72 protein-coding genes, 4 tRNA genes, 1 other RNA gene and 1 pseudogene (2 of these 78 cut by a window edge) are annotated in these 57671 nt (G+C 29.4%); 12 read left to right on the top strand and 66 right to left on the bottom strand.

Going from position 1 to position 57671, the window contains the following annotated elements; genetic code table 11:
- The 3 genes in view from U881_RS0105080 to der are tightly spaced (at most 5 nt apart) and all read right to left on the bottom strand, a layout consistent with a single transcriptional unit that may run on beyond the window.
- Positions 1 to 635: the 5' portion of an HAD family hydrolase gene (locus U881_RS0105080; protein WP_024653522.1), read on the bottom strand. The gene continues 52 nt to the left of window position 1, outside the view; the window shows 635 of its 687 coding nt (coding positions 1-635); its start codon is at positions 633 to 635; its stop codon lies beyond the left edge, outside the window.
- Positions 636 to 640: 5 nt separating this feature from the next.
- Complete coding sequence (locus tag U881_RS0105085) at positions 641 to 1894, bottom strand: hypothetical protein (RefSeq protein ID WP_024653523.1); 1254 nt, start codon at positions 1892 to 1894, stop codon at positions 641 to 643.
- Complete coding sequence (der, locus tag U881_RS0105090; protein WP_051374048.1) at positions 1891 to 3192, bottom strand: ribosome biogenesis GTPase Der; 1302 nt, start codon at positions 3190 to 3192, stop codon at positions 1891 to 1893. Before der ends, U881_RS0105085 begins: the two co-directional genes overlap by 4 nt.
- 101 nt (positions 3193 to 3293) lie before the next feature.
- On the opposite strand from der, the gene U881_RS0105095 reads away from it, so the two are divergent.
- On the top strand, positions 3294 to 4052 hold the full coding sequence (locus tag U881_RS0105095) for a GerMN domain-containing protein (protein ID WP_024653525.1): 759 nt from the start codon (positions 3294 to 3296) through the stop codon (positions 4050 to 4052).
- Here U881_RS0105095 and U881_RS0105100 read toward each other — a convergent pair.
- From U881_RS0105100 to tuf, 31 genes and pseudogenes are all read right to left on the bottom strand, one after another.
- Positions 4042 to 4839 (bottom strand): TlyA family RNA methyltransferase, encoded by a 798-nt coding sequence (locus U881_RS0105100; protein WP_024653526.1) that lies wholly within the window; start codon positions 4837 to 4839, stop codon positions 4042 to 4044. The two genes, U881_RS0105095 and U881_RS0105100, sit on opposite strands and share 11 nt — an antisense overlap.
- On the bottom strand, positions 4820 to 5611 hold the full coding sequence (locus U881_RS0105105) for a TIGR00282 family metallophosphoesterase (RefSeq protein WP_024653527.1): 792 nt from the start codon (positions 5609 to 5611) through the stop codon (positions 4820 to 4822). Before U881_RS0105105 ends, U881_RS0105100 begins: the two co-directional genes overlap by 20 nt.
- On the bottom strand, positions 5601 to 7142 hold the full coding sequence (gene rny, locus U881_RS0105110) for a ribonuclease Y (RefSeq protein ID WP_024653528.1): 1542 nt from the start codon (positions 7140 to 7142) through the stop codon (positions 5601 to 5603). Before rny ends, U881_RS0105105 begins: the two co-directional genes overlap by 11 nt.
- A gap of 76 nt (positions 7143 to 7218) precedes the next feature.
- Positions 7219 to 7590, bottom strand: coding sequence for a 50S ribosomal protein L17 (gene rplQ, locus U881_RS0105115; RefSeq protein WP_024653529.1), 372 nt, complete (start codon positions 7588 to 7590; stop codon positions 7219 to 7221).
- Positions 7591 to 7608: 18 nt separating this feature from the next.
- Positions 7609 to 8640 carry a DNA-directed RNA polymerase subunit alpha gene (locus U881_RS0105120; protein WP_024653530.1) on the bottom strand — a complete coding sequence of 344 codons (1032 nt, stop codon included), beginning with the start codon at positions 8638 to 8640 and terminating at the stop codon, positions 7609 to 7611.
- A gap of 15 nt (positions 8641 to 8655) precedes the next feature.
- Positions 8656 to 9045 carry a 30S ribosomal protein S11 gene (gene rpsK / locus U881_RS0105125; protein WP_024653531.1) on the bottom strand — a complete coding sequence of 130 codons (390 nt, stop codon included), beginning with the start codon at positions 9043 to 9045 and terminating at the stop codon, positions 8656 to 8658.
- Positions 9046 to 9075: 30 nt separating this feature from the next.
- Entirely contained in the window at positions 9076 to 9453 is a 378-nt protein-coding gene (gene rpsM / locus U881_RS0105130) for a 30S ribosomal protein S13 (protein ID WP_024653532.1), read from the bottom strand.
- Between the two features lie 9 nt (positions 9454 to 9462).
- Positions 9463 to 9576, bottom strand: a complete 114-nt coding sequence (rpmJ, locus tag U881_RS0105135; protein ID WP_002557090.1) for a 50S ribosomal protein L36 — start codon at positions 9574 to 9576, stop codon at positions 9463 to 9465.
- Between the two features lie 9 nt (positions 9577 to 9585).
- Positions 9586 to 10890: a preprotein translocase subunit SecY gene (gene secY / locus U881_RS0105140; protein WP_024653533.1), complete on the bottom strand. Its 1305-nt coding sequence runs from the start codon at positions 10888 to 10890 to the stop codon at positions 9586 to 9588.
- Between the two features lie 12 nt (positions 10891 to 10902).
- The gene (rplO, locus tag U881_RS0105145) at positions 10903 to 11340 is read right to left on the bottom strand and encodes a 50S ribosomal protein L15 (RefSeq protein WP_024653534.1); all 438 of its coding nucleotides are present in this window, start codon (positions 11338 to 11340) and stop codon (positions 10903 to 10905) included.
- Positions 11333 to 11644: a 50S ribosomal protein L30 gene (gene rpmD, locus U881_RS0105150; protein ID WP_024653535.1), complete on the bottom strand. Its 312-nt coding sequence runs from the start codon at positions 11642 to 11644 to the stop codon at positions 11333 to 11335. Before rpmD ends, rplO begins: the two co-directional genes overlap by 8 nt.
- Before the next feature lie 3 nt (positions 11645 to 11647).
- Positions 11648 to 12142: a 30S ribosomal protein S5 gene (gene rpsE, locus U881_RS0105155; protein ID WP_152520681.1), complete on the bottom strand. Its 495-nt coding sequence runs from the start codon at positions 12140 to 12142 to the stop codon at positions 11648 to 11650.
- A gap of 11 nt (positions 12143 to 12153) precedes the next feature.
- Positions 12154 to 12513, bottom strand: a complete 360-nt coding sequence (gene rplR, locus U881_RS0105160) for a 50S ribosomal protein L18 (RefSeq protein ID WP_024653537.1) — start codon at positions 12511 to 12513, stop codon at positions 12154 to 12156.
- 17 nt (positions 12514 to 12530) lie between these two features.
- On the bottom strand, positions 12531 to 13073 hold the full coding sequence (gene rplF / locus U881_RS0105165; RefSeq protein WP_024653538.1) for a 50S ribosomal protein L6: 543 nt from the start codon (positions 13071 to 13073) through the stop codon (positions 12531 to 12533).
- Positions 13074 to 13093: 20 nt separating this feature from the next.
- Positions 13094 to 13492: a 30S ribosomal protein S8 gene (rpsH, locus tag U881_RS0105170; protein ID WP_024653539.1), complete on the bottom strand. Its 399-nt coding sequence runs from the start codon at positions 13490 to 13492 to the stop codon at positions 13094 to 13096.
- Positions 13493 to 13501: 9 nt separating this feature from the next.
- The gene (locus U881_RS0105175) at positions 13502 to 13687 is read right to left on the bottom strand and encodes a type Z 30S ribosomal protein S14 (protein WP_024653540.1); all 186 of its coding nucleotides are present in this window, start codon (positions 13685 to 13687) and stop codon (positions 13502 to 13504) included.
- Between the two features lie 14 nt (positions 13688 to 13701).
- Entirely contained in the window at positions 13702 to 14250 is a 549-nt protein-coding gene (gene rplE / locus U881_RS0105180; protein ID WP_024653541.1) for a 50S ribosomal protein L5, read from the bottom strand.
- Between the two features lie 3 nt (positions 14251 to 14253).
- Positions 14254 to 14559: a 50S ribosomal protein L24 gene (rplX, locus tag U881_RS0105185; protein ID WP_024653542.1), complete on the bottom strand. Its 306-nt coding sequence runs from the start codon at positions 14557 to 14559 to the stop codon at positions 14254 to 14256.
- A gap of 10 nt (positions 14560 to 14569) precedes the next feature.
- Positions 14570 to 14938 carry a 50S ribosomal protein L14 gene (rplN, locus tag U881_RS0105190; protein WP_024653543.1) on the bottom strand — a complete coding sequence of 123 codons (369 nt, stop codon included), beginning with the start codon at positions 14936 to 14938 and terminating at the stop codon, positions 14570 to 14572.
- A gap of 38 nt (positions 14939 to 14976) precedes the next feature.
- The gene (rpsQ, locus tag U881_RS0105195; RefSeq protein ID WP_024653544.1) at positions 14977 to 15231 is read right to left on the bottom strand and encodes a 30S ribosomal protein S17; all 255 of its coding nucleotides are present in this window, start codon (positions 15229 to 15231) and stop codon (positions 14977 to 14979) included.
- 5 nt (positions 15232 to 15236) lie between these two features.
- Positions 15237 to 15437, bottom strand: a complete 201-nt coding sequence (gene rpmC, locus U881_RS0105200) for a 50S ribosomal protein L29 (RefSeq protein ID WP_024653545.1) — start codon at positions 15435 to 15437, stop codon at positions 15237 to 15239.
- 3 nt (positions 15438 to 15440) lie between these two features.
- Positions 15441 to 15857 (bottom strand): 50S ribosomal protein L16, encoded by a 417-nt coding sequence (gene rplP, locus U881_RS0105205; RefSeq protein WP_024653546.1) that lies wholly within the window; start codon positions 15855 to 15857, stop codon positions 15441 to 15443.
- Positions 15851 to 16704, bottom strand: a pseudogene (gene rpsC / locus U881_RS0105210) (30S ribosomal protein S3). The gene rplP and the pseudogene rpsC overlap by 7 nt, the downstream one beginning before the upstream one ends.
- Before the next feature lie 3 nt (positions 16705 to 16707).
- Positions 16708 to 17070, bottom strand: coding sequence for a 50S ribosomal protein L22 (gene rplV, locus U881_RS0105215; RefSeq protein WP_024653548.1), 363 nt, complete (start codon positions 17068 to 17070; stop codon positions 16708 to 16710).
- A 6-nt stretch (positions 17071 to 17076) separates the two neighbouring features.
- A complete protein-coding gene (gene rpsS, locus U881_RS0105220; RefSeq protein WP_024653549.1) occupies positions 17077 to 17358 on the bottom strand; it encodes a 30S ribosomal protein S19 in 282 nt (93 codons plus the stop codon).
- A 9-nt stretch (positions 17359 to 17367) separates the two neighbouring features.
- On the bottom strand, positions 17368 to 18201 hold the full coding sequence (gene rplB / locus U881_RS0105225; protein WP_024653550.1) for a 50S ribosomal protein L2: 834 nt from the start codon (positions 18199 to 18201) through the stop codon (positions 17368 to 17370).
- 18 nt (positions 18202 to 18219) lie between these two features.
- A complete protein-coding gene (gene rplW / locus U881_RS0105230) occupies positions 18220 to 18516 on the bottom strand; it encodes a 50S ribosomal protein L23 (RefSeq protein WP_024653551.1) in 297 nt (98 codons plus the stop codon).
- A gap of 20 nt (positions 18517 to 18536) precedes the next feature.
- Positions 18537 to 19166, bottom strand: coding sequence for a 50S ribosomal protein L4 (gene rplD / locus U881_RS0105235; protein ID WP_024653552.1), 630 nt, complete (start codon positions 19164 to 19166; stop codon positions 18537 to 18539).
- A 1-nt stretch (position 19167) separates the two neighbouring features.
- The gene (gene rplC / locus U881_RS0105240) at positions 19168 to 19797 is read right to left on the bottom strand and encodes a 50S ribosomal protein L3 (protein ID WP_024653553.1); all 630 of its coding nucleotides are present in this window, start codon (positions 19795 to 19797) and stop codon (positions 19168 to 19170) included.
- A 34-nt stretch (positions 19798 to 19831) separates the two neighbouring features.
- On the bottom strand, positions 19832 to 20143 hold the full coding sequence (gene rpsJ, locus U881_RS0105245) for a 30S ribosomal protein S10 (RefSeq protein WP_024653554.1): 312 nt from the start codon (positions 20141 to 20143) through the stop codon (positions 19832 to 19834).
- 46 nt (positions 20144 to 20189) lie between these two features.
- Positions 20190 to 21374 (bottom strand): elongation factor Tu, encoded by a 1185-nt coding sequence (gene tuf, locus U881_RS0105250; protein ID WP_024653555.1) that lies wholly within the window; start codon positions 21372 to 21374, stop codon positions 20190 to 20192.
- A 307-nt stretch (positions 21375 to 21681) separates the two neighbouring features.
- On the opposite strand from tuf, the gene U881_RS0105255 reads away from it, so the two are divergent.
- Positions 21682 to 22071, top strand: a complete 390-nt coding sequence (locus tag U881_RS0105255; protein WP_024653556.1) for a hypothetical protein — start codon at positions 21682 to 21684, stop codon at positions 22069 to 22071.
- A gap of 98 nt (positions 22072 to 22169) precedes the next feature.
- Here the strand turns inward: U881_RS0105255 and U881_RS0105260 are convergent, their stop codons facing one another.
- The 17 genes from U881_RS0105260 to U881_RS0105340 form a co-directional block, all read right to left on the bottom strand.
- Positions 22170 to 23516, bottom strand: a complete 1347-nt coding sequence (locus U881_RS0105260; protein ID WP_024653557.1) for an MATE family efflux transporter — start codon at positions 23514 to 23516, stop codon at positions 22170 to 22172.
- Between the two features lie 316 nt (positions 23517 to 23832).
- Complete coding sequence (murA, locus tag U881_RS0105265) at positions 23833 to 25113, bottom strand: UDP-N-acetylglucosamine 1-carboxyvinyltransferase (RefSeq protein ID WP_024653558.1); 1281 nt, start codon at positions 25111 to 25113, stop codon at positions 23833 to 23835.
- Positions 25114 to 25166: 53 nt separating this feature from the next.
- The gene (locus U881_RS0105270; protein ID WP_024653559.1) at positions 25167 to 25985 is read right to left on the bottom strand and encodes a YmdB family metallophosphoesterase; all 819 of its coding nucleotides are present in this window, start codon (positions 25983 to 25985) and stop codon (positions 25167 to 25169) included.
- 236 nt (positions 25986 to 26221) lie between these two features.
- Positions 26222 to 26734 carry a signal peptidase II gene (lspA, locus tag U881_RS0105280; RefSeq protein WP_024653560.1) on the bottom strand — a complete coding sequence of 171 codons (513 nt, stop codon included), beginning with the start codon at positions 26732 to 26734 and terminating at the stop codon, positions 26222 to 26224.
- 9 nt (positions 26735 to 26743) lie between these two features.
- Positions 26744 to 27490 carry a Nif3-like dinuclear metal center hexameric protein gene (locus U881_RS0105285; RefSeq protein WP_024653561.1) on the bottom strand — a complete coding sequence of 249 codons (747 nt, stop codon included), beginning with the start codon at positions 27488 to 27490 and terminating at the stop codon, positions 26744 to 26746.
- Between the two features lies 1 nt (position 27491).
- Positions 27492 to 28181: a peptidoglycan editing factor PgeF gene (gene pgeF / locus U881_RS0105290; RefSeq protein WP_024653562.1), complete on the bottom strand. Its 690-nt coding sequence runs from the start codon at positions 28179 to 28181 to the stop codon at positions 27492 to 27494.
- Positions 28178 to 28969, bottom strand: a complete 792-nt coding sequence (gene lptB / locus U881_RS0105295; RefSeq protein WP_024653563.1) for an LPS export ABC transporter ATP-binding protein — start codon at positions 28967 to 28969, stop codon at positions 28178 to 28180. The genes pgeF and lptB overlap by 4 nt, the downstream gene beginning before the upstream one ends.
- Positions 28932 to 29576, bottom strand: a complete 645-nt coding sequence (locus tag U881_RS0105300; RefSeq protein WP_235048139.1) for an LptA/OstA family protein — start codon at positions 29574 to 29576, stop codon at positions 28932 to 28934. The genes lptB and U881_RS0105300 overlap by 38 nt, the downstream gene beginning before the upstream one ends.
- A gap of 65 nt (positions 29577 to 29641) precedes the next feature.
- Entirely contained in the window at positions 29642 to 30178 is a 537-nt protein-coding gene (locus tag U881_RS0105305) for a hypothetical protein (protein ID WP_024653565.1), read from the bottom strand.
- A 227-nt stretch (positions 30179 to 30405) separates the two neighbouring features.
- Entirely contained in the window at positions 30406 to 31224 is an 819-nt protein-coding gene (locus U881_RS0105310; RefSeq protein WP_024653566.1) for a DNA adenine methylase, read from the bottom strand.
- 9 nt (positions 31225 to 31233) lie between these two features.
- Entirely contained in the window at positions 31234 to 31743 is a 510-nt protein-coding gene (locus U881_RS0105315; RefSeq protein ID WP_024653567.1) for a nucleoside-diphosphate kinase, read from the bottom strand.
- 295 nt (positions 31744 to 32038) lie between these two features.
- Positions 32039 to 32623 carry a recombination mediator RecR gene (recR, locus tag U881_RS0105320; protein WP_024653568.1) on the bottom strand — a complete coding sequence of 195 codons (585 nt, stop codon included), beginning with the start codon at positions 32621 to 32623 and terminating at the stop codon, positions 32039 to 32041.
- Between the two features lie 3 nt (positions 32624 to 32626).
- Positions 32627 to 32917, bottom strand: a complete 291-nt coding sequence (locus U881_RS0105325) for a YbaB/EbfC family nucleoid-associated protein (RefSeq protein ID WP_024653569.1) — start codon at positions 32915 to 32917, stop codon at positions 32627 to 32629.
- Positions 32918 to 32920: 3 nt separating this feature from the next.
- Positions 32921 to 34567, bottom strand: coding sequence for a DNA polymerase III subunit gamma/tau (gene dnaX / locus U881_RS0105330; RefSeq protein WP_024653570.1), 1647 nt, complete (start codon positions 34565 to 34567; stop codon positions 32921 to 32923).
- Between the two features lie 157 nt (positions 34568 to 34724).
- Positions 34725 to 34823, bottom strand: an RNA gene (gene ffs / locus U881_RS11910) — signal recognition particle sRNA small type.
- A gap of 2 nt (positions 34824 to 34825) precedes the next feature.
- Positions 34826 to 34912, bottom strand: a tRNA-Ser gene (locus U881_RS0105335).
- Positions 34913 to 34926: 14 nt separating this feature from the next.
- Positions 34927 to 35000, bottom strand: a tRNA-Arg gene (locus U881_RS0105340).
- A gap of 127 nt (positions 35001 to 35127) precedes the next feature.
- Here U881_RS0105340 and U881_RS0105345 point away from each other — a divergent pair.
- Complete coding sequence (locus U881_RS0105345) at positions 35128 to 35859, top strand: RsiV family protein (RefSeq protein ID WP_024653571.1); 732 nt, start codon at positions 35128 to 35130, stop codon at positions 35857 to 35859.
- Positions 35860 to 35872: 13 nt separating this feature from the next.
- Here U881_RS0105345 and U881_RS0105350 read toward each other — a convergent pair.
- From U881_RS0105350 to U881_RS0105365, 4 genes are all read right to left on the bottom strand, one after another.
- A tRNA-Ser gene (locus U881_RS0105350) sits at positions 35873 to 35958 on the bottom strand.
- A 64-nt stretch (positions 35959 to 36022) separates the two neighbouring features.
- Positions 36023 to 36112: transfer RNA gene (locus U881_RS0105355), tRNA-Ser, on the bottom strand.
- 67 nt (positions 36113 to 36179) lie between these two features.
- Positions 36180 to 37487 carry a tetratricopeptide repeat protein gene (locus tag U881_RS0105360; protein ID WP_024653572.1) on the bottom strand — a complete coding sequence of 436 codons (1308 nt, stop codon included), beginning with the start codon at positions 37485 to 37487 and terminating at the stop codon, positions 36180 to 36182.
- Positions 37480 to 38997 carry a fibronectin type III domain-containing protein gene (locus U881_RS0105365; RefSeq protein ID WP_024653573.1) on the bottom strand — a complete coding sequence of 506 codons (1518 nt, stop codon included), beginning with the start codon at positions 38995 to 38997 and terminating at the stop codon, positions 37480 to 37482. Before U881_RS0105365 ends, U881_RS0105360 begins: the two co-directional genes overlap by 8 nt.
- Positions 38998 to 39104: 107 nt before the next feature.
- On the opposite strand from U881_RS0105365, the gene uvrC reads away from it, so the two are divergent.
- The gene (gene uvrC, locus U881_RS10815) at positions 39105 to 40898 is read left to right on the top strand and encodes an excinuclease ABC subunit UvrC (protein ID WP_038363684.1); all 1794 of its coding nucleotides are present in this window, start codon (positions 39105 to 39107) and stop codon (positions 40896 to 40898) included.
- An 18-nt stretch (positions 40899 to 40916) separates the two neighbouring features.
- On the opposite strand, the gene holA is transcribed toward uvrC, so the two are convergent.
- Complete coding sequence (holA, locus tag U881_RS0105375) at positions 40917 to 41900, bottom strand: DNA polymerase III subunit delta (protein WP_024653574.1); 984 nt, start codon at positions 41898 to 41900, stop codon at positions 40917 to 40919.
- Positions 41901 to 41967: 67 nt separating this feature from the next.
- On the opposite strand from holA, the gene U881_RS0105380 reads away from it, so the two are divergent.
- Entirely contained in the window at positions 41968 to 43128 is a 1161-nt protein-coding gene (locus U881_RS0105380) for a glycosyltransferase (RefSeq protein WP_024653575.1), read from the top strand.
- Here U881_RS0105380 and U881_RS0105385 read toward each other — a convergent pair.
- Positions 43125 to 43991, bottom strand: coding sequence for a mechanosensitive ion channel family protein (locus U881_RS0105385; protein ID WP_024653576.1), 867 nt, complete (start codon positions 43989 to 43991; stop codon positions 43125 to 43127). The genes U881_RS0105380 and U881_RS0105385 overlap by 4 nt on opposite strands.
- 168 nt (positions 43992 to 44159) lie before the next feature.
- Here U881_RS0105385 and U881_RS0105390 point away from each other — a divergent pair, with 168 nt between their 5' ends.
- Genes U881_RS0105390 through aspS form a run of 7 tightly spaced genes read left to right on the top strand, consistent with a single transcriptional unit; the run spans position 44160 to position 50977 of the window.
- Positions 44160 to 44735 carry a chromate transporter gene (locus tag U881_RS0105390; RefSeq protein WP_024653577.1) on the top strand — a complete coding sequence of 192 codons (576 nt, stop codon included), beginning with the start codon at positions 44160 to 44162 and terminating at the stop codon, positions 44733 to 44735.
- A 2-nt stretch (positions 44736 to 44737) separates the two neighbouring features.
- Positions 44738 to 45271, top strand: a complete 534-nt coding sequence (locus U881_RS0105395) for a chromate transporter (protein ID WP_024653578.1) — start codon at positions 44738 to 44740, stop codon at positions 45269 to 45271.
- A 2-nt stretch (positions 45272 to 45273) separates the two neighbouring features.
- A complete protein-coding gene (gene rpoN, locus U881_RS0105400; protein WP_024653579.1) occupies positions 45274 to 46530 on the top strand; it encodes an RNA polymerase factor sigma-54 in 1257 nt (418 codons plus the stop codon).
- A complete protein-coding gene (locus U881_RS0105405) occupies positions 46520 to 46819 on the top strand; it encodes an HPF/RaiA family ribosome-associated protein (RefSeq protein ID WP_024653580.1) in 300 nt (99 codons plus the stop codon). Before rpoN ends, U881_RS0105405 begins: the two co-directional genes overlap by 11 nt.
- Before the next feature lie 6 nt (positions 46820 to 46825).
- Complete coding sequence (locus U881_RS0105410; RefSeq protein ID WP_024653581.1) at positions 46826 to 47098, top strand: HPr family phosphocarrier protein; 273 nt, start codon at positions 46826 to 46828, stop codon at positions 47096 to 47098.
- A gap of 3 nt (positions 47099 to 47101) precedes the next feature.
- Positions 47102 to 49222 (top strand): cation:proton antiporter domain-containing protein, encoded by a 2121-nt coding sequence (locus U881_RS0105415; RefSeq protein WP_024653582.1) that lies wholly within the window; start codon positions 47102 to 47104, stop codon positions 49220 to 49222.
- A 3-nt stretch (positions 49223 to 49225) separates the two neighbouring features.
- The gene (gene aspS / locus U881_RS0105420; RefSeq protein ID WP_024653583.1) at positions 49226 to 50977 is read left to right on the top strand and encodes an aspartate--tRNA ligase; all 1752 of its coding nucleotides are present in this window, start codon (positions 49226 to 49228) and stop codon (positions 50975 to 50977) included.
- A 64-nt stretch (positions 50978 to 51041) separates the two neighbouring features.
- On the opposite strand, the gene U881_RS0105425 is transcribed toward aspS, so the two are convergent.
- The 9 genes from U881_RS0105425 to recF form a co-directional block, all read right to left on the bottom strand.
- A complete protein-coding gene (locus tag U881_RS0105425; protein WP_024653584.1) occupies positions 51042 to 51452 on the bottom strand; it encodes an Hsp20/alpha crystallin family protein in 411 nt (136 codons plus the stop codon).
- Between the two features lie 268 nt (positions 51453 to 51720).
- Complete coding sequence (gene fbaA / locus U881_RS0105430; protein WP_024653585.1) at positions 51721 to 52800, bottom strand: class II fructose-bisphosphate aldolase; 1080 nt, start codon at positions 52798 to 52800, stop codon at positions 51721 to 51723.
- A 137-nt stretch (positions 52801 to 52937) separates the two neighbouring features.
- On the bottom strand, positions 52938 to 53996 hold the full coding sequence (locus U881_RS0105435) for a GDP-mannose 4,6-dehydratase (protein WP_024653586.1): 1059 nt from the start codon (positions 53994 to 53996) through the stop codon (positions 52938 to 52940).
- Positions 53997 to 54043: 47 nt separating this feature from the next.
- Positions 54044 to 54766, bottom strand: coding sequence for an RNA-binding cell elongation regulator Jag/EloR (jag, locus tag U881_RS0105440; protein WP_024653587.1), 723 nt, complete (start codon positions 54764 to 54766; stop codon positions 54044 to 54046).
- The gene (gene yidC / locus U881_RS0105445; protein ID WP_024653588.1) at positions 54763 to 56400 is read right to left on the bottom strand and encodes a membrane protein insertase YidC; all 1638 of its coding nucleotides are present in this window, start codon (positions 56398 to 56400) and stop codon (positions 54763 to 54765) included. Before yidC ends, jag begins: the two co-directional genes overlap by 4 nt.
- A complete protein-coding gene (rnpA, locus tag U881_RS0105450; RefSeq protein WP_024653589.1) occupies positions 56397 to 56741 on the bottom strand; it encodes a ribonuclease P protein component in 345 nt (114 codons plus the stop codon). Before rnpA ends, yidC begins: the two co-directional genes overlap by 4 nt.
- Positions 56722 to 56877, bottom strand: a complete 156-nt coding sequence (gene rpmH, locus U881_RS0105455) for a 50S ribosomal protein L34 (RefSeq protein WP_024653590.1) — start codon at positions 56875 to 56877, stop codon at positions 56722 to 56724. The genes rnpA and rpmH overlap by 20 nt, the downstream gene beginning before the upstream one ends.
- Before the next feature lie 90 nt (positions 56878 to 56967).
- Complete coding sequence (locus tag U881_RS0105460; RefSeq protein ID WP_024653591.1) at positions 56968 to 57267, bottom strand: DciA family protein; 300 nt, start codon at positions 57265 to 57267, stop codon at positions 56968 to 56970.
- A protein-coding gene (gene recF, locus U881_RS0105465) for a DNA replication/repair protein RecF (protein ID WP_024653592.1) crosses the window boundary here: on the bottom strand, positions 57248 to 57671 show its final stretch. Its footprint extends 647 nt past the window's final position; the window shows 424 of its 1071 coding nt (coding positions 648-1071); its start codon lies off the right edge, out of view — the gene reads right to left on this strand; its stop codon occupies positions 57248 to 57250. The genes U881_RS0105460 and recF overlap by 20 nt, the downstream gene beginning before the upstream one ends.

Below are 57671 nucleotides of genomic sequence, written 5' to 3' on the forward strand. Positions count from 1 at the left end.
AAATCACACTTCATATATTTAAGCAATTTTTTCTTAGAAAGATAAGCTGTTCTTATACACAAGCTACTAGCACCTAAAATATCATATTCATAAGAATTTCCAACATATAAGACGTGATTACTATCTACACCCAATTCATCCAAAATTCTTAAAAAAGCTATTTTATTGGGTTTCAAATAACCAGTATCTTCTGATGAATATAAAATATCCCAAAAACTATCATCAATACCAAGTAAATTACTTACTCGAGTAGCAATTGGAAAATCTGACATTACTCCCAATTTTATTCCATTAGATTTAAGAGAATAAATCAAATCATGAACACCAGAATATGGTTTAATATTTCTAAACTTATTACTAAAAGAGTCACCATAATATATTTTCTTTAATAAAAATTCACATCTATTCTTATCAAAACCCAAATAACTAGCAAGCATATTAACTTGCATGGATACCAATTCATCTCTATTTGAAGGAAGGCTTTTTTCTCTCTGTAAAACTCTTACTTCTTTCCTTACCTTTTTAAAAGCCAAAAAAAACCTAATATTCTTCAAAAATTCAGGGAACATGATCAAATTCATACTACTCTCAGGATAAAGCGTCCCATCAAGATCAAATACTACAGCTTTTATCATAATATCTAATTCTTTATCCTTCTTGGTATTGAAACTACAGATATATTCTTTGGAACTTTAACTTTAACTAAATGAATATACGAATTTGGATATCTATTTAGCAATGACTTAATCGAAGTTTCATCATTAATTTCCATTACAGATACTCTAAAAATCGAATTTTTATCAATAAATGGAAACAAAACAACAATATGTTTATGAAAAATTTTTCCTGGAAATCCATCAATCGTTGTATTAATAGAGCCCAAATACATATAACCAGGCTCTTTTAAAGACAAATAGTACAAAATAAATTCTAAATTATCAATTTCATATCCACGATTTTCAATATACTTTAAAAAAGCAATATTATTTACGTCCAACTCATTAATCTTAGACAAATCCAAAGCAGCATCAATATTTTGAAGCTTATATGCAATATTACGACTCCAATCGAGTCCAAAAAAAGGATCTTGTTTAAATTCATGGTATTTAGTAAAGCTGTCACCTCTAACTCCAATATGCCTGATTTTAAGATCTTTTATTTTTAAAAGTTTTCCCGTTTTTGCCTTATAAATCGAATCTGCTACCCATTTACCAAACCCAGAACAATTAAATCCTATAGGCTCTCTTTGTGGTTCTCCTGTCCTAATATATACCATCTCACCAAGCGCATTCATCGCACCATCATGTACTTCAAACATCAAAGGAAAAACTTTAAAAAATGATTTAAGACTATCGACCATATTGGAAACATTATCATAAACCTCAAGATATTTAGGATTAAAGAGTTCAAAATCAATGAAATTATCAATATATTTGACCACTTCTAAAAAAGAACCAGTAGCAATATCATTCATTTTAAAAGGCAATTTAATATCTTTATGAATCAAAGTATTAATTAAATAAAAATCAGCACTAGAATACACATCTCCTGCTTTTATTCTAATAAAAGTATCTGCTCTATTGAGGAAAAATATTTTTACTTGTTCAATACCATATTTCCCAACCTTAATTACATAAGAACCTGGAAAAATATAAGATACATCATTTTTTCGATTAAAAAAAGAATAGTAAACATAATCTCCAACTATTGAATTTGACACTTCAACATAATAATCACCCGAAATATAATATCTTTGAGGTTTTATATTAACAGCATTATTACTTGAATTAAAATATTTTGAATAATTTGATCTAACACTAAAATCATAGAAAAAATTTTCAAATGCAAAAAGACTCAGATTATTAATTATTAAAAATAAAAATATATATTTCACTTCAACTCTCGTATTCTTTCCCTAAGTTCTATTAAAATTGGAACATTATAATAACCAATTTTACGAATATTATTTACTAAATAATTATAATAAGAATTTGGAAAATTGGTTATTTTATTAGCAAATAAAATAAATTTAATAGGATTAACACCAATCTGAGTTATGTATTTAACTTTATGTGAAACATTCAAATGATAATCCTTAATCCACAAATTTAACATTTTATTCAAATCAGCAGTATTTGTTTTAAGATCAAGTTGTGCTTTTAATTTAATTGTCTCTTTAAAAAGATTATCCAATCCCATTTTATTATGTACAGATATTCTTAATACAGGAGAGAAACTTAAAATTGGAAAAAAAAACTTAACACGATCTTTTAAAGCCTCAAAATAACCGCTTTTTGATTTTACAAGATCCCATTTGGTAAATACAATAATAATTCCCTTACCTCGTTTAGCTGCATAATGAGCAATCTTTTTATCTTGAGATGTTAAATCTTCCTTAACATCAATTAACAAGAAAACAACATCTACCATATCAATTACTCTTAAAGCCCTACTTACAGAATAATGTTCAACAATCTCATTTACTCTTGCACGTCTTCTTATTCCAGCCGTATCAATAAGTTCAAATGTTTGAGAATTTCTTTTAAACTTTGCTCTAATAAAATCTCTTGTAGTACCAGCCATCGAAGATACAATAGAAACTTCATCTCCTGCTAAAAAATTAACAAGTGTAGACTTGCCCGAATTTGGCTTACCTATAATACCAATCTTAACATCAATATGCTCATCATCTGTCAATTTACCCACTGAATCTTTCAAAAAAATTCTTAAATCATTAATTCCCCTTCCATGAGTCGCACTAACTAAAAAATTTTTTTGAAAACCCAATTTTTGAAATTCATAAGCCAAAACTTCCTTATGATTACTATCTATTTTATTTAATACTAAAACCACTTTATTACTATATTTTCTCAATACATCAATCAGTTCATAATCTTCTAGCAATATTTCATTTACATCTAAAACAAGCAAAATCAAATCTATACTATCAAGCAAGTTGATAACCTTATTAACCACAACCTGACTAAATTCATCCTTTAAAATAGTAAATCCACCAGCATCAATTAAATAAAACTTATAAGAATTTACTTTGCAGACTTCTCTTACCAAATCTCTAGTAACTCCATAAACTTCACTCGTAATACTTCTATTTGAACTTAACAGTTTATTAAACAAAGTAGACTTCCCAACATTCGGTCTGCCAACAATAAGCACACTTTTATAATCTTGAATTTTAGCATCAATCAAAGTTAATCTACCTCTTTCTTTACGCAGACATTTCTATTATAATATCAAATATTATAGTTTTATGCCAATTACAAACGGATATTCAATTGATAAGGAAAAAAAAGAACAGCAGACGCAAGACAATTAACTTCAACCAAATAGATATATTTTTAATATCATTTGCCATATTTCTGACAGTCATATGTTTATTGCTCATAATAAAAAGCTCACTAATTAATAATATATTTAATGAACAAATTGACAACAATAACGATTTTGAATTTATAAAATCAACACCCAAGAAAATAGAAGCAAAACTAAACAATACAAAAAATGAAACTATAAAAATGGTCAATGATGACAAATTTTTAATAAAACCACCCGAAATAAAAAAAATCACAGAAGAACTTCAACATCAAGAACACAAAAATTTACAAAACAAAAAAAAAGTTAAACTGTATTTTATTAAAATCACTCCTGAGGGACATTTTTTAAAACAAAGTGTTAAGAGAAATATATATTACAATAAAAATATTCTTAAGAAAACATTACAAGCACTAATTAATGGACCAAATGAATATGAACTTAAAAATAATTTTTTAAGCCTAATTCCTATCAATACTCAAATATTAAATTTAAGTATAAATGAAGGTATTGCTCATATCAATTTATCTAAGGAATTTTATGAAAATAGCTTTGGAATAGAAGGGACAATTAATCAAGTAAAACAAATCATTTCAACATGTCTTGAAATTAAAGGTATTAAAGGAATAACTTTAAAAATTGAAAACAATCCAATAATACTTGAAGATCTAAATTTAAACTTTTCAGGAATACTAGACAACACAAAGCTTGCTAAATATTAAAATCAATATCATCAAGAAATGCAAGTGATTTTACGAGATCTGCCCTACTATCTCTAGAAACCAAAAACATAAATTCTTGATTTCCTTTCCGACCTTTGGTTGTAAGTTTTAATATACCCTTAATCTGTAGATTATTATCATAAAACTTTTCAATAACCTTATTTAATATTTCATTCAAATATTTACTCTCAACTACACCATCAAAATCTTTGATATTTAAATCTAAAAACTTAAGCTCAAATTGAGGTTTAACAAGAGCAATAATCAATTTATCAGAAAGCTTATCAATCAAATCTGCACATATACCAATTACAGATCTAAAAGACACATCAATAACAGCCAAATTGGGTTGTATGTCGAATTGCTTAACATCAAAAATATTAGTTTTTTCAAAAACTCTAACTCTTGGATCAATTCTTAATTTATAAGAAAGTTGATTAAGTCCAACATCAACTGCATAAACTAATTTTGCACCTTGTTGCAAAAGACAATCCGTAAATCCACCTGTTGAAGCACCAACATCAACACAAATTTTATCTTTAACTATAATTTTAAATGCCCCAAGAGACTCAAACAGTTTATGTCCTCCTCTTGAGACAAACTGTTCAGATTTACTCTCAATCAAATCTATTTTACTATTTTTTAATATTACAACTTTAGGATTTTTTTCTTTGTGAGAATTAACATATACTCTACCTGTTAAAATTAAAATTCTCAATTCATCTCTTGTTAAATGCAAATAATTCTTGCAAAGAACATTTAATAAACTATTTTTGTATCCTCTCAATTTTTAAAGCACGTCCTGTATTTAACTGAGAAGTAATAATAACTCCCTGTATAATCACATCCTCTTCAACAGTCTCTGTCCTTAAAGACATATACTCAAGTAATCCCTTAAGAGAAATTTCAGGATTAAACCCTATTACAGAATTTAAACTACCAGTCATACCAAGATCACTAATATAAGCAGTACCCTTACTTAAGATTCTCTCATCGTGAGTCATTATATGTGTATGAGTTCCCACAACTCCAGTTACCAATCCATTTACAAAATATCCAAAACTTTCTTTCTCATAATTACTCTCAGCATGAAAATCAACAAAAATAGTTTTAACTTTATTCTTAATCAGATTTATAACTTTTTTCACATTTTCAAAAGGATTCTTAACAATAAAAGTCATGCCTAAAAATCCCTGAATATTGATAACAGCAACTTTTTCACCCTTGACATTCAAAATACAATATCCATGTCCTTCAAGCAAATCTGAAAAATTATTTGGCCTTAATATATATTCCTGCTTATTTAAATATTCTCTTATACTATAATCAGCATAAATGTGATTACCCGTAGTAATCACATTCACACCTGTTCTAAATAAATTTTCAGCTATCTCTGGAGTAATTCCAAACCCACCCGAAGAATTCTCTCCATTAACAATTGTCAAATCTATATTATATTTATCCTTAAGACCCTTAAGATTAAAGAAAACCTTTTTCAGTCCTCCACTACCTACAATATCTCCAAGTATTAAAGTTCTAATAACACCACTATCTTGCATATTCAATAACCCGAGTCTCACGAATAATAGTAACTTTTATCTTACCAGGATATCGCATCTCAGCTTCTATCTTCTTTGCAATATCTCTTGCAAGCATAGTAGCCTTCTCATCATTGACCAATAAATTGTCAACAATGATTCTAACTTCACGACCCGCCTGAATTGCATAACACTTTTGAACACCTGAAAATCCGTATGCAATCTCTTCAAGTCTCTTAAGTCTAGTTATATAATTATTTAAACTCTCACGCCTTGCTCCAGGACGAGATGCAGAAATAGCATCAGCTATTTGAAGAACTATGGCCTCAAAGCTTTCAGGCTTTATCTCATTGTGATGCGAAGCAATAGCATTAACAACAATATCACTCTCTCCACAACTTTGAGCAAGTTCAGCACCTGTAATAGCATGTCCCTCACTATTCTCAGAAATACTTTCCATTCCTTTACCAATATCGTGTAAAAGACATGCTCTCTTGACAACAACAGGATCTAATTTCATCTCTTTAGCTAAAATTTCTCCAATGATTGCTGTTTCTTTTGAATGACTTAAAACATTTTGACCATAACTGCTTCTAAAATAAAGTCTTCCAAGACCTCTAATAAGTCTCTTATCAAACCCATGTATATTTAAATCAAATACTGCCTTTTCACCTTCCTCAAGAATGATATTGTTAATCTCATTAGTAACACTATGAACAATCTCCTCAATTCTTGCAGGATGAATTCTCCCATCTGAAACAAGCCTTTCAAGAGTCCTTTTTGCTATCTCTTTTCTTACTGGATCAAAACAAGATATCACAACAGCCTCAGGAGTATCATCAATAATAATATCCGCACCTATTAATGTTTCAAGAACCCTAATATTACGTCCTTCTTTCCCAATAATTCTACCTTTCATCTCATCATTAGGAAGTTCAACAGAAGTTACCGTAAATTCAGAACTCACCTCTGTAACTATGCGTTGCATAGTAGAAACCAATATATCTTTAGCAACCTTATCTGCTAAAAGCTGAGCCTCTTGTTCAGACTTATTAATAATAATTTGAGCATCTCTTTTAGATTCATTTTCAACTCTTTCAATTACAATCTTTCTTGCTTCCTCTTTTGTAAGACCAGCAATACTTTCTGTTTTCTTAACAAGAGATAATTCCTTCTCACGTATTATTTTTTCTTTTTGCTCAAATTCCTTAAGTTTAAAATCAATTCTACTCTGCTGTTTATCAAGGGCCGCTATTCTTTTATCTAGAGTTTCTTCTCTTTGTAATAACCTTCTCTCTAAATTAAAGACTTCATTTTTTCTATCTCTTATCTCCCTATCTTGCTGGTTTTTATCTTTAAGCATTTGAGCTTTTGCATTTGAAATAACTCGCTTTCTTTCATTTTCTATTTCTAAGACTGCCTCTTCTTGTACCTTCTTTAGTTTTTTATCTAAATTTAATAAAGAAAATCTACCTAAAATGACTCTTATTATAAAACCTAATATAATACCTAGGACACCAGCAAGAATAGAAGAAAAAGTAATATATGACATACAATTACCCCCACTATTCCACCAAACCAATTAAGCATAAACCCTTTAAAAGGACTAACTTAATATGTAAAGAATATTACTTTTCTTCTAAGGTTTTATCAACTAGTTCAAGAATTGCCATCTCAGCCGCATCTCCATACCTTTGTCCTAGCTTAATAACCCTAGTATAACCACCCTTTCTTTCTTTAAAGATAGGGGAAATTTTAGTAAATAATTTATTAAGAATATATTTATCATGTATAAATTTTGATATCTCTCTTCTATTATGCACGCTATCAACTTTAGCTCTTGTAATTAACTTCTCAGCAAATCTTCTAACCTCACTTAATTTTGCCTTAGTAGAAGTTATTTTTTCATGCCTAAAGAGAGAAATCACCATATTTTTTAAAAGTGCTTTTCTATGACTTGATTTTCTATCTAACCTATTAAATCCTACCTTGGTCTTCATATAAAAATGGTCTCCCTTCTAATGAGATATTTTATCGTTTTTACTTAATACTTTAAGAGCTTCTGTCTTAGACATTCCCAAAAATAAGCCATAAGCATTAAGCTTTTCAACAATTTCTTCTAAACTCTTTTTTCCAAAATTTCTTGCTTTTGAAAGTTCCACAGCACTCTTACTAATAAGCTCTCCCAAAGTCTTAACATTTTCCTTAGTTAAACAATTAAGAGATCTAACAGACAAATTCAATTTCTCAACACTCATACCAAGTATATCAGAATCTCTAAATTCAGAATACTCAACAGAATGAACAACTTTATCTTCAAAATTAACCAATGGAAGTAAAAACTCTCTTACTACAGAAGCTGCCTTTTTGATTGCATCCTTAGCACTAATTACACCCGTTGTCCAAATCTCCATAACAAGTTTATCATAATCAGATCTCTGTCCAACTCTAGTATCTTCAACAGAATATGTTACTTTTTCTATTGGAGAGAATATAGAGTCAAGAGCAATAGTATTGACCTCTTCTAAGTATTTTGCATTTTGTTCAGAAGAAACGTATCCTCTTCCATAATCGATTTGAAATTCAAAATCCAAATTTGCATCACTTGAAAGTGTAGCAATAACCAAATCTTTATTAAAAACTGCAACACCTTCTCTCTCAAGATAAGCTGCTTTTAAAACATTAGTATCTTTTCCATTAACAGAAAAACTTATTGTTGTACTAGTAACTCCCTCATCCAATTTTAAATTAATATTTTTAATATTAGCAATTACCTCAAGAGTATCTTCTATAATTCCAGGTATTAAATCAAATTCGCTTGAAACAATCTTTAAAGATCCACCTTGATTAGATTGAATTCTCATAGCAGAAATAGCATATCCTTCAATAGAAGATAACAAAACACGTCTTAAAGCATTTCCAATAGTAACACCAAAACCCTTTTCAAAAGGATATATTATAAATTTTCCATAAGAGCCATTATCTTCTCCCCTTACAAACTCAATCCTATCAGGTATAGTAAAATCTTTTAAAAGCTTTCCTAAAGACATTAATAGCTCCTCTAACTAAACTCGTCTAGTTTTTTTGGGTCTACACCCATTATGTGGTATTGGAGTAACATCTGAGATTGACTTAACAATGATACCTGACGATCCAACAGCTCGTATGGCAGATTCTCTACCAATTCCTGGACCTTTAACAAAAACATTAACATAATTAATACCAAAATCTTTAACTTTAACTAAAGCTGCCTCTGCGGTCATTTGAGCAGCATAAGGAGTTGATTTCTTGGCACCCTTAAAGCCCATTCCACCTGCACTTGCCCAAGCTAAAGTATTTCCCCTGATGTCTGACACAGTCACAATTGTATTATTAAAAGTGGCCTGTATATAAACATTACCCTCACCAATACTTCTTTTTACCTTTCTTTTATTAGTTGACACTTTCGCACTCAAACTTCTCCATCCTCCATCAACAAAACAACATTACTTAGCAGCTATCTTTTTATTAGCCACAGTTTTTCTCTTTCCTTTCCTAGTTCTTGCATTAGTCTTAGTTCTTTGACCTCTTAAGGGCAAACCTTTTCTATGTCTAAGCCCCCTATAACATGCTATATCCATAAGTCTTTTAATAGACATAGCCAACTCACTCCTAAGTTTTCCTTCAACAACATAGTCATTTTCAATTACTTTTCTAAGCCTATTAACTTCGTCATTATCTAAATCTTTAGCTCTCTTTTCTGGCAACACACCTGTTTTTTCACAAATCTCCAAAGCCCTAGCTCTCCCTATTCCATAGATAGAAGTAAGAGCAATTTGAAGTTGCTTATTATTTGGCAAATCTATTCCTGCAATTCTAGCCATTTTTTCCCCTTATTTTTGTCTTTGTTTATGTTTAAGATTATCACAAATAATTCTTAAAACACCTTTTCTCTTTATCACTTTACATTTTTCACAAATCGGCTTTACACTAACTCTAACTTTCATAAATTACTCCTAAATTTTTTGCAAAAACGCATATTTTTTGCCAGTTCCACGAGACAATCCTTGAGTCTTTAAATACGCATCAATCTGAATTAATGTATCAAGAGCTACTCCCACCATAATAAGCAATGAAGAACTACCCATAATCCTTGAAACATCATAAGGAAATCTAAAAATATTTTGCACTAAAAACGGAATAATTGCAATCATGGAAAGAAAAATAGAACCCGAGAATAACGTTCTATTCATAATTTTATCCAAATAAGCTTCCATCTCATCTGCCTTTATGCCTGGAATAGTGCCTCCATTTTTTAAAAGATTATTACTTATATCTTTTGGACTTAACTGTATTTTAGAATAAAAATATGTAAATCCTATTATTAAACATACATTGAGTAATGTATAATAAAGACCATTGGGTCTTAAATAAGACAAAATTTGTCTTGAAATAACAGAAGTACCAGCAAATCCACTTAAAATCTGCAAAGGCAAAGTAATAAGCACAGATGCAAAAATAACAGGCAAAACACCTGAAGGATTAAGCTTAATTGGCAAATACGAACTAACAGTATTTCTTGAATTTGCTCTAGCATAATGAATAGCAATCCGTCTTTGCGCCTTGTACTCATATATGATTAATATGACAACCAAAATAAAAATACTCAACACTAATATCACAAAAACAGGATTGACATTTTGAGATGGATCTCTCATACTTTGAAACAAATTAAACAAAGCCGCCTGAAGTCTAACTACTATTCCTGAGAATATTATTAAAGATACACCATTTCCAATTCCTCTCTGATTAATTTGTTCTCCAAGCCATAAAAGAACAAAAGTACCTGTTGTAACTGTTAAAATAGCTATAAAGATGTATCTATAAAAAGGTATATTAAGTGCTCCTGGAATACTCTTAGCATAAAGACTAGTAGCATATCCTTGAGCTATTGCTGCAACAATGGTTAAATACTTTGTATATTTTTTTATTTTCTTACGTCCATTATCCCCTTCTTGCATCTTTTTTAAAGAAGGAAAAGAATAAACAAGAAGTTGGATAATAATTGATGCTGAAATATAAGGACCTATGCTAAGCATAAATATGGAAAAATTACTAAAAGCACCACCCGAAAAAAAGTCAAAATAATTAGTAATTGAAAAATCGGACTGAGATTTAAAATAACTTCTAAGAGCCACAGGATCTATTCCTGGAATTGGCAAATATGAGCCCACTCTATAAATAAAAAGAATAAATAGAGTAAATAAAAATTTGCTCCTTAAATCCTTAATTGTAAATAAATTAAAAAACAAACCTTTCATTCTATTACCATTCTAAATCAATTTTATACTACAGCCAATTTTTGTTACCAACTCTTCAGCAGACTTTGAAATACGAGAAATTTCAAAGTCTACCTTCTTAGTAAGTTTACCATTAGCTAAAATCTTGATATTTTTCTTATTTTTACTTATAAGCCCTTTTTCAAGCAAAGTGTCATAATTTACCAAATCTCCAACCTGAAATTTTCTATCTATATCACCAAGTCCTACAATCTCATACCTTATCTTATAATCATAATTTGAGAAACCTCTTCTTGGAAGTCTTCTATAAAGAGGAGTCTGACCCCCTTCAAAACCAATTTTTGGGGAACTATTTCTAGCCTTCTGTCCCTTCTGTCCTCTACCAGAGGTTTTACCAAGCCCAGATCCTGGACCTCTACCAACAATCTTTCGAGACTTATTAGCTCCCAAAGGTCTCTTTAGCTTAACCATCTGCTACCTCCCTTAAAAAAATCATGCTAATTACACTATTAAGCATTCCTTGAAGAGACTTATTTAGAATATGAGTTCTTCTATCTCCTATTCTCTTAAGACCCAAAGCCTTTAATGTCTTAACCTTAATATCCAATTTTCCAATAAGACTTCTCTTAAGTTCAACTTCAATCTTAATATCACCCTTAGCAAGAATTTCTCTATTCTGTTCCATGCGTTTAATGAAAGCCTTATTTTTAGACCTAGACCTTGCAGCTTTAAACCTAATTTTCTTAAGTTGAAGTCGTAATTTTCTCTTAACCATAAACTAACTCCATAAAGTCCTTAAAGTTTTACCTCTTATTTGAGCTATCTTTCTAGCATCTAAAACCAAATCAAATGCTTTAAAAGTTGCCTTCACCACATTCATAGAATTATTTGAACCAAGAGATTTACTTAAAATATCATGTACTCCCAATGCTTCCATGACAGCACGAACAGGTCCACCCGCAATAATACCAGTACCCTGAGTTGCTGGCTTAATTAAAACCTTAGCTTTTTTAAAATTTCCAATGACCATATTAGGAAGAGTACCCCTTTTCATAGGCACAGTTCTCAAATTTTTTCTAGCATTTGTTAAACTCTTTTTTATTGCATCACTAGCATCATTAGCTTTTCCAAAGCCCCAACCAACTCTACCCTCACCATCACCAACAACCATAAATGCAGAGAAAGAAAATCGTCTTCCACCCTTTACAACTTTGGTAACTCTATTTAGTGATATTAATTTTTCTATTTGCTTTTTATGCACTTGAGATTCCACAATAATTCCCCCTAAACATCAATACCAGCTTCACGCAAAGAAGTTGCAAAACCTGCAATAAGACCATGATATCTATAACCATTTCTATCAAATATAAGTCTACTTATATTTTTATCTTTAAGTCTTTTTGCAAGAACCTCACCAAGTTTCTTGACATCATTAACATTTTTGTTCAAATTAAGCTCCTTTTCAATAGTAGAAACACTTGCAAGAGTGTGACCTGCCACATCATCAATAACTTGAGCATAAAAATATTTATTCGACTTAAAAATCGTAACCCTAGGTCTATCTGCAATACCAAACCCAATTCTATCTCTTATTCTTTTTTTACGCTTTATATTTCTTTTTTCAGCTTCTTTCACTTTTTTCATAAAAATTCACCTAAAATCTATTTTTTTACTCCTGATTTTCCTACTTTTCGTCTGATTACTTCATTATCATATCTAATTCCTTTACCCTTATATGGCTCTGGAACTCTTAAGCTTCTAATCTCTGCAGCAACTTGTCCAACCTTACATTTATCTATACCTTCAACAGCAATTTTAGTATTACCATCAAGTCGCACATTAACTCCTTCAGGAATTACATACTCAAACTGAGTTGAATATCCCAAATTGAACAATAGACTATTACCTTGTTGCTCAACCCTATATCCTATACCACTAATAGTCAGAGATTTTGAAAATCCATCAGATACTCCCTTAACCATATTATAAATCAAGCTTCTATAAAGCCCATGAAAAGCTCTTGTCTGTTTATCATTAAAAGTACGTTCAACAATAATATTATTATCTTCAACTCTAACCTTAATATTACTCTTTATTTCTTGATTTAATTTGCCCTTCTTACCTTCAACAGTTATCAAATTATCATTAATATCAACCTTAACAGAACCAACTATTTTTATAGGAAGTTTACCAATACGTGACATAATTTACCTACCTCTTAACCTTACCAAACTGAGCAAATTAGCTCACCACCTACTTTATTATCTTTGGCTTGCTTGCCAGTAATAACACCTTTTGAAGAAGATACTATTAATATGCCATATCCATTCTTTATTCTTGGCATATTTTTATACGAAGAATAAACTTTTCTACCAGGAGTTGAAATAGCATCTATTCTATTTATAGCCGAATTTCTCTTATTATCATAGTTTAACATTACCTTAATAAAAGCAATACCTTTTTTATCCAAAACACTATAACCTTTAATGTAGCCTTCTTCTTTAAGAATATCTAATATGGACTTATTTATTTTAGACATCTTTAAATCTACAGATTCATGTTTCACCCTACTTGCATTTCTTATCTTAGTTAACATATCTCCCACTGAATGTGTAACAGCCATAAATTCTCCTTACCAACTCGACTTTGAGACACCAGGAATCAATCCTGTAGATGCATGATTCCTAAAGCATATACGACACATACCAAAATCTCTCATATAACCCTTAGGACGTCCACATAATTTACATCTATTCTTTTGTCTTGTTTTATATTTTGGCTTTCGTAAGGCCTTAACTATCATTGATTTTTTAGCCATAAATAAAAACTCCTTTAATTACTAAATGGCATACCAAACTTAGAAAGCAAAGCTTTACCTTCCTTATCGTTTAAAGCCGTAGTTACTATTGTAACATTCAAACCAGATATCCTCTCTATTTTATCATAATCTATCTCAGAAAATATTATTTGCTCTGCTATTCCAAAAGAATAATTACCATTCCCATCAAAAGCATTAACATTAACACCTCTAAAATCTTTAACACGAGGCAATGCTAAGTTAATAAGCTTATATAAAAACTCATACATAATATTACCACGAAGTGTAACTTTAGCACCTATTTCTTGACCTTGTCTAATCTTAAATCCAGCAATAGCCTTTTTAGCCTTTGTTTTTACGGCTTTCTGTCCGGTAATCTGACTAAGTTCAAAAACAGCTGAATCTAAAAGCTTTTTATTCTTAACAGCATCACCTACTCCCATAGAAACAACAATTTTTTCTATCTTTGGAGCTTGCATGACAGACTTATATTGAAATTCATTAACAAGCTCTTTTACAATATTATCTCTATAACGCCTCTTTAACTCAGGAACATAACTCATAAGCTAAACATTCTCCCCATTTTTCTTAAGGTATCTTTTTTTTTCATTATTTTCAAATTTAATGCCCATTCTTGACGCCACACCATTCCTAAATAACATTACATTTGAAATATCTATAGGTGCTTCCTTATCAATTATTTTGCTTTTTTCTTGAGGCGTTCTTGCTTTGACAACTTTCTTAACCATATTACAAGATTTAACAATGACTTTAAGATTTTTTCTATCTATGCTAGCAATTTCACCTGTTCTACCTCTATCCTTACCACAAAGGATTTTTACACTATCACCTACTTTCAATTTTGTTTTCATAAGTAGCCCCCTATATTACCTCTGAAGCCAATGAGACAACTTTCATAAAATTTGCATCTCTAAGCTCTCTTGCAACAGGTCCAAAAACTCTCTTACCCCTTGGATTTAAATTAGCATCAAGTATAACACACGCATTATCATCAAATCTAACATAAGTTCCATTCTTACGTCTTATCTCTTTTGATGTTCTAATAACTACGGCCTTGTGTACCTCTCCTTTCTTTACGGGAGAATGAGGAATTGCTTGTTTGATAGCAATAACTATTATGTCTCCAACCCTAGCATATCGCTTTTTGCTACCTCCAAGTACTTTTATACATTGTGCTATCTTACCACCCGTATTGTCAGCAACCGTCAAAAATGTCTGCATCTGCACCATAATTAATCTCCTCTATTCCTACATAAAAATAACCGAAATTACTTTGACCTTTCCAAGATTTCAATAAGCGTCCATCTTTTTTCTTTACTAATAGGTCGGGATTCAATAATTTTTACCTTGTCACCAATTTTTGATTCTTCCCTCTCATCATGAGCTTTGACTCTTTTGCTAACCTTTAAGTACTTATGATAGATAGGATGCATTTTTCTCTGAACAATCTCAACAACTATTGTTTTACTCATCTTATCACTAACAACCTTTCCAACCATTTCTTTTTTATTTTCCCTTGCCATAATACTTAAACCTTCCTAATACCTATTTCATATTCATGAACTATTGTATTAAGCCTTGCAATATCTCGCCTCAGCTCTCTTTTCTTTAAAGGATTTTCAACATGACCAACCACAACCTTAAATCTTAAGTCCATATATTCCTTCTTTAAAGCCAATCTCTTAGCTTTCATATCTTCAAGAGTCAGACCTTTAAAATCTTTCAACATAACTCACCTCAAATCTCGTCTTACCACAAATGTAGTTTTAACTGGAAGCTTAGAGCTAGCAAGCATCATAGCTGCCTCAGCAAGTTCTCTAGGTACTCCAGCCATTTCAAACATAACGGTACCAAACTTAACAGGAGCATTCCAATGATCAACTCCTCCCTTACCTTTACCCATTCTAGTTTCAGCTGGCTTTTTAGTATAAGGTATATCTGGAAATACTCTAATCCAAACCTTACCACCCCTTTTAACCCTACGAGTCATAGCAACACGAGCCGCTTCAATTTGCCTTGCAGTAATAAAATCTGTCTCAAGAGAAACAAGCCCATACTCTCCGAAAGATATTTTGTTACCCTTCTGCGCCTCTCCAGAAAGTCTTCCTCTTTGTTTTTTCCTATATTTAACCTTTCTAGGACTTAACATTTAACGCTCCTTAAAATTTCAGAACCATTTTTATTTTTAAAATCATCCCTATGATTTAACTCCAATTATTAATTTCTCTTTGAAGAAATTAATTTTCATTTACAGCATTTCTACTTTTATTATCCTCAATTTTACCCTTATCAAAACGCTCACTCTTTTCTTTTGAAGATTTTCTATTAATAACCTGACCCGCATCTGAATTGATCTGCTTTCCTAGAATTTCTCCCTTAAATAGCCAAACCTTAACACCAATAACGCCATAAGTTGTGAGAGCTTCGGCAAAACCATAGTCTATATTGGCTCTAAGAGTATGCAAAGGAATTCGTCCTTCCTTAACTTCAAAACTTCTGGCAATCTCAGCTCCACCAAGCCTACCTGAAACTTTGATTTTTGCACCTTGAACACCTTTAGAAATAGAAGATGAAAGCGAAGATTTTAAAAGCTTTCTATAAGAAGCTCTATTTTCTAATTGTTTTGCTATTCCATTAGCAACAATTTGTGCATCAAATTCTGGCTTTTTAATCTCTTTTATCTTAATATTAATTTTTTTAGATATTTTTCTAGTTAACAACTGACCAATTTTTTCAAGATTGGCACCTTTAACACCAATAACAGAACCAGGCCTTGGAGTAGAAATTACCACTGTTACTCTTTGAAGATTATTTCTAATAATTTCTATATCAGAAATATCGAATTTAATCCCTTTAAGAAACTTCATAGTTTCTCGTCTTATTAAGAAATCTTCGTGAAGAATTTCAGAATATAATTTTTTATCAAAATACCACTTTGATTTCCAATCCCTATTAATCTTAATTCTTAAACTGTAAGGATGTACTTTTTGACCCATATCTTATTCTCCACCATACATCTTTTCATAAACTTCAACAAAAATATGACAACTTCTATTAATAAGCCTATCCGCTCTACCCCTAGCTCGAGGCCAAATACTTCTACGCTTTCTTCCATCATCCACCATAACTGTCCTTACAAATATCATATCCTCAGAAAGATTCCTATTGTGATACATGGCATTTGATGCTGCTGATTTCACCACTTTTCCCAAAAGTTTAGCTCCTTTATTAGGCATAGAACACAATATTGCAACAGCTTCGTTATAAGACTTTCCCCGTATATTATCAGCTATAGGCCTCACTTTTTTTGGAGAAGATGGCAAATTCTTACCCTTAGCAGTATATTTTCTATTAATACTCATAAACTCCTATTTCCTCCCCTTCTTATCCGATTTAGCATGCCCTCTAAAAATTCTCGTAGGTGAAAATTCACCAAGCTTATGCCCAACAAGATCCTCAGTAATATACACAGGGATAAAAGATTTCCCATTGTAAACAGATATAGTAAGACTCACCATTTCAGGAATTATCGTCGAGGCTCTAGAATAGGTTTTAATTACAACCCTTTTATCTTTAATACCAGAAGAAGCTAAAACTTTTTTATAAAGACTACCTTCTATAAAAGGTCCTTTTTTAATAGATCTTGCCACTACACACTCCTAATTATTTCTTCTTTTAACGATAAATTTATCTGAGTACTTATTCTTCTTTCTAGTCTTATACCCCTTAGCTGGCTGACCCCACGGAGATACAGGATGACGACCACCAGAAGTTTTACCCTCACCACCTCCATGCGGATGGTCTATAGGATTCATCGCAACACCTCTGACCTTAGGTCTACGACCAAGCCACCTACTCTTACCAGCCTTACCAATAGAAATATTCATATAATCTTTATTGCCAATTTCTCCAAGAGTTGCCATGCACTTTTTAAAAATCATTCTCATCTCACCCGATGGAAGCTTAACTGTTACATAATCTCCCTCAAAAGCAAGAAGCATTGCATACCCACCAGCACCTCTTACAAGTTGTCCACCCTTTCCAACACTAAGCTCAATGTTGTGAACCATTTTACCAACAGGAATATTTTCAAGTGGTAATGCATTTCCAATTCTTATTGGAGCATTTGGACCACTCTCTAAAACATCGCCAACCTTAATGCCTTTTGGAGCAATAATATATCTTTTCTCTCCATCTCTATATACAAGCAAAGCTATATTTGGGCTTCTATTTGGATCATATTCAATAGATGCAACTCTAGCAGGTATACCAAACTTATCCCTTCTGCCAAAGTCAATTTCTCTATAACGTCTCTTATGCCCTCCACCTCTTCTCCTAACACTAATTCTTCCAGAAGAATCTCGTCCAGCCTTAGATATCTTCCCTCTAGTTAAAGACTTCAAAGGACTATTGCCCTTACTTAACTCATCAAAAGATAAAGTTGTCTTATAACGCAAAGACGAAGTTTTTGGCCTATAAGTCTTAATACCCATATTTTTTCTCCAAAACCACTAAAAAATATTTATCTTATCTTCTTTTTTAAGATAAACATACGCTTTTTTCCATGAAGAAGTTTTTCCCTTACCAATAGGATAACCTTTTCTAGAGACAACCATTTTAACCTTGCTCTTAACATTAATCAAATTACATGATATTGGAGTAACATTAAAAAGCTCTTTAATTGCAGCACCAATTTCTCTTTTATTCGCCTGTTTTTTAACCTTAAAAGCATAAACATTCATTTTTTCTCTTTGAATATTAGTTTTCTCAGTAAGCATAGGCGAAATTATTATATCGTAAGCTTCCATAAATCATCCTTACTATCCATTTATTTAGCATAAAGCTCATTAAGCCCATTAACAGCAGATTCCAGTGCTATCAAATTTTTAGCATAAAACAAATCAACAACTCTAAGTCTATTAAAAGATAAAATCTTTAAATCTCTTATATTTTTTCCTGCTCTCTTAACCATCTGATCATCATTACCCAATAAAATCACTGTTTTGCCATTAATTTTTATAAAATTCTTTATTATTAAAGCAAGCTCTTTTGTCTTTCCTGATTCAATAGTAAAATTTTCAACAATTTTAAGCCTATCATCTACAGATGAACACAAACTTAAAACAGATTTAAAAGCAAGTCGTTTAACTTTTTTGGGAAGTTTATAACTATAGTCTCTTGGCTTTGGACCTAAAGCTACACCTCCACCAACCCAAATTGGATTTCTCTTAGTTCCAACTCTTGCACGTCCTGTACCTTTTTGCTTCCAAGGCTTTTTTGAACTACCTCTAACCTCAGCTCTAGTCTTAGTTGAAGCGGTTCCAACTCTAAGATTAGCTAGCTCATTATTAATAGCATTATATATAGAACCATAACTAACATCTATGTTGAAAACTCTATCATCTAAATCTATAGTCCTAAGTTCTTGTCCATCTTTAGAAAAAACTTTTCTCTCCATACTAAATACCCACTTTTTTTGCCTTCTTAACAATCACAAAAGAACCCTTAACTCCTGGCACAGCTCCCTTAACCAAAATGGCTCTTTTTTCCTCATCAATAAAAACAACTTCAAGATTTTGAATAGTTTGTTGTTTGCCACCCATTCTGCCAGCCATTTTAGTTCCCTTAAAAACTCTAGCAGGTGTAGTAGCCTGACCTGTACCACCAAGATGTCTATGAAATTTAGAACCATGAGAAGATGGACCACCACTAAAATTATGCCTCTTCATAGCTCCTTGAAATCCCTTACCCTTAGTAGTACCAGTAATATCCACGTATTTAATCTCTTTGAAAGCATCAAGACCAACTTCATCGCCAGCATCATAACCTTTAAGTCCTTTAAATTCTATCACATATCTTTTAGGTTCAATATTTTCTAAATTCTTATATTGACCTCGTATAGACCTTGAAATTTTAGAACTCTTAAGATCAACAGAACCCATTATCAGGGCATCATATCCATCTCTCTCTACTGTTTTTTTGCCTATAACATAATTGGGTTCAAATTCTATCACCGTCACAGGTATCACAATTCCATTGCCTTGAAAGACCTGCGTCATGCCAACTTTTTTTCCAATCAATCCCAACATTAAAACACCTCAAATTCATAACTTAAAAAATCTATTACTGTTTAATATCAACCTCAACTCCTGCAGGAAGTTCTAATTTCATCAAAGAATCCATCAAAGCAGAAGTAGGCTCTAAAATATCAATAAGCCTTTTATGGGTTCTCATTTCAAACTGTTCTCTTGATTTTTTATCAATATGAGGAGAACGCAAAACAGTATATTTCCTTATTTTTGTCGGCAAAGGAATTGGACCTTTAATTTGTGCCTTAGATTTTTGAACAGCTCTAACAATAGACTCAGCACTCTGATCTAATATTTTAACATCAAAACTAAAAAGTCTTACCCGTATCTTATCTTTAGTAATCAATTTATTCTCCTAAACTTTAGAGATAATAAAATCCCTAAACCCTACACTATTCCAATATTTCAAGAATCCTTCCTGAAGCAACTGTCCTACCGCCCTCTCTAACAGCAAATTCGACATTTTTGTCCATTGCTATTGAAGATATGAGCTCAACAACAATATCAACATTATCTCCAGGCATAACCATCTCTTTACCTTCTAGATTAACCATACCCGTAACATCTGTTGTTCTAAAGAAAAACTGTGGTCTATATCCTGAAAAGAATGGTTTATGTCTTCCACCTTCTTCTTTAGTTAAACAATATATAGAGGCTTTAAATTTTTTATGAGGAGTAATTGTACCAATAGCAGCAATAACTTGACCTCTCTCAACATCTTTCTTATCAACACCTCTTAACAAAAGACCAACATTATCCCCTGCTTCACCTTGCTCAAGAATTTTTTGAAACATTTCAACACCAGTAACAGTTGTCTTTCTAGTTTCTCTAATTCCAACAATTTCAACTTCTTGTCCAACCTTAATAACACCTCTTTCAATACGACCAGTAGCAACTGTACCACGTCCAGAGATGGAGAAAACATCTTCAATAGCAAGTAAAAATGGCTTGTCAATATCTCTCACTGGAAGATCAAAATAAGTATCCATAGTGTCAAGAAGCTCTTTTATGCATTTAGTAGCCTCAGGATCATCAGGATTTGACATAGCTCCAAAAGCTGAACCTTTTACTATTGGCGTATCACCAGGAAATCCATATTTTTCAACGAGTTCTAAAACTTCAACCTCAACAAGTTCCACAAGCTCAGGATCTGCTAAGTCTAACTTATTTAAAAACACTATTATTTTCTTTATTCCCATTCTTTGTGCAAGAAGTAAATGCTCTTTAGTTTGAGGTTCAGCACCACTATCAGCAGCAACCAACAATATTGCAGCATCCATCTGAGCTGCACCCGTAATCATGTTTTTAATATAGTCAGCGTGTCCAGGACAATCAACGTGAGCATAATGCCTACTTGAAGTTTCATACTCAATATGTCTAGCATTAATTGTTATCCCTCTTGCCTTCTCTTCAGGCGCATTATCAATATCCTCATATTTAAGAGCTTTAGCATCTTTATTTAGCTTTGAACAATAAATACTAATAGCTGCTGTTAATGTTGTCTTACCATGGTCAACGTGCCCTATTGTACCCACATTAATATGTGGTTTTGTTCTTTGAAAAACTTCCTTAGCCATGAATCACCTCCCAAAAATTTGCACTCCAAATCTTCATCTATTCTTCAAAATTCTTAAATTAAGAACTTTATCTTGTTCCTTTACTAAAGGATAATAACATTATATAAAAATATAAAAATAAAACCATCATTAAAAAAACATACTTTCTTAGAAATTGACCCGATCATCGTGTTTTTCTAAAAGAATTCTTAACAACTCAATTAGTCTACACATTATTTTCAATATAGTCAATACACTCAATATTCTTCATTAAAATTTAACAAACATATCTAAGCACAATATTAAAAGGTTACAATAAAATAACACTATGTTAAAATACGATCTAAATCATAAAATATTAAAAAGTATTACAATATTTACCCTAATTATAAATACTTCTTGCACTAAAAACAATTCTATAAAATCAAAAGAAATAGGTAGAGAAATTACTTATATCATCAGCATAAAGAAAAACACAGACAAAATCGAAATTGTAACATTTAATACTAACAAAAAAAACGAATTAATCATAACTCTTAAGAACAACAAAAAAATAGATATAAAACAAAATTCATTGGCAATCTTTAAAAAAGGAAATAAAACTGGTCATATAATCAAAGAAGGCATCAAAGCAGGAGAAGAAAAAACTTTTAAATTAAATATGAATATCAACAAAAAACAAAAAAATATATTTTATATATTTTTAAAACAAGACTAACATTCTCAAAATTGTTTTTTAAATATTCAATTACATAAAATATACACAAATATACAAATTACTAAAACAAAATTACAATCCAACTTCACACACTTTTCTTATTTCACCTTTGTCCAATATTTAGTCAAAGTTAAACATAATAGAACAATGAAAGCCAAATAATTCGAAATTATAAAAGCATAACCTAGTGAATCTTCTAAAATTCCAAAATGTTGCAATGCAAACACAGCTGGCAAACGAATAATCCAAAGACGAACACAAACAACAATCATAACAAGCTTTGTAAGCCCCGAACCTACTAATCCACCCAGAAAAACTTGTTGCAAACCAAATCCAACAGTTCCAATAACAGCCAATAACAAGTAACCATTGGCATACTTAATAACTTCTAAATCAACTGTAAAGATTGATATTATAGACTCTTTAAAAAAGATGATAAATGAGGCAACAGTAATCATTATTACCAAAGTAACAACAAAACCTTTTTTTAAAACATCTCCCACTCTCATTAGGTTTTTTGCACCAAGATTTTGCCCAACAATTGAAATAATTCCAGTACCAATACTCATACCAGGAAGCAGTAAAAAAGAAATAATATTATTCACCATGCCATAAGCGGCTAAAAATTTTGGACTAATTTGAATTACAATATGATTAAAAATTAAAAAAGACAAGGATGCCATAACTTGCCCAAAAGCTGCCGGCAATCCCAAATTAATGATTTCTCTTATTACATTAATATCTGGAATAATATCCTTAAAACGTACTTTAAGTCCACAATTTAGTTTATAAGTAAAAAAAAGATAAGATAAGGCTGCCATCAATTTAGAGAAGAGAGTAGACCAAGCAGCACCAGCAATACCTAAATTTAAATTAAACATTAATATTGGATCAAGAACAAAATTAATAATATTTGCAACCAAAATCAATAACATAGCAATAACACTCTCTCCTTGAGCATTTAATATATAAACAACAGAAATACTCAAAAACATCACAGGTATTGCATAAATCACAACATAAAAATATGATCGTGTAAGCTCTTTAAGCTCGCCTTCTACACCCATAAGCTCTAAAATAGAATTCAGAGATACTAAAATCAAAATTGCAACAAACAAAGATAATACAAAATTTAAAAAAATTAATTGCCCAGCATATTTTGAAAATTTAGCAAAGGTTTTCTCTCCAATACATTTAGACATTAATGACACACTTCCTGTAGACATTCCCATAGCAAAAACCATAATCAAAAAATTAATAGGTCCAATAAGAGATAATGCAGCAAGAGGCATAGCACCAAGTTTGCCAACATAAAACATATCTACAAGTTCATAAAAAGCCTGAAGAAGATTGGCCATCATAATAGGAAAACATATAAAGAAAAACACTAAATATAAGTTACCTTCCAATATCAATTTTCTGATTTTAGTATTACTTGTTAACATAAAAACACACCTTGTATCTTATTATACTGGAAATTATCAAACTGCATAAATAAACACATTTATATTCAATAATATGTAGCATTCATATTGAAAGTAAAAATTAATAAGACAAATTTGTAATTGAAGTAAAGTTTTTTACATAAAAGTCAATTATAAACATTTATTAAACCAAATATTATAGTTTTAAATTCAAAATGCAAACAATAAGTCGTAACATTGTGCAATATTAAAGAACATCAAAAATACTATTTATTAATATGCACTCTTTAAAAAAAACCTTGCCTTTAAGCTATCTTAAGCAGAATAAATGAAATTCCTATTGGTCTTCCACTCTTTCAATCTTTGCCCCAAGAGAACTTAATTTACAAACAACATCCTCATATCCCCTCTCAATCTGATAAATATTTTGAATACGACTCTTACCCTCAGCACAAAGAGCTGCAATAAGCAAAGCCATCCCTGCCCTAACATCAGGAGAAGACACATCACTTCCCTTAAGAAGACTTTTTCCTGTAACTACTACACGATGAGGATCACAAAGAACAATTTGAGCACCCATTTTTATAAGTTTATCCACAAAAAACATCCTTGACTCAAACATTTTTTCAAAAACGAGCACGGTCCCTTGAACTTGAGTAGCAGTTACTATCATTATGCTCATAAGATCTGTTGGAAAAGCCGGCCATGGGCCATCATCAATTTTGGGAATATGTCCATCAAAATCTAATTTCACTTTTAAATGCTGATTTTCTTTTACGTATATATTTTCATCATCATATTCAAAATTAATACCAAGTCTTGAATATACATGTCTTATTAAAACAAAATTACGAGAATCAGCCTTATTAATCTCAAGCTCACCTCCTGTTAATGCAGAAAGACTAATTAAAGAACCTACCTGCATAAAATCAGCACCTATTCTAAACCTAGTTCCTCTTAATTTTTTGACGCCTTCTATTTTAAGTAGATTAGAACCAATCCCAGAAATGTTAGCACCCATCAAATTCAGCATATTACACAAATCTTGCACATGTGGCTCACACGCAGCATTCATTATCACAGTCTCACCAGAAGCCAAAACAGCAGCCATAATAATATTTTCAGTAGCCGTAACTGATGCCTCATCCAAAAACATCCCAGCTCCAACCAACTTATCTACCTCTAAAACAATACGCTCACTCTCTATTAATCTGGCACCAAGTTTGCCAAGACCATAAAAATGAGTATCAAGACGCCTTTTACCAATAACATCTCCACCAGGAGGAGCAATATCGATACGTCCACACCTAGCAAGCATGGGTCCCACAAATAAGATTGAAGCTCTAATCAAATCCGTTAAAGAAGAATCTATTTCCGTCTTCACAATATTTAAAGCCTTAATCTTAAGACTATTACCACCCCTTACAACATCAACCCCTATGTCTTCTAAAATACTTAAAATAACTTCTACATCTTTAATATTTGGAATATTATCTAAAATTACTTCTTCATCTGTAAGCAATGCCGCTACGATGCAAGGTAAAGCCGCATTTTTATTTCCACTAGCCGTTATTTTTCCACCTATTTTAAAACCACCCTCTACAAGATAGCTATACATCATTACCTCCAAAAGAAATTCATATAAAAAAATACGTAAAAATCAAAGTAGCATTAAATATCGGTATTATTTGCAAGATTAGCATCAAAATCAATATATTCTCTTACAACCTCAACATCAATAGCCTTACCATCATCAATCTCAACTATAACACCATTAAAGCCAAGTCCATCCCAAGATTCAGTAAATCTATTATTTAAAAAGCCTTTTAAAAATTTATCTACCTCAAATATAGTAGCATATCCAATAATACTATCTAAACTTCCAACTCTACCAAGATCGGTAATAACTGCAGTATTATCAAAAATTCTAAGATCTGCTGTTAATATTCTCTTCCCAATACCAAGACAAGCACTAACTCTAGATTTGAGATAAAAAAACATAGCATTAACTTCAGCCGTGGTATTTGAATCAAAAAGTACAATTATATTGCTAGTAACCGACTTAATTCGGTCATAAAAATAATCAAAAGTAAAAAAAGGACTGTTGAAATTATATTTTGTCATTCCTGTCTGCCCAACAAGCCTAAGTACAGCAAGTTTAATCCCATCTATAGTATAAATAAAATAAGAGTAACCTTTTAATCTGGCAGGACAATTTAAAGGTTTAAGAATAAAACTATACTTATCAAGTTCATCACTAAGTCCAGCTCTTACAAATGCATTCTCACCTAAAGTCAACACATCAACACCATACTTCTTTAACAAAAATGCATGTCTTTTGCATAATCCTCTAAAGCCTGTAGTAAAATTATTACCAGATATCACAAAATCAATATTCTTTTTCTGTCTAAAAGAATGCAAAAAATCCTTTATCACAACAACGCCAGGTTTACCTACAATCTCCCCAGCAACCAAAATGCGTACACCCACAAAACCTCTCTATTATTTGTCCAGATTAAAAAATTTAAAAATAATATTTTTAAAAATAAAACTTGATAAGAAATAACTTATCCCAATTGAAATCACGATCATTACAAGGATTAAAACAAATTGAAAGATAGGAGAAACTATGATATTAAGTCTTGCAATAAAAAGAAACTCTAAGAAAAAGATAAAAAACATTAAAGACAAATTAATCAATGAACATAAAATAAAGTATAAAAAATTCATAAATTAGTACTTTTAGATTTAGAAAACAAATCATAAACTATAAACACAGTCATCCCAACAACAACATAACTGTCTGCAAAATTAAAGGTTGGCCATCTTTGAAGTCCAAAAATACCAAAAAATTTTACATCCAAGAAATCTACAACACCCAAAGGTCTAAAAAGTCTATCAATAATATTGCCAATACCACCAGACAAAATCAACACAAGAGCAAGCCTAGATACTACGTTTTTCTCTTTTAGAGAGAAAGAAAAAACAAAAACCAAAATAATAATAGGTATTATAAGAAAAAACAAATTTTTCAAATCAGAATCAATATTAGAACCTATCGAAAATAAAACACCAGTATTCCTTACATGTATTATCTTAAAAAAATCTCCAAAAAAAGATAAATACTCAGTTCCAAGCTTAATATGTGTCACAACTAAATACTTGGACCACTGATCAAAAAAAACTAAAATAGAGATAAAGATCAAATTACTAACTAATCTGTTTCTATTTATATTCATATTAAATCCTTATAAATTGGTATCTTGTAAAATAAAATCAACTTCTAACCCTCGTTGACCTTTTAAATATTCCATCAATTTTAACAAACCGAATGTTTCAGTAAAATAATGACCAGCAAATATCAAATTTACATCTCTCTCTTCAGCCAAAGAATATATCTGATGAGCAGTATCTCCGGTTATAAACAAATCAACATCATATTCCAAAGCCTCTTCAAAAAAAGAATATCCAGAACCACTAACAATAGCAACTTTTGAAACATTCTCCTTAAATTTTTTATAAAAAAGAATATGTTTATTATAGGTCTTAATTTTGTTTAAAATTTCAGAAAAACTACATTCAGCAGTAGAAATAATACCCAAATTAATACCTTTATAATTTGCAAATGGAATAGGACTATGAAACCCAAGAAAATCAGACAATACTTTGCTATGAGAATAAACAGGATGAGCATCCATTGGTAAATGAACACAATAAAGTGATAAATCATTATCAATAAGCCATTTCACTTTGTCATACATTCCAGAAACAATTCTATCTGATTTTGACCAAAAAATACCATGATGAGTTATCAAAAAGTCATAAGCTTTTACTTTGCCTAAAGTTGCCATACTTGCATCAACAGCCAAAGACACCTTTTTAACCTCAAGTTCCAAATTACCGACCTGAAGCCCATTAAGACTTTTATCAATATCTTTATAATCATTTACTTTAAATATTTCATCCAAATGCAATGATAATTCTTTAACAGTCAAACTAAGTTCTCCAAATTAAAGCATAACTCCTTTTACCCCTAAATTTTCTATGAGAATAAAGATTGCAATTGCAATAAGTACAAAGACCCGAATCCTCAACACTCAAATTAAAATTAGAAATTAAACCTAAATTAAAATTAGCATTATCAAAATATATTTTATCATCCTTTTTAGAAAAAGACATATCTAACAATTTTTTACTAAACTTTAAATTTATTTCTGATATAAATTCTGATGAAACTTCATAACAACATTCTCTGTTATAAGGTCCAAATATCACCTTTAAATCTTCAAAATTTGAACCCATGTCTTGAAAGATAAATAACATTTTTAGAATAATAAGTTTAAAACTACCTTTATATCCGCTATGAGCAAGTCCAATATATTTCTTTGCTTTGTCAAATATGTATATAGGAAGACAATCCGCATAGTAAGCAAGAAGAGCAACATTACAAGAAGAAGATACAAGCCCATCTCCCTCTTGAAAATTAACAAAATCATCAGAAACTTGATAAACAATATTTGTATGTAATTGCTTTAAATATTTTATTTCTCTATTCTTGGGAACAAAACTCAAATTATCATTACTAATATCTCTTACATTTAAATCAAAAGGTTTTTTGGTATAGATCAATTTAATATCAGAATCTACCTCAAACTCATAATAAAGTTCTCTCTCCAATACTTTCATAATCTAAACTCTTCACCAAGATAAAGTTTTTTAGCCTTTTCACTATTTATAATATAATCAACATTTCCCGAATCAAGTACTTGTCCCTGATAAATAATATAAGCTCTATCTATTATATCAAAAGCATCCCTTACATTATGATCAGTAATTAAAACACCAATATTTTTACTTTTCAAAATTCTTATTATCTGTTTTATATCTCCAATGGCAATAGGATCAATACCTGCAAAAGGCTCATCAAGCAATAAAAAATATGGACTTACTGCTAAAGCTCTAGCTATTTCAGTCCGTCGTCTCTCTCCACCAGAGAGTGTATACGCCTTTTGAGATTGTATTCTCTTAATTTCAAAATCTTTAAGAAGATTTACAAGTTCAATTTTACGTTCAGCCTGAGATAAATCTTCTCGTCTCTCAAGAGCAACCAAAATATTATCTTCAACTGTAAGTTCCCTAAAAATAGATGGCTCTTGGGGAAGATACACAATTCCCAATCGTGCCCGCTCATACATATTAAGCTTAGAGACATCATGATTATTTATTAAAACACGTCCACCATTGGCCTTAATAAAACCTACAATGGTATAAAATGTTGTGGTCTTACCAGCACCATTTGGACCAAGCAAACCTACAACTTCACCTCTGTGGACATTAATACTAACGCCATTAACAGCAATTTTCTCTCCATACTTCTTAACAATATTATCCGCTCTAAGAATAATATCAGTAACAGAGTTAGTACTAAGGTCTTCTTTAATTGACTTTATTCTCTTCTTCTTGTCGAGGAACATCTTCCTCAACTTGAGTAAATTTACCTTCAACATCACCCTCAAGATTATATTTTTGTGTTTCAGTGTTTAAAACTATTCTTGAAGCAGAATAATAATTATCACCTTGATAAATAACTGGAATACCCTCAAGAACAACTTCTTTCTCTTCTCTATTATAAACTCCATTCTCAGCTCGTGCAAAAACATCACCTTTATATATCTTAACAGAATACTGCATAATATAGACACTTGTCTTGCTACTACCTTCAATTCTTTCAGCCTTAACAACAAGCTCATTTTCTAAATCTTCAAGTTCAACACCTTTTTGAAGATGAAAACTATCTAATTTTCTATTAACAAATAAAAACTGTGATTTAACATTCATTTTCTTAGTATAATCTTCATAATAAACATTACCACGAGCTTCAATATAAGAACTCCCCTCCCCATAAATTTCAATCTCATCAGCTCTAAGCTTAAAATCAGAAGAAACCACCTCAGGATTTCCCTTTAAAATAATCCTTCTATAAAGAGAAGACATAATACCATGAGAAAAATCTGCTTTAAAAGTAAACCCACTCTTTTTTTGTGAATTATCTTTTATTTTCAACTCTGAAGAGTCATCCATAATCTCTTTATCCCCTGCATAACCATTAAATAAAGAAATACAAATAAAACAAATAATCAAACTTATCACTTCACAAATCCTTCAATACCAGAATAAAAATAAAAATTATTACTTTTAAAAAAGTATGAAAAACCCTTTCCAGTTAAAGTACTCTCATCAAACCTAATAAATACTAATTCATCTTGAGGGGATAATAATTTTTTTTCATTGTCTTTCCACAAAAGTCTATTGGTATTAATCAAATAATAATTATTTTCATCTTCTATCTTCAATTCCACAGAATCTTTCATATCTAAATCTTTAGTAAGATGCGAACCTTCTAAGCTAGTAAATTTACCTGAAATTCTATTTTCCAAAGCATGGTATAAAAATCTTCCATTTTCAACTTTATAAAGTTTGTAATAATTGAAATAATTAAAACTTAAAGCTTCCAATACAGTTTGCTTCTTCCCACCCATAATATTATGATAACTAATTTTCAATATTTGTATTGAAGGTGCTTCTTTAGCAGCACCTGTTCTATTAGAATATTCATCATAATCAAAGGTACAATTAAATAAAAATAAAAGTGGAAATAAATAAAACAAAGCATATCTTATCATACAAGTCCCTACATAAGCTCATACAAAAATACCTTTAAGCTATATTACCTAAAACAAACACTCAATATAACTCTTCTTTATTAAATTCAAGTAATTATCATTAATAAAATTTACACCTAAGAATTTCATAATATAGACATAAAATACAAAATTTCTAATTTTCTTTTTCAAAGGGCCTTATGCCCATTAATAAAATACTATAATACCATAATAATTATGCAATACTCTTAAAAATTTTTCACCAAAATTTCTCTTATGTTACCACGTCCAATTGGATTTGCATTAATAAATCTTTTAGAATCAACAAAAATAACATTATAATTTTTATAAAGATCAAGGCCAGATTTGGTATTAGAATTTGAAAGTAAGAATTTAGCTCCCCTTTTATCTATTGTGTCACAAAAACGTAATAATCGCTCATGCATTGAAAAATTAAATCCATATCTATTATAATTTGTAAAATTACTTGTTTTTGAACAAGGTATATAAGGTGGATCTAAATAAACAAAATCATCTCTATTAATAAAATTAAGTAAATTAAAAAAGTCCAGACTTAAAACTTTAACCTCTCTTAAAAGTTGAGAAGCCAATCGTAAATTTTCAATTTCATAAAGATTAATCTTTTTATATTTACCAAAAGGAGTATTAAATTTTCCATTACCATTTTCTCTGTAAAGGCCATTATAACAAGTTTTATTTAAATAAAGAAAAATACATGCCTTTTCCAAATTTGTTAAATTTGCATTATTAAAACTATCCCTAACATGAACATAATACTCCTTAGTTAAAGGAGCATTACTATACTTTTCGATTCTTAATAAAAAATTATTTAAATTATGAGCAATTTCTCTATAAAAATTAATCAAATGAAAATTTATATCATTAATAATTGAATTTTTTAAATTCAATGCAAAAAACAATGCCCCTCCACCTATAAAAGGTTCAATATAATTATTAAAAGAAAGAGGAATATTATTTAAAATAAACTTCAATAATTTCTTTTTACCACCAGCCCATTTTAATATAGGCCGTATTACAACACTCACAATAAATCATTAACCATAATAACATTCAGAATCAGCATCTCTCTTATAAGAAAGAATCTCATCTTTTCCAAACCATATAGGTATTTCACGAATAGCATCAACAAGATTGGCAGAAGAATGAATTATATTATAAACTGCAATTTTTTTTTCATTTGCATAATCAAAACTATGACACGCAAAATCACCTCTTATTGTCCCAGGAGCAGAAATCTTAGGCTCTGTAGACCCACAAAATTTTCTAACAACCTCAACAGATTCAACACCTTCAATAACACATGCAAAAACCGGAGAACTCATTAAAAAATCAATTAAAGCTCTCCAAACAATTTCTCCATGCCTTGCAGCAATATCATCATATAAATAATGTTTTTCAGCCAGTTCACGATCAACCCAAACCATTTTAGCAGCCACAATTTTTAATCCTACCCTTTCAAACCTAGAAACAACATTACCAATTAAACCCCTTCTAACCCCATCAGGTTTAACAACACATAAAGTTCTTTGTACCAATTTAGACATAAACACCTCCCAATGTTTTTAATACAATGCAAATTAATTATAAGACATAATTTATTTACTTTATGAACATGTATTTAAAAAAATAACAAAAAAAATAATTTTAAAAAAAAGCATATTTAAAATAAAAATTAAAGTCAAAAAAAATCTAATAAGCATTTAGTATGCGTTTAATTAGTCTTAAAAAAACACTTAATAAAAATCTCAAGTTATTAACTATATGATAAAAACCCTAAACCAACACCTAAATAACAAAGGTACTCAAAACAATTATTTTAAAAAATATCTTGCAAACAAATTACATTTTAAGTCTTAAACGTAATGCCCTAAGAGTAGTCACTCTATCTGCATTGCTAATACTACCTCCGGCAGGAAGACCAGATGCTATTCTTGTAACATTAATATCCAAATCCTTCAAAAGGTTTCTGATATAATTTGCAGTAACATCTCCCTCAATACTAAATTCCGTTGCAATAATTACTTCTTTAGCCTGTAAAAATTTAACATAATCCTCCAATTTATCAAGATTTAACTTGTCTGGACCAATATTTCTTAAAGGATCAAGATGACCATGAAGCACGAAATAAAACCCATCATATTCATTAGTAGCCTCAATAACTTCCAAATCTTGAGGCATCTCTACAACACAAATCATATCTTTATTTCTATAAACATCCACACAAACATTACAACTCTCCTCCTCAGAAAAATTGTAACAATTTTTACATTTTTTTATTTCAGTATGAAGTTTAATTAAAATTTGGCCCAGATCCCTTGCAAAATTTTCACCAGTATATAGAATATCATAAACCATTCGTGATGCGGTCTTTTTACCTATACCTGGAAGTTTAGAAACCAAATCAATTAAATCTTGGATAATCAAACTCTAAATCCCAAATGGAATAGAACCCATTGTTTTTGATTTTATTTCTTCTTTAACTTTCAATACAGCATCATTAAAAGCTGATTTTACCATGTGTTCAAGTGCTTCATTATCCAAATCATCAAAAAAATCTTTCTTAATTACAACCTTTTTTACAACAAATTCTCCATTCATGTCAATAACAACAACATCACTCCCTGCTCTACCACAAACAGAAATTTGAGATATTTCCTTTTTAATATTATCTTTAAAATTTGACATATTTTTTAAAAAATCTAATGGATTTACTGCCATATTTTACTCCTTCACTTCACTTGCTCCAAAAATGTTTTTGACTCTCAGTACCTCATTATCAAACTCGTCATCATTATCTTTAAATTGCTTTTGAAATACAACATTTAGCATAGGAAATTCCTTACAAAATTCAACTCTTATTTCATTCTGATAGGCTTTTAATTGATTATATTCAAATCCACTAAAGATTTTATAATAAAGCACTTTATTATCAATTAAAACCTCTCCCGAATACACTAAAGTTTGAACATACTTAGATACCAAATAAATAAAAGTTTCTTTAATTTTATCATTATCCAGTTTTTGATCAAAATTATCTTCAGTCTCTATAAAAATCTTATCGATATCATCAGAATCACAATCTATATCATGAACCTCAACCTTTGATGAAGCCTCTTTTATATTAGCATCATCTGACTCTATTAAATGCATATCATTTGATTCTGACTTTAAATTGGCATCGCTACTCACTTCATCTAAGTCATCATCGATATTAAAATTAATTTCATTTAGTGTTTTGGTTTCAATATCTTGAATTTGCTTAATTAAAACATGATTGGGTACATAATTTTTAATCCTAAGTATCTTAATAAAACTAATCTCAAGTTCATATCTAGGATTTATTGAAAATTGCAAATCTCTATAAGTTTCAAGCAATACACTAATACTTCTCTCAACATGTTTTAAATCAAAATTTAACAAATCTTCTTTTAAGCGCTCAGATTTAACACCAATAAACATAAGATTTGTAATATCCAATTTCAAAAATAATATTTCTCTAAAAAATTCAATTGCATCAAGAAGAAATTGTTCACATGAAATCCCAGTTAAAAAGACAGCATCTAAAATACAAAGTAATTCTTTTAAATCATCATTAAGAATGCTTAGTGCTAATTTTTCCAAAAATTCATCACTAGTCAATCCCATCTTAGACCTGATTTGCTCAAATTTTATGTCAGAATTACTTAACGATACAATTTGATCAAAAAGAGTATAAGCATCTCGTACGCTACCTCCACTCTTATAAGCAATCCACCTTAAAGCCTCATCTTCATACTTAATACTCTCTTCTAAACAAACGCATTTCAACATATCATAAATCTTATCTAAAGGCAGAAGTCTAAAATTAAAATGCTGACATCTGCTTTTTATTGTATCTGGCAACTTGTATACCTCTGTTGTTGCAAAAATAAAAACAATATAACTTGGAGGTTCTTCTACAGTTTTCAAAAGAGCATTAAAAGCAGAATTTGAGAGCATATGAACTTCATCAATAATATAAACCCTGTATCTAGAATTTGCAGGAGGAAACATTATCTCTTCTTTAATTTGCCTAACATCCTGAACAGACGTATTTGAAGCACCATCAATCTCAATAACATCAAGACTACTATCATTATCAATAGATTTACAATTGAAACATGTACCACAAGGCATAATTGTTGGACCTACGTGACAATTTAAACACCGTGAAAAAGCCCTTGCAGAAGAAGTTTTACCAACTCCCCGTGGTCCTGAAAATATATAAGCATTTGCTATTCTATTATTTTCTATTGCATTCTTTAAGGTTTCGACTACAAAATCTTGTCCTTCAAGAGAAGTAAAATCTTTGGGACGCCTCTTAATGGCAGTACCCCTTGCAGATATCATCCCATCCCCCATATACAACAATAATTTCACTTAAACCTTAAATTGAAATTAAAGCAAAAAATAAAATTTATTTTATGGCACTATACATAGTATAACAACAACACCCTATTTAAGCATTATTTATAAAAACATACTTGCCTAATTACACAAAATAAATTTATCCTAAGATTACACGCACTCATTGAGTAATCACTTACCGCTGCTACCTTCCAGTCCTGACGGGATTAGGCAACACTCAATAGTGCGGATCCTAGGAATCGGAGAAAATGGGATTCGAACCCATGATACACTTTCATGTATACACGCTTTCCAAGCGTGCGCCTTCAGCCACTCGGCCATCTCTCCAAACTTAATACTTTCGTGCCCAAGAGGATTTGAACCTCTGACCTTTAGAACCGCAATCTAATGCTCTATCCAGCTGAGCTATGGGCACAAACAAACATTTAACTTCAATTGTAATAAAAATTATTATTTATTACAATAAAAATAAGTTTATAACGAATAATCAAAAACATTCTTAAGAATTAAATATTAATTCATTTATCAAAAAGGAGCAATAAATGATACCTAAATTTTCAATAATCATAACAATAATTTTATTAATAACAATAGCATGTACAAAACATGACAAAAAAATAGAAAGCGCTGAAATTAATATCGAAACAAAAATTATTAAAGAAGATATTATCAATGACAATAACATTATTTTTCACATAAATGCCAAAATCCCTATTATAGAAGGACTAGAACTTGGATTTGAAGAACTTATACAAACATGGCAAATTGAAACAATAGAATTCTTCAAAACAATAAAGGCAACAAAAGAACCACACGAATCCTTCTATGATTCTAATTTTCAAATATTCAAAAATCCAAACCTTAATATAACATCTATTCTATACACTCAAGAACAAATGAATAAAAACGATGCAAATGGTCTTACAACATACCATCCTATTAATTTAAGAGGGAAAGAAAAAATAGAACTTGCAAATATAATTTCAAAAGACCAATTGGATTCTTTGATGCAAGTATTAAGAGAAGAAGTAAAGACAAAATTCAAAAAATTCGCCGATAATTATGAAAATGAATCTGCATTTGAAACAGAATTTGAAAAAAATTTTAAACAGTATCAATATTACTTTAAAGACAATGATGTGATAATTTTTTATAATCCATTAATAATAGGACCACATTCAGATGGAAAAATTGAATTTGCATTTCCAATAGAAAATAATTCTGAAGACAATATTAATGAAACCAAAAAAACTGATTGTCCAGTCTGTTCATAAGAATATAAAAAAACGGAGAGGGTGAGATTCGAACTCACGGTAGGCTACACCTACGACGGTTTTCAAGACCGTAGCATTCAACCACTCTGCCACCTCTCCAAAATATTACCACATAAAAAATTCAAAGAAACTCTGCTAAGATATATTTTAACAAAAATTTCCACGGAGAGAATGGGATTCGAACCCATGGTCCCCTTTTTAAAAGGACAACTTCTTAGCAGGAAGCCCCATTCGACCACTCTGGCATCTCTCCTTATATCCACATTAATACATAGTATATTAGAGTCATTAAAATTGTCAACAAAAAATCAAAATCAAGCCTAACAATCGATCTTAAAATCTCTATAAGCTTCAATTAAATCCTTAATTTCCCTAATTGTAACATCCAAATGAACCTGAGAAAATTTATCTGATAAGATTTTTTTAGTAATATCCACCTCATTATTACTGGTTCTAAGTTCAATATGTTCATCTTTAACTTTCCAAATATATGTACAAAGCCTAGTATCATAATCGAATACAAAAACGGGTTCTTTTAAATCCAAAGAATTGTCGACAAAAAATAAATATTCAAGCACCCACTGACCCTTTAAAACCATTGCCAACTCGTCTAATAATTCTTCAATCAAAATATCTTCTCTAGACTCAAGTAAGTTTAAAAATCTAGAATAGAGACCGGCATTCATTTCACAAAGCTTTTGTAGATAAAAATACGCATCTTCAAGATCACGATTTCTTAAAAAGAACAGAAATGCATAAAAATAAACTAACTCCATATCAGGATAATCTGCCAACATTCTATCAATAGCCTTTTTAGGAGAAAAATTTAAAAGTTCTATCGTAGCAATATGCATATTGTATATTGTATAAACATTGGGAAAGCTTAAAATAGACTTTACATAAGACTTGGTAGCCTGTGTCATATTACCTATTTTATGCAAAATAGTTGCTCGATTATGCCAAATATATTTAGAATAATTTGAATCTGTTAAAAATCTCTCAGAAAGGTCAATTGCACTACTAATCTCTCCCATAAAATAAAGATAATACATCAAATAATTAACGATAAGAGAAAGATTAACATCCGCAAAACTATCATCCATCTTTAATGGCCTGATATCCTTGAATGTGCAAGTATTATTTAAAAACCAAGTATTCAATTTAACAAGAGAATTGGTCTTATCTATATCAGAAGCTTTAATAAGCATCTCTAAAGCCTTATCTCTCCTACCCAATATTTCAAATAAAACAGCAGCATTATTAAATGCCTGGATCAAATGAGGATATTGATTAATAGATTCCAAAAAACAACTTAAAGATTTTTCATAATCTTTAAGTCCAAAATAAAAAACACCAAGATTATAATTTTGAAAATAACTCAATTCATCTTGATCGCTTTTAAATTCACCATCATATAAAAGCTTAATTAAAAAACTATACTCACTTAAAATAGGATAAGTATCTAGTACATACAAAAGCGCCTTATAATCTTTTAACCTAAAATAAATTAAAGATTTAAGAGCCAAAGAATCAAAACTATCATCAAAAACATCTAAATTTGCAAGTGCATTTTTAAAATCACCATTTTTATAAAGCTCTAAAGCCTTTTCAAAATCAATACTATTCATATTGTTTAAAAAACTCCATTGGTCTTACTGAAATTTCTTTTGAAAAAGACGCCTCATTTACACTTTTATCTAAATTATAGGAAGCAACACTAATATAATAGAGTCTTCCATTCTCAAGTCCTGTAATTTTAAAAGAAGTCTGATTGCCAACATCAATGGGCGATTTTAAAATACTTCCTGCATTACCATGATAATTACAAGGACTAACACCAATATAAATATAATATCCACCAATATTACTACTAATTACAGGGAACCATTCAATCAATATTTCACCCGATCCCGGAACAGCTTTTGTGATTAAAGGAGGAAAAGGTGCAGCCTCAGGTATATAAGTCACAACCATGCTATAAAGAGATGGACTCTCCAAAGGATTGCCATTTGGATAAAATTCAACCTTCAACTGAATATATTTTGATACATCAAATTTAGGAAAGCCATTATTAGGATTAAAAGGAATCCAATCTCCTGTTAAATTCTTTTTTACCTCTCCATTTTTATCTATCCCATAAAAAATCTTATTATCTAACCTATAATAATAAAAAATATCTGTGTCTTTTGGTTTTAAAGTATCAAATTCAATAGACAAAATCTGAGAATAAGCTTTAGATAATTCAATTGGTTCTGTAATGATATATCCCTTGTCTCTTGAAAAGAAAGCATTATGCACTTCCTCAAAACTTTTATGAATCTCAAAACTCTCAATAGCTCCTGTAAAATATTGTCCCAATGTAAAATCAATAAAATTACCAATATTAAGCAAATACCCAAAACCTTCTCTTCTATCGGCAGTAATATACTCTATAGCTTGAGGTTTAGAATCTATTAAATATTCTAACAATCCATCTTTTTGGCTATAGCGAACAGTATGTAAATGCCATTCTTTAGGAATAAAATCATCATCACTCTTAAGTTTGACCCTAATAGGTTCACCATTATCATTTAAAAACACATTATTAAAATTCCAAACAAAAGTCCCACCTTCACTTTCTAATCGAATTGCCTGATCTACCCAAACACCTTTAATATTTTTATATCCATTCCAACTTACAATAACCTCTCCAGTAATAGAAGTAGAACGATATACCCAAAACTGAATGGTAAAATCAGAAATCACATTACCCGAATAAAAGAAAGCCTTCTTTGTTACTGGTTTAAGTTTAAGCATATTTCGACTTGAATAAAAAATCAAAGAATTTCCCGAAATATTATGAAAAGAATTTGAAATTCTTACATTACTTGGGTCAATTAAATAATTTAAAGCAGCATCTTTCACTATATTATCATTTTCTATCTCCAACCTAAAATCAACATTGTTATAATCTAAAACTCCCCTATACTTATCCAAATAAATTCCAAGTACACCCCTCTTATCCCTTGCAAAACTAATATTATGAGATTCCTGAATAAACTTAAATCCATCCTTATGATCAAGAATTAACTTAAGTTCTTGAGAAAAAACACTTGGCATATAGAAGCAAAGCAAAGTAAATATAAAAATTAACCTCATTGTAGACCTTTATCAATAAAAAAATAAAAAATATATAATACTTAATATGATATAATATTATATCACAAAAACAAAAATGGTTATTTAAAAGCAAAAATAGACATAAAATGGAAAAACACTTAAGCAATTTATATAAACAAGTAAAAGAATTTCCAACAACAAGTGGCTGCTATAAAATGAATTCAAAAGACAATAAAGTATTATATATTGGAAAAGCAAAAAATTTAAAAGCCAGGGTAAAAAACTATTTCTTAAAACGAGCCAGTCATAAAACTAAAATATTAATGAACAATGTAACAAATATAGAAATAATTACAACAAACAGCGAATATGAGGCCCTATTATTAGAATGCAACTTAATCAAAAAACACAAACCAACTTATAATATCAAATTAAAAGATGACAAAGGATATCCTATGATAAGAATCACCTGTGAAAAGTATCCCAGAATTTTCAAAACTAGGAAAATAATAAATGACGGAAGTGAATATTTTGGACCATATGTTAATGTTAAAAATTTAGATTTAGTGCTAGAACTTATTAACAAAACATTTAAAACCAAAAAATGCAAAAAAAAATCCAAAAATCCTTGTCTATATTTTCATATGGGTCAATGCCTTGGAGTATGTTACAGAGACGATCTTGAAGAAGAATACAAAAAAGAAATAGAGAAAATAAAGCATATTTTCAATGGAAACATATCTAAGCTTTTAGATAATATTGAACTCAAAATGAAAGAAGCAATTATGAGAGAAAATTTTGAAGCAGCAATCAAATTAAAAGAAACTAAAAAATCATTAATTGAAATAAGTCAAGCTCAAATAATTACAAAAATGGATAAACTTAGTGCAGACTACATATACGTTCACAAAACAGATAGCCTAAATGTAATAGTAATACTTAAATATAAAGACGGCAAACTAATAGAAAAAGATATCCACTTTGATGAAAGCATATACGAAAAGGACGAACTAGTAGAAAAATTTATAACACAATACTATACATCTATAAACATGATAGTACCAGACAAGATACATATTTTTAGAAAATTTGATACCTCAAATATCACAAAATTAATAAATGAACTTAAAAATACAAAAACCGAAATAATCTGCAGGGAAACTCAAGATAGTATTAAAATAATGGAAATGGCAATTTCTAATGCAGAAATTGCATTAACAACGCACAACAATGAAAAAAATAGGGGAATTGAGAATCTAAAAACCATTCTTGAAATGACAAAATTACCAAAGACAATTGAAGGATTTGACATTGCCCATCTTAATGGATATAAGACAGTAGCATCACTAGTTACATTCAAAATGGGACAACCTTTTAAAGGCGGATATAGAGTTTACAAAATCAATTCACTAAGTAATGGCGAAATTGATGATTTTAAGGCAATAAAAGAAGTTGTATCAAGGAGATATTCAAAATTAATTAATGAACAATCGGAATTACCTGATTTAATATTAATTGACGGAGGGAAAGGCCAACTTAACGCTGCCTATTCAATTTTAAAAGGGCTAAAACTTGAAGATAAAATAAACATCTGTGCATTGGCAAAAAAAGAAGAAATAATATTTTTGCCAAGTAAAAAACAAGGTATCAAACTACCAAAAAGAAACCCTGCTCTGCAAATATTGCAAAATGTTAGAGATGAAGCTCACAGAAGAGCAAATAATTTTAATAAACAACTACACAATAATATCAAATTAAATTACAGCAAAATCAAAGGTATTGGAGAACAAAAAGCAAAAAATATATTACAAACACTTGGAACATACAAAGATATATTACTCTTAAATGAAGATGAAATAGCTAAAAAAATGAAAATTAATATCACAATGGCAAAAAAAATTAAAACATTTGCCGAAGAACAAAATTCAAATAATAAATAAAACAATTATCTCTAAATACTAAAAAGTACACTTAAATTTAGAAGAAAAATTCCTACAAATAGTATCATCCTGATTTAACAATATCACTATCATAAAATATGACAAATTTAAATGCATATTTTTGCCATAAACTCTCACGTACAAATCAAACTTATGTAACATCTTAACAACAAATTTAATATTAAAAATCGAATAATTATTAAGCCCCATTTTATAAGTTTTCTCTAGTGAGGAAAATATTTTATGTTTTTTAAAGATATATGAAATATTGTTTGAACCCTCACAATCTATTTTTATCTTTAACAATTTTTTAAATTGCCATCCAAGACCCATAATAATGCTAATCAAATCTTCACCTTGTTCTATCATGGCCTTAACTTTAACCAAAGCGCATTCCATATCTTTCTTTAAAATTGACTCAAATAAAGAAAAAACATTCTCAATACGCATAACACTAAGCCAAGCATTTACATCATCCTCATCAACGGTTTTATCTTTAATCATAAGAGCAAAAGAGTCTATATAAAATTGTAAAATCTTAGTATCTGAATCTAACATAAAAAGCATCAAATCTATGGCTCTATCTGTAATCTTAATTCCAAGTTTCAAAAAGCTCTTCTTTACAAATGAAAACTTATCGATATTCGATAATTCATAAAAAGTTTTCTTAACCACATTTACAGAAGCTTTAGGTTCAAAATTGATCGAGTTTTCATTAGAAATAAAAATAATAATCTTGTTTAAAGGCTTTAAGAGTATGTTGTAAATTAATTCTAAATCCTTTTTATTTTTTAAATTTTCAATCTCATAAATAATAAGAACTTCTCTTTTCACAAAAAAAGAATTACTCAAAAGCCGTTCAGAAAGTTCTATTGATGATAATTCTGACATAAAAAGCTTAGTAACATGCAGATCGTCAATATGAAACTTACTAAAAATATCATTCAAATAAGCTTCTTTTAATCCTTGTTCTTTGCCTAATAATAAATAAATTTTTTGCATTTAAATATATTATAATTCAAAAAAATAAATATGCTCTTATGTTATACTTTAATTCTTAGGATCAAATATGAAAATAGCAATATTTACAGACACATATCTCCCAGATAAAAATGGAGTAGCAACATGTGTCAAACAAATTAAAGAAGGATTTGAACAAAAAGGTCACACCGTTTATATTTTTTGCCCACAATATCAAACATCAAACTCAAATGATTCACTTGAAAAGAATATTTACAGATGTTTTTCAATCAAACTAAATCTCACAGTAGATGCCAAAATATCATTTCCAAATAAAGCAAAGATAAAAAAAATAATAGAAGAATATCAACCCGAAATCATCCATACACATTCAGAATTTACTATGGGACATATGGGCAAAAAATTAGCATTAGAATATAATATACCAATTGTTCATACAAACCATACAATGTGGGATTATTATCTACATTATTTAGGAATCATTAAATATTTCATCAATCCAGATACAATAATGAAAAAATTTTATAATCAAATTCATCATTTTATTTATCCATCAATTAAAGCACATGACAAATATTTTCACTTTGCCAAAGATTCTGATTATAAAATAATTCCAAATGGAGTAGACAGAAAACTCTTTATTAAAGAATTAACCCAAGAAAAAAGACAAGAAATATTTAACAGACATGGAATAAACGAAAATGACAAAATCATAATCTTTGTTGGAAGAATTAACAGAGAAAAAAATATATACAAATTAATGGAAAATTTAAAAAGACTTTTAACTGAAAATACACACTGCAAACTTATTTTAATAGGAAAAGGTAAAGAAGAAAGCAATGTAAGACGATTTAGAGAACAATATGGTCTTACAAAACAAATAATACTTATTGGAACAATTCCATGGGAAGAAATGTACTATTACTACAAGATATCCGATGTATTTGCAAGTCTATCAAAAAGCGAAGTATATCCAATGACCATCATTGAAGCATTAACTGCCGGAATACCAGCAATACTTATCAATGACATTATATACAAAGACGTAATTAATCAAGGAAAAAATGGATTTTTAATAGATAATTACCAAGACATGTACAAATACATGAAAGAAATCATAGAAAACGATGAAAAATTACAAAATTTAAAAAAATACACAGAAGAAACATCTACTAAATACTCAAGCACATCTTTTGTAGAAAAAATTGAAGAATATTATGCTCAAATTATTAAAAATCACAAATATTAACGGAATTTACTAAGATTAACAATATGAATGGGAAATTCTACTCCCACATCATTTAAAACACCTTTAATATTTTCTGCTAAAAAATATTGAAAATCCCAAAAAAATTCAGTTCGTATAAAACACCTAATCTCCATAACTATATAACAAGGTGTATATTCCGTTACAATCAGACTAGGCTCTCTAACATCATATCTTTCCCTGTTAAAAGAAAGAGCCAAATTTCCCATTTTCTCTTTAAGCAAACTAATGTTGATGCTATAAGGCACCTGAAAACTAAATGCAACTCTTCTCTCAGGATTTGAAGAAAAATTAACAACCAATGTATTTGTAAATTTACTATTTGGAATTTTAATAATCTTACCATCCACAGTCCTTAGTGTAGTAAAAAATATTTGAATATCGATTACTTCTCCCTCAGCATCATCACAACTAACATAATCACCTATTTTAAAAAAATTTGAATTTAATATGACAAATCCACTAACAAAATTAGATAACATTCCCTGAGCAGCAAGACCAACTGCAAGACCTAAAGACCCAAATACAGCAAAAATAGAAGTCGTAGGAACTCCAAGATAGGGCAAAATCATTAAAATTAATACCATATCTATTACAACTCTAAAAAACGATCTAAAAAAATTAAGAACAGTAGAATCTAATCTTGTCTCCAGTTTAGATCTCTCACACGCCTTAAAAAAAAGATTGCCCAACCTCTTAACAATAAACCTTAAAATGCACCATAAAAATACAGCAACAACAATTCTCAATCCATAATCTAATACCATTATAAAAATTTTATGAGCATGATTTTGTAAAAGGAATATCTCTTTAAATGCATTTGATATTTTTAATTCTTCATCCATAAGTCATTATAGCATAGTAAAAAAACAAAAATAAATCTTTATATCAAATCGAAAAAATAAAAAATTAATACACAAAATACCTCTAACAATCAATATTTCAAAACCATTATGATAAAATGTAATTTAATAAATCCTTAAACAATATTTAAAGTTTAGAATATGGAATTAATGAACAAAGAAAAAAATACACATGAACTATTAAAACTATTTTACCTTACATTAAAAATAACAACCATTACAATTGGTGGAGGATTACTCATAATATCTGAACTTAAAAAAGCAATTGTAAATAAAAAAAAATTAATATCTGAACAAGAATTCAATGAAATATTGGCAACAGCAAACACAATCCCTGGCGTAACGGCAATCAATCTTGCCTTTTTAATTGGAAAAAAAATTCAAGGGTTTAAAGGCGCAATTATGTTAACTATTGCTGGAATACTGCCATCCATATTCGTAATCACAATAATAGCTCTTTATATCAATTTAAATTCAAATAATATTTATTTCCAAAAATTCATTGAAGGCGCAAAAATATCATCAACAATAATAATGTCAACAATCATTATTGAATTTGCAAAAAAAATGCTAAATAAATCAATAATAAAATGGGCAACATGCTTCCTAATAATATACGTGCTTTATAAATTTCATGTGGATTTATCATACATACTACTTACAATTTTAATAATATGTTTTGTAACATATACAATAAAAAAAAGATTCTTTAAAAGAAAGGTATAAATTTGATTTTAATAAATTTATTCATCACATTTTTCAAAATAGGAATTTTAAATTTTGGGGGAGGAAATGGAATTGCCACCACAATTTACAAAGAAATAATTGAACATAAGGGATGGATAGGACAAGAAGAATTTATTAATATTATCACAATATCTAGAATTACTCCTGGACCCATAGCCACCAATATAGCAACATATGTCGGAGCTAAGATGGCTGGTGTTACAGGCGCAATAGTCGCCACAATGGCATTAATTACTGCACCAATATTGATTATTATTCTTATAATATCAACAATAAATAAAATACACTTTCTAGAGTATTATCTCGAACACTTAAGACCCCTAATTATCGCACTATGGACAATGACTACAATCATCTTATTTGAAAACATATTTTTCAAAATAGGGTATAATAATACAGAACTTTTAAAAAGTTTAACAATTGCAGGATTGAACTTAATCATTTTATTATCCTACAAAAATATTGCTCCTGCAATATTAATTATATCTAGTGGAATGCTATATATTCTTATATAAAGATGCTAAGACAAAACTTAAAATTAACACAAAAATTACAACTAACACAAATTAACACAATCAAAATGTTAAGTCTTGATAAACAAGAATTAATAAAAATTATATTAAACGAAGTTGAAAATAATGAATACATTCACATGGATTCAAGTAAAATATTTTTTGAATCACTAAAAACTTATAAATTTAAAAAATTTTTCTACGAAAACAATGATAATCATAAAACACAATACGAAATTGCATTGGCCAAAACATCATCTAAAATTTCACTTAAAGAACATCTTTTACTACAACTTAGAATTCAAAGACTTAATGAAGATGAGATTAGCATAGGAGAAATTATAATAAACAATCTAAATAGAAAAGGACTCTATATAATAAATCCTTACGATTTCTTTAATCAAGATGAATGGCCACAAGTCACCAAAATGATTAAATTGATTCAACAATTTGATCCAATAGGAATTTGCGTACCTAATATAATAGAATCATTAATATTACAAGCAAAGCACCATAAACTGGATAAAAATATAATTAGAATTCTACAAAAATCAGATTTACTTACACATACTCAAGAAAAACTAAAAAAAGAATTAAACATTAGTTCACAAGATTTAAATGATGCTCTTAAAATAATTAAACTTAAGCTCAATCCCAATCCAACATTTGAATTTAAAGATAGGGACGATACTAATGACTATATTGAACCAGATATTATTGTCATAAATAAAGGAAACAAACCTAAAATCAAAATTAAAGAGGTAAGTATCCTTAAAAAAGAAATTCATAGACAAGAAGCCAAAGACTTGCGCAAATACAAACAAGCAAAATGGCTAATTGAAGCTTTAAGATACAGAGACGAAACATTAGCCAAAATAGGAATAGCAATATATACATTACAAAAAGAATTTTTACGAAGAGGTTTTAAGAGCCTACGACCAATGAAATTGGATGATATATCTAAAAAAATAAATATATCAAAATCAACTGTATCAAGAACAATAAAAAATAAATATTTACAATTTGATTGGGGCACAATCTCAATTAGAAAACTATTTAATTCAATAGGTGGTGCTAAAACAAATGAATTCTCAAAATTAAGTATTAAACTAATAATAAAAGGAATATTAGAACAAAATAAAAATATGGTAGACAATCAAATTTCTGCTATACTAAAATCTAAAGGAATCACTATTTCAAGAAGAACTGTAAATAAATATAGAAACGAATTAAAATTTGAAGGAGAAATTTATGGAACCTAAAATACAAGCTATTAATTACCATTTAAATGATGAGATAAAAGATTTTATTTTAAAAAAACTAAACAAAATTGGAATTCATATTAAACAGCATGCAGAAAGTTTGAAAATTACAATCAAAAAAGAAAATGATATCTTTGATGTAGATGCGCACCTTCATTTCAATTGGGGGAAAATAATACATATTACAGAAAAAGGCAAGGAGTTATATGCATTAATAGAAAAATTGGTAGAGAGACTACAAAATACAGCAAACAAAGAAAAAAATAAAAAAGATACAATAAATAAGTAAAATTAAATGCAAACAACAATTGAAATAACAAATAAAGAGGGTCTGCATGCAAGACCATCAAGCATGATTGCAGAACTTGCAAGCAAATACTCTTCGTGTAATATAAAATTAATTACAGAGGATGGAAGGGAAGCTGATGCAAAATCTACGATTGCAATTATGATACTTGGAGTTATATATAAAGAAAAAATAACAATTGTTGCAGATGGTAAAGATGAAATTGAAATAATTGATAAGCTAAAAAAATTATTACAATCAAACTTTAAAAAAAGAGATTAAAGAATGAGCAAAAAAAATTTATATAAAATATTACTTATTATTAATCCTCTTCTTTCATTTGGAATGGCAGACTATATGAAAGATACAGGTAGTAACATTGATGCCAAAATTTCTTCTTTCATAATGAGCCTAGCCATTATTGTAATATCAGCAAGTCTTCTTGGCAATTTGGTAGGTAGATTTGGAATTCCAAAAGTAATAGGACAAATAACAGCAGGAATACTTTTAAGTCCAACGTGTCTTGGTCAAATTAAAGTGCCATTAATATTTCCATTGGGAATAATCAACTACGGAGAAAATTATCTAATAAATGAAGATATATTTGCAATATCAACAATAGCTTCAATAATTTTACTCTTCATGGCAGGTCTTGAGACAGATTTAAAATTATTTCTCAAGTTTTTACCACGTGGAGGATTAATAGGGATAACAGAAGTAATTGGCACTTTTACAAGTTTTGCACTAATATCCACTATTTTATTTGATGTGCAATTCATAAACCCCACATCTCTCTTTATAGGAATTATTGCAACACCTTCTTCTGCAGGTATTGCTGCAAGCATACTCTCAGCTAAAAGAAAAATGAGTACATCAGAAGGAGTTACAATAATATCAACATCAATAATTGACGATGTGCTCTCAATGATTATGCTTACAAGTGTAATTACAATATCACGATCTCTCTCTGATCTTGATATCACAAGTTCAATTACATCTACAATTCAAAACATATTAATTTGGTTTTGTTTAACATTTATATTGATCTTGCTATCAGCACCAATTTCAAAATTACTCAAAAGCTTCAACAGTGTAACCCTAGCAACTGTAATAACTCTTACCTTTACTTTTATCATTTCAAGTATCTTTCAAAACTTAGGAATGTCATTTGTAATTGGAGCTTATATATTTGGACTTGCCATGTCAAAAACAGATATTGTATACGTAATCCAAGATAAATTAACAATATTTGAAAGGTTTTTTATACCAATATTCTTTACATCAATAGGACTTATGGCCGATATTAATGTAATATTATCAAAAGAAGTTTTAATAATGGGAACTTTTCTTAGTTTCATAGCCATAGCAACAAAAGTGGTATACTGCTTTATCCCATCATACTTTTTAGGATTTAACAAATTAGGTGCACTACGAATAGCTTTTGGAATGGTTCCAAGGGGTGAAATATCGCTAATTATTGCAAATGTAGCTCTTTCTTCTGAATTTATAAGCCAAAAAATATTTGGAATAATAATAATTATCGTTTTCTTGCCAACAATCATTGCAACACCAATAATAAATATCTTATTTCAAATAAACAAAAATGGACTTAAGAAAAAAATAAAAACAGAACAAAACACGCAAATTACAGTATCACTTAAATACGACAATTTAACAAAAATATTTTTATGGGACTTAAAAAACCAATTAAGAAATGAAGGATTTTTTACTCAACAAATTAAAAATGATTTCTCACAATATATAAATGCAAGACGCAACGATATATCCCTTTCAATAAAAAGAGAAGGAAGTAAAATTACATTTGAATGCCCAGGAAAACACATAATCATAATACAAGATTTACTTAGAGAAACCATTTTAAACTTAGAGAGAATAACTGAAGAAGTGAAAATAGTCTCTGTAAAAGCACAAAAATTAAACTACTCAATAAACTATGATAAAATACGCAATAATATTGCCTTAGATAAAAGAATAAAAAAAGAAAATATCATTTTAAATTTAAAAGCAACAAACAAAATTGAAGCATTAAGAGAATTACTAAGTGTAATAAAAGTTGAGATTGACAAGGAAACAATATTACAAGACTTAATGGAAAGAGAAAAACTTATAACCACAGCCCTTAAAGAAGGATTTGCAATACCTCATCTAAAAACCAATTTAATCAAAAAAATGCACATTGCTATTGGAATCAGTCATGACGGAATTGATTTTAATGCTATTGATAACAATTTAAGTCATATCTTTATACTAATACTATATCCAGCAAAAGAATATATCAATTATCCACGCATTTTATCATCTATTGTAGGTAAGGTTGATTCTAATAAAAAAGCAATGCTTAAAGCTAAGACTGACAAAGAAATTTATAATATATTGGTAGGATAAATTATGTTTAAAATCATCAAATGCAATCAAATAAATAACGCACTTATAAATAAAAAAATAGAAATAAATGCATGGGTAAAAAAAATAAGGAATCATGGGAAAGTCACATTCATTAACATTAGAGACAGATACGATGAAGCACAGGTACTTGTAAGTGATGAAAAACTTTTAAAGATAACATCTCAAATAAAGATGGAATACTGTATTAAAATTCAAGGAAAATTAAAATTAAGACCTTTGGAACTTATAAATAAAGAAATGAAAACCGGAGCATTTGAAATAATTGCAGAAAATATAAATATAATTTCAAAATGCAATGAATTACCCTTTATGATCGAAGACAATAATAATGTAAGTGATAATGCAAAACTTGAATATAGGTATTTAGATTTAAGAAGGGAAGAACAAAAACAAAAAATAATATTAAGAAGTAAAGTAACATACGCAATTAGAAATTACCTAACAAAACAAAACTTTCTAGAATTAGAAACACCAACATTCGTCAAATCAACACCAGAAGGTGCCAGAGATTTTCTTGTTCCATCAAGAATACATCAAGGGCATTTTTATGCACTACCACAATCTCCACAACTTTACAAACAACTTACAATGATAGCTGGACTTGATAAATATTTTCAAATAGCCAGATGCTACAGAGATGAAGATTCAAGAGGTGACAGACAACCAGAATTTACACAACTTGACCTTGAAATGAGTTTTATAAAAAAAGAAAACGTATTTAAATTAATGGAAAATCTTATTTTTACTATTTTTAAAAATACATTAAATATCACATTACCAAAAAAATTCAAAAAAATGACTTATAAAGATGCAATAAATACGTATGGAAGTGATAAACCAGATACCAGATACGAATTATTAATACAAGACATGAGCAGAGTTTTAGAGCAATCTTCATTTGATATCTTTAAAGACATATTACAAAACAAAGGAACAATAAAAGCACTTATTATAAAAAACCAATCACATAATTTTTCAAGAAGCAAGATCAATAATTTAGAAGAACATGCCAAACTTTATAAGGCACGTGCTCTTTATTTTGCGAAAATAGAGAATAATGAATTTACGGGAGGCATTGCCAAATTCTTAAATCCAATCAAACAAACATTAATTGACACTTATTCACTTGAAAATAACGACATAATATTTTTTGTAGCCGACTTATGGGAAACTGCTTGCAAAGCCATGGGGCAAATTAGAATTAAAATTGCAAATGAACTCAATATCATAAACAAAAATACATTTGAATTTTTATGGATTTATGATTTCCCTTTATTTGAATATGATGAAGAGACACAAAGCTACAAAGCAGCTCACCATATGTTTTCAATGCCTAAAGAAAAATATATAAATACTCTAGAAAGCAATCCAAGTGAAGTTTTGGGAGAAGTTTACGATCTTGTACTGAATGGATTAGAGCTTGGTTCAGGATCAATTAGAATACACACAAGAGAACTACAACAAAGAATTTTTGAAATAGTAGGATTTAAAAATGAAATAGCAGAAGAGAGATTTGGCTTTTTCCTAAAAGCATTAGAATACGGGGCTCCTATTCATGGAGGAATAGCTATTGGAATTGATAGGCTTTTAATGTTAATGACACATTCAAATTCAATAAAAGATGTAATACTTTTTCCAAAAAATTCATTTGCAGCAAGTCCACTTGATAAATCTCCTTCTCAAATTTCAAATGAACAACTAAAAGAATTAAATTTAATCATTGGTAATTTTTAATTATAAAAAAATTATAAAAGATTTAAGGATGCAGAAGCATCCTTAAACTTAGGGATAAATCAACTTATTTAATTACAATTTTTTTCTCTTTAGACTTTTCAATAGCTTCTGACTTTTTGCACAATTTAATAAACAAAACACCATTTTTTAATTCTGATTTGATTGAATCTTGATCAATATTTCCTGACAATCTAAAATTTCTAGAAAAAGAAATATCTCTTCTCTCTACTCTTAAATACCTATCATTTTTCTCTTCTCTCTCATCTTTACTCTCATAACTGATTGTCAAATAATCATCTTTAATTGAAACTGATATATCTTCCTTATTTATTCCTGGAAGATAAGCCTCAATAATAAATGCACCACCCTCATCTCTAATATTAACTGGAACATCTTGAATACCTCTACAACTCATACAATCAAAGTCATCATTCAACAAATCCAAAAAATTTTTCTTATAATTTGTCAACCACATATAAATCTCCTTTTTTTTATTAATGTATAAAAAATTTATACAAAAATCATTCCAAAAATTTATTTAATATTTCTTAATATTAAGTAAATTTTAAAACAAATAAAAAATAAATACAAACATACTAAAAATAGATGAAACACTATAAAAATAATAAGTTAATTTATGTATAATAAATACACAAAAATAAAAAATCCGTCTATATAGACGGAAAAATTTAAATCTTTAATTAACTATTAATTTAACTATTACTTTTATTAATTTTCTTGTATTAATTTCTATTAATATTATTAAGATTCTTGCAAGCAAGCTTTACACGTTCTTTTATACTAATCTCAGATTCTCTAAGCCACACTCTTGGATCATAAAACTTTTTATTTGGGACATCAGCATCATTACCATCACCAAGCTGTCCTTGAAGTCTATTTTCATTTTTCTTATAGTAATTTAATATACCTTCCCAAGCAGCCCATTGAGTATCTGTGTCAATATTCATCTTAACAACACCATAAGATAGTGCTTCATGGATCTCTTCTATTGTTGATCCAGAACCCCCATGAAACACATAAGACACGGGCTTTGGACTATCTGAATTAATCTTTGATATCACATAATTTTGCCCATCTCTTAATACCGTAGGAGTAAGCTGTACATTTCCAGGCTTATAAACACCATGCACATTTCCAAAAGCCGCTGCAATTTGAAAATTAGGACTAACTTTCATAAGTTCAGAATAACCATAATAAATATCCTCAGGTGTTGAAAATAACTCATGATGTGCTCTATTTGAATTATCAACACCGTCTTCTTCACCACCAGTAATTCCAAGCTCAATTTCTAAAAACATCTCTATCTTAGACATTCTCTCTAAAAACTTCTTAGATGTTTCAATATTTTCTTTAATTGGCTCTTCAGACAAATCCAACATATGTGAAGAAAATAAAGGCTTATTATGCTCTTTATAATACTTTTCTCCATATTCTAAGAGTCCTTCAACCCAAGGAATTAAATTCTTTGCACAATGATCTGTATGCACAACAACAGGTACTCCATAATGTTCTGCTAACAAATGAACATGCATAGCACCAGAAATAGCTCCAAGTATAGAAGTCCCCTGAGATTTTTCAAGCTTGAGCCCTTTACCAGCAACAAAAGAAGAACCACTATTTGAAAACTGTATCATAATAGGAGAATTGATTTCTTTAGCTGCTTCTAATACAGCATTAATTGAGTTTGTACCTACACAATTAATAGCCGGAATTGCAAATCCCTCTCTTTTGCATATATCATACAAAATATGCAAGTCCTTACCATAAACCACCCCAGGCTTAATCTTATCTAATACACCCACCGCTAAACCTCCTTTCTAATGTTATAAATATATATTTCCATTATATCTTTAAAATTTAAATTGCTTTTAATTTCAGAAAACAAAATTATAAAAAATCACATAAACACAAATAATCTTATGAAAACAAAGACACAATCTTATTTAAGTATCTTAGATTTATACCAACTTGCAAACTTCTTAATTCCATCCTTAATAGAAGTCAAAGCTTCATAAGAAAAGTCTTCTTTAAGTTTTGAAATATCACAACAACTCTCTACAACATCTGCTTTTTGCATAGGCAAGAAATTTTTACAAGCCTTACTTTCAAGATTTATTTCAAGTTCATCAATAAATTCCATAAGTTTAACAGCATGTCCAGTACCCATATTATATATCTTATATGGAGCAAATGAACTTGAAGAATTGGGATTTTTGGTATCAAAATTACTATCACTCTTAGCTGGCTGTTTTAACACACTGTAAATACCATCTACAACATCATCAATATATGTAAAATCCCTAGCCATATTTCCATTATTAAAAACATTGACTGAAGATTGTTTTGTAATCCCATCCGCAAATAAATATAATGCCATATCAGGCCGCCCATAAGGTCCATAAATCGTAAAAAATCTTAATCCCGTTGTTGGAATATTAAAAGACGAACTATAAGCATGAGCTATGGCCTCATTAGATTTTTTGCTAGCTGCATACAAATTTAAAGGATGATCCGTAATGTTATCTTCATTTGAAGGCATCCTTTCATTTAATCCATAAACTGCAGATGTTGATGCATAAACAAAATGCTCAATAGAATCTTTATATATCCTACACGCATCTAAAACATTAAAAAATCCAACAATATTAACAGAAATATAACTATCTGGATTTTCAATACTATCCCTAATACCTGCCTGAGCTGCCAAATGACAAACATGGGTAAATTTATAATTATCAAAAAGAGACAAGACTTGCTCTTTATTTAAAATATCAAGATAAACAAAACTTAAATTATTGTACTTTTTACTCTTAACAATTTTTTTACCATCTACACTTTTACGCTCAAACCCTAAAACTTCTAATCGCTCATACTTCAGACTAGGATCATAATAATCATTTAAAATATCTACACCTAAAACCTCATGACCCTCATCAGCAAGCTTTTTGGCAACATGAAACCCAACAAATCCTGCAATACCTGTTAAGAATACTCTCATACATACCTCTATAAATTATTAAATTCAAATATCTAAGAGATAAAATCTCACCTCTTAGAATTAACATCCTTTTTGTGATAACTACGAAAATTATTATTATATTTACTATTCCTAACATAAGAAATTCTAACCCTTTTAAAATTTCCATCTCCTTCACTCTCAGTCTTAATATCACTATAACGATTTAAAGTGGTATGAATAATTCTTCTCTCAAAAGGATTCATTGTTGGCAAAAGAATAGAACGCCTACTTCTCTTTACCTTATGCAGAGAACTTATTGCCAAATTAATAAACCTTGATTTAAATCTTTCTCTATAGTCCTCAATGTCCAATATTATCCTATTAAAATTACCAATCTCTCCAATAAGTCTAGTCATATAAATATTTGTCAAAAGCTGCAAAGAATCTAAATTCCTTCCTTCTTTTCCAATCAAAATATTTGGACTGTCTGTATCAATAGAAATTTTAACATAATCGCCATCTATAGACTCAATCTTCAAATTAACAGAATAACCCATTTTGTTTAACACTTCTTTAAGAAAATCCAAAACTTTATTATAAATATCCTTATCAATACAAGTTTCAGATTTTACTTTTTCCTCTTTAACATGGGGAGACACTTTTATTCTAATCATCTCTTTTTTAAATAAAAATCCAACCTTCTCTCTATCCAAAATCTCCACATCAAATTCACCTTCTCTTAAATCAAGATCCCTCATAGCTTTCTTAATTGCTTCTTGTTCTGTCTTTCCATAAAATTCATAACTCATTTGTTCCTCCTTTCAGACACATGCATTTTTATATAGTATTGCTGTAAAATGGTAAAAACATTGGTTGTAATCCAATAAATTAAAAGTCCTGATGGCATATCATAAAGAATGAAAAAAAACATAATAGGCATACCAAAATACAAAAATTTCTGTTGTGCGCCAAGACTTTTAAAACTAACATTAGAACTAATTATTGTAGAAAATAATTGAGTAATCATCATAATAAAAGGCAAAATTCTAATATCAGTCCATGCAAAAACTTTATATCCAAAATAATATATACTGTCACCAATTGACAAATCATCAATCCATCCTGAGATAAAACTAGCTCCCCTTAATACAAAAAAATTATTCACAAGACCATAAAGAGCAAAAAACACAGGTAGTTGCAAGAGAATAGGAAAACATCCTCCGAAAGGATTCACACCTTCCTCTCTATAAAGTTTAGCCATCTCCTCATTTAATCTTTTAGGATCATTTTTAAACTTAACTTGTATTTCTTTCATTTTTGGCTGCAACTTAGAAAGCTCTGCCGTAGCTCTAAAACTTTTAAAAGTCAAAGGAAATATAAGTATTCTTACAACAATCGTCAAAAAAATTATTGAAAGACCCCAATTGGGAATAACACTATGAAAAATTTGCATTATCAATTGCATAGGTACTTGAATAAAATACAATAAACTTTTCTCTACAGACATTCCAAATTCAACATCAGATAAACCAAAGCTATTTAGCTCGCTTTTATTAAAAATATCTAAATATTTATTGTCTCTAGGACCTACATAAATATAAAAAACATCACTAGTATTTTTGTTACCCAATTTGTTTAAAATAAAAGCATTTAAAATTTTATTTTCATGCTTAAATTCAACATTCATATTTCCTTTTGAAACTAAAACTTCAAAATACTTAGTTCCAACACCAACCCATTTAGGATTTGTAACATTTAAACCATCACTGCCATATCTAAGCTTAGTATCATAATAAATAGCATGGGATAAATAATTATTATATTGAAATTTACCTCTAGAACTTAATTCTTCAATATCAGAATTTAAGACAAATTTATAAAGATCAATACCAAGATTATCATTAACATCAACATTATTTAAAAGAATTTCAAGCTTGATTAAATATTCATTGCTTTCTGCAAATGTATATTTTTTTATATACTCATAATATTTACCATCAAATTCAAAATTAGTCTTAAACTGATGTATGCGATCATCTATTTTTTCGTACAAAAATAAACTCTTACTTAATTTATCTAAGGTAATATAAAAAAGACCTTTGGTTTGTGCATATCCCTTAACTATTTCTGTTGGTTCTTTTTCTAAATTTAAATGATTTTTAAGCTTTAGAGAAATCAAATTTCCACCAAATGTTGAAAAAGTAGCACGGTATATATCTGTTTCAACACTGATGTGCTTAGAATTATCACTTAAGCTTAAATTAAAATCCTCATCAGATGAAGAATGATCAATACTAAAATCCCTATTTAAATCAAATTTAATCTCCTTATCAATCGAGGAAGAAGATTTTTGAGAAAAAAACATATCATCAATAAGCATAAAAATACCTATGAAAAATAAAGACAAAAAAACAGCGCGTAAAATTCTTTTATTTGAGTTCACACTTTCCTCTTCATAATATAAACCATCATATCCTTTAGTATTGCCTTAACCTGATAATAATTAATATTTACTCTTTTAGGATAAACCACTAAAATAAAATCAGCATGCCTATCCTTTAATAAATCAAAATATTCCCTAAAGCATTCTTTAAAGATCCTCCTAACACGATTCCTTTTAACAGCACCTTTAAAAACTCTAGGAAAAGTAACAAGTATTCTAGAGATTGCTAAGCTTGTAAAGCTATAAAATACATTCACCCCTTCTAATCTAATAAATTGACCTTCTTTAAAAAGCTCTTGAATCTCTAATTTGGATTTTATGCTAATATTTCTTTTTTTCATCAGAAACAGTTAATTTTGACCTTCCCTTAGCTCTTCTTCTGGCAAGAATAAGTCTACCACCTTGAGTTTTCATCCTAGCTCTAAATCCAAATTTCCTGTTTCTCTTAACCCGACTCGGCTGATACGTTCTCTTCAAGCAAGTCCTCCATTTAAAAACATTATCTACTCATAAGATATAAGTTAAGCAATACAATGTTATATTATCCAATTATAATTGTCAATAAAATCACCTTATTAAAACCTTTATATCTGATATTTCAAGACCTGTAGACTCCTTTATTGAGTGCATTATCTTTGCTTTATTACAAGAAATATTATATAAAATACTCGGATTCTTAACAGCAACAAATAACACCTTGCCATCTTTTAAATTTAATAATTTTACCTTATCTGAAAAATCTTTAAATATAATTTGCCAATTCTGAGACAGTACCAAGTTTGAATTCAGCTTTTCATTAACACATATATCCGTATTTAAGTAATTTTTAAGCACATCAGATGCTTTCTTAAAGCTCAAATTTTCCATTCTTCATCCTATATATTACACAATTACTATCCCTTTTAACATCATGATAATCATCTAAAAATGTAAAAAAACATTGTGAATCTTTTGGCAAAATTTCAAAAACCTTTTTCCTTTTTATACTATCCAATTCTAAAAATACATCATCGAATAACAAAATGGGTGCTATATCAAATTGTTTATTAAAAATAATAACCTGAACAAGTCTATAAATCAAAGCAAGTACCCTAATTTGCCCTGTTGATGCATGATTAGTAAAAACTCTCTTATCATTATTCAATATCTCATATAAATCCCTATGAGGACCTATTAAAGTAGTCTCACTATAAAATTCCTCTTTCTCTCTTAAAAACAAGATCTCATAAAATTCCTCTTTCTTACAACATGTGAGAGAAGGAAGATATTCA

It is taken from the genome of Borrelia persica No12 (genome assembly GCF_000500045.1).
Classification (GTDB): Bacteria; Spirochaetota; Spirochaetia; order Borreliales; family Borreliaceae; genus Borrelia; species Borrelia persica.

Bases quoted from the DNA above. Each gene is read 5' to 3' on its own strand.
- U881_RS0105105 (WP_024653527.1), bottom strand. From the start codon at position 5,611: ATGCAAGATAGTGGTGTTATTAGAACTTTAATACTTGGAGATATTGTA.
- rny (WP_024653528.1), bottom strand. From the start codon at position 7,142: ATGTCATATATTACTTTTTCTTCTATTCTTGCTGGTGTCCTAGGTATT.
- rplQ (WP_024653529.1), bottom strand. From the start codon at position 7,590: ATGAAGACCAAGGTAGGATTTAATAGGTTAGATAGAAAATCAAGTCAT.
- U881_RS0105120 (WP_024653530.1), bottom strand. From the start codon at position 8,640: ATGTCTTTAGGAAAGCTTTTAAAAGATTTTACTATACCTGATAGGATT.
- rpsM (WP_024653532.1), bottom strand. From the start codon at position 9,453: ATGGCTAGAATTGCAGGAATAGATTTGCCAAATAATAAGCAACTTCAA.
- rpmJ (WP_002557090.1), bottom strand. From the start codon at position 9,576: ATGAAAGTTAGAGTTAGTGTAAAGCCGATTTGTGAAAAATGTAAAGTG.
- secY (WP_024653533.1), bottom strand. From the start codon at position 10,890: ATGAAAGGTTTGTTTTTTAATTTATTTACAATTAAGGATTTAAGGAGC.
- rplO (WP_024653534.1), bottom strand. From the start codon at position 11,340: ATGGTTAAGCTAAAGAGACCTTTGGGAGCTAATAAGTCTCGAAAGATT.
- rpmD (WP_024653535.1), bottom strand. From the start codon at position 11,644: ATGGTTAAGAGAAAATTACGACTTCAACTTAAGAAAATTAGGTTTAAA.
- rplR (WP_024653537.1), bottom strand. From the start codon at position 12,513: ATGAAAAAAGTGAAAGAAGCTGAAAAAAGAAATATAAAGCGTAAAAAA.
- rplF (WP_024653538.1), bottom strand. From the start codon at position 13,073: ATGTCACGTATTGGTAAACTTCCTATAAAAATAGTTGGTTCTGTTAAG.
- rpsH (WP_024653539.1), bottom strand. From the start codon at position 13,492: ATGGCTGTTACACATTCAGTGGGAGATATGTTAACTAAGATAAGAAAT.
- U881_RS0105175 (WP_024653540.1), bottom strand. From the start codon at position 13,687: ATGGCTAAAAAATCAATGATAGTTAAGGCCTTACGAAAGCCAAAATAT.
- rplE (WP_024653541.1), bottom strand. From the start codon at position 14,250: ATGAGTTATGTTCCTGAGTTAAAGAGGCGTTATAGAGATAATATTGTA.
- rplX (WP_024653542.1), bottom strand. From the start codon at position 14,559: ATGAAAACAAAATTGAAAGTAGGTGATAGTGTAAAAATCCTTTGTGGT.
- rplN (WP_024653543.1), bottom strand. From the start codon at position 14,938: ATGGTGCAGATGCAGACATTTTTGACGGTTGCTGACAATACGGGTGGT.
- rpsQ (WP_024653544.1), bottom strand. From the start codon at position 15,231: ATGGCAAGGGAAAATAAAAAAGAAATGGTTGGAAAGGTTGTTAGTGAT.
- rpmC (WP_024653545.1), bottom strand. From the start codon at position 15,437: ATGTTGAAAGATTTTAAAGGTCTGACTCTTGAAGATATGAAAGCTAAG.
- rplP (WP_024653546.1), bottom strand. From the start codon at position 15,857: ATGTTAAGTCCTAGAAAGGTTAAATATAGGAAAAAACAAAGAGGAAGA.
- rplV (WP_024653548.1), bottom strand. From the start codon at position 17,070: ATGAGTATTAATAGAAAATATACTGCTAAGGGTAAGAATTTGCCATCT.
- rplB (WP_024653550.1), bottom strand. From the start codon at position 18,201: ATGGGTATTAAGACTTATAGGCCAAAAACTTCGTCTTTGCGTTATAAG.
- rplW (WP_024653551.1), bottom strand. From the start codon at position 18,516: ATGGAAGCTTACGATATAATAATTTCGCCTATGCTTACTGAGAAAACT.
- rplD (WP_024653552.1), bottom strand. From the start codon at position 19,166: ATGGAGAGAAAAGTTTTTTCTAAAGATGGACAAGAACTTAGGACTATA.
- rplC (WP_024653553.1), bottom strand. From the start codon at position 19,797: ATGTTGGGATTGATTGGAAAAAAAGTTGGCATGACGCAGGTCTTTCAA.
- tuf (WP_024653555.1), bottom strand. From the start codon at position 21,374: ATGGCTAAGGAAGTTTTTCAAAGAACAAAACCACATATTAATGTGGGT.
- U881_RS0105255 (WP_024653556.1), top strand. From the start codon at position 21,682: ATGTTAAAATACGATCTAAATCATAAAATATTAAAAAGTATTACAATA.
- U881_RS0105260 (WP_024653557.1), bottom strand. From the start codon at position 23,516: ATGTTAACAAGTAATACTAAAATCAGAAAATTGATATTGGAAGGTAAC.
- murA (WP_024653558.1), bottom strand. From the start codon at position 25,113: ATGTATAGCTATCTTGTAGAGGGTGGTTTTAAAATAGGTGGAAAAATA.
- lspA (WP_024653560.1), bottom strand. From the start codon at position 26,734: ATGAATATAAATAGAAACAGATTAGTTAGTAATTTGATCTTTATCTCT.
- pgeF (WP_024653562.1), bottom strand. From the start codon at position 28,181: ATGAAAGTATTGGAGAGAGAACTTTATTATGAGTTTGAGGTAGATTCT.
- lptB (WP_024653563.1), bottom strand. From the start codon at position 28,969: ATGTTCCTCGACAAGAAGAAGAGAATAAAGTCAATTAAAGAAGACCTT.
- U881_RS0105300 (WP_235048139.1), bottom strand. From the start codon at position 29,576: ATGGATGACTCTTCAGAGTTGAAAATAAAAGATAATTCACAAAAAAAG.
- U881_RS0105305 (WP_024653565.1), bottom strand. From the start codon at position 30,178: ATGATAAGATATGCTTTGTTTTATTTATTTCCACTTTTATTTTTATTT.
- U881_RS0105315 (WP_024653567.1), bottom strand. From the start codon at position 31,743: ATGTCTAAATTGGTACAAAGAACTTTATGTGTTGTTAAACCTGATGGG.
- U881_RS0105325 (WP_024653569.1), bottom strand. From the start codon at position 32,917: ATGGCAGTAAATCCATTAGATTTTTTAAAAAATATGTCAAATTTTAAA.
- dnaX (WP_024653570.1), bottom strand. From the start codon at position 34,567: ATGATATCTGCAAGGGGTACTGCCATTAAGAGGCGTCCCAAAGATTTT.
- U881_RS0105345 (WP_024653571.1), top strand. From the start codon at position 35,128: ATGATACCTAAATTTTCAATAATCATAACAATAATTTTATTAATAACA.
- U881_RS0105360 (WP_024653572.1), bottom strand. From the start codon at position 37,487: ATGAATAGTATTGATTTTGAAAAGGCTTTAGAGCTTTATAAAAATGGT.
- U881_RS0105365 (WP_024653573.1), bottom strand. From the start codon at position 38,997: ATGAGGTTAATTTTTATATTTACTTTGCTTTGCTTCTATATGCCAAGT.
- uvrC (WP_038363684.1), top strand. From the start codon at position 39,105: ATGGAAAAACACTTAAGCAATTTATATAAACAAGTAAAAGAATTTCCA.
- holA (WP_024653574.1), bottom strand. From the start codon at position 41,900: ATGCAAAAAATTTATTTATTATTAGGCAAAGAACAAGGATTAAAAGAA.
- U881_RS0105380 (WP_024653575.1), top strand. From the start codon at position 41,968: ATGAAAATAGCAATATTTACAGACACATATCTCCCAGATAAAAATGGA.
- U881_RS0105385 (WP_024653576.1), bottom strand. From the start codon at position 43,991: ATGGATGAAGAATTAAAAATATCAAATGCATTTAAAGAGATATTCCTT.
- U881_RS0105390 (WP_024653577.1), top strand. From the start codon at position 44,160: ATGAACAAAGAAAAAAATACACATGAACTATTAAAACTATTTTACCTT.
- rpoN (WP_024653579.1), top strand. From the start codon at position 45,274: ATGCTAAGACAAAACTTAAAATTAACACAAAAATTACAACTAACACAA.
- U881_RS0105405 (WP_024653580.1), top strand. From the start codon at position 46,520: ATGGAACCTAAAATACAAGCTATTAATTACCATTTAAATGATGAGATA.
- U881_RS0105410 (WP_024653581.1), top strand. From the start codon at position 46,826: ATGCAAACAACAATTGAAATAACAAATAAAGAGGGTCTGCATGCAAGA.
- U881_RS0105415 (WP_024653582.1), top strand. From the start codon at position 47,102: ATGAGCAAAAAAAATTTATATAAAATATTACTTATTATTAATCCTCTT.
- aspS (WP_024653583.1), top strand. From the start codon at position 49,226: ATGTTTAAAATCATCAAATGCAATCAAATAAATAACGCACTTATAAAT.
- U881_RS0105425 (WP_024653584.1), bottom strand. From the start codon at position 51,452: ATGTGGTTGACAAATTATAAGAAAAATTTTTTGGATTTGTTGAATGAT.
- U881_RS0105435 (WP_024653586.1), bottom strand. From the start codon at position 53,996: ATGAGAGTATTCTTAACAGGTATTGCAGGATTTGTTGGGTTTCATGTT.
- jag (WP_024653587.1), bottom strand. From the start codon at position 54,766: ATGAGTTATGAATTTTATGGAAAGACAGAACAAGAAGCAATTAAGAAA.
- rnpA (WP_024653589.1), bottom strand. From the start codon at position 56,741: ATGAAAAAAAGAAATATTAGCATAAAATCCAAATTAGAGATTCAAGAG.
- U881_RS0105460 (WP_024653591.1), bottom strand. From the start codon at position 57,267: ATGGAAAATTTGAGCTTTAAGAAAGCATCTGATGTGCTTAAAAATTAC.